Below are 57,671 nucleotides of genomic sequence, written 5' to 3'. Positions count from 1 at the left end.
GCCGCCCGGCGAGGACGAGCCCGTCGCCGTCCGGAAAGGCGGCGATGCCGTAGTTGGTGACGGCGTTGAGGCCGGGGTCGAACCAGGCGCGTCCGCCGACGCCCCAGGTCGTATCCCTGTGATCGGGGTATTCGCCGAAGCAGGTGTGCGGATTGGCTTGCCCACCGCATGCGCAGAGCATGAGCACGACGAGGGTGAGCGCGGTCTTGCTGAGCATGGCGACGATGGCTTGCATCGTGAGGCTCCCGAAGGTGGCGGCCGGTGCTCGGCCATGACGCGCACTGTGTACCCAGCGCGGGCGTCGCGACGGGATCTACAAGCTTGTGACGCGTTGCGAGGGCGGCTGGGCGCTGCGGCGCGCGGGAAGTGGCCGCGGGCGGGCGGCGAGACGTGTGGTTGGCGATTGGGCCGAGTCGGTCGAGTGGGACGAATGGGGGCTCGGGGATGTTTGCCCGCTTTGCACGGGCAGGTGATCGTGCTCCCGGAGGTCGCTGGACGCTGGGTCGATTGCTAAATACTGCGCGCAAGGATGTTCAGACGCGCGTTGGTGTCTGCGCGCGCCACGATGTATTCCTCTAGCCGCGGATTGAGCGCGTCCATTTCGTCCGCGGTGAGTTCCTTGCCGCGCAAGGCGGGCGGAACATCTAGGCTGAGGTGCAGGTAACGGCCGCCTGCTTCGCAGATGCGTGCAGCGAGTTGCACCGGAAGGATGCCCACGACGGTGTCGCCAGCACGCAGTACGGCCGGGTCGACATGAGCCACGAGTCCATCGACGACGATGCCCTTGCGTTGAAGCCATTCGACCGCCCCGGGGTGACGTGTGACGATCCAGATTCGGCCTTCGGTGCTCGACACTTGATTCCTCCTCAAACCGTGAAATGTTGTCGCGTTTCATCCCGATTCCGTTGTGTCGGTAGCGGATGAGGAGAAGCTTAGTCACCAACATGAGCGCGCCTGCCAAGTGACAAGCTTGTGGCGGACGCCGTGGTCAGCGCCAGACCCTAGACTTGGTGGAATAGAGCCCACACTTAAGCCGGCCTTTGTCGACCAACCGCATTGATCTGGATCGGATCCTTTTGCGCCACGCCGTCGCTATGCTGTCGGCGGGGCAATAACAAACAAGAATCTCAGGAGCAACCCGATGAAAACATGGTTTGTGTCTCGGCATCCCGGCGCGGTGTTTTGGGCGCGCGATGCGGGGGTCAAGGTGAATGACAGCGGTATTGTTGGCGACCTGGACGTCCAGAACGTTTCGCCCGGAGACGTTGTAGTCGGAACGTTGCCAATGAACCTTGCGGCAGACGTGCTCGCAAAGGGGGCGAAATATCTTCACCTGGCGCTTAACCTCCCGGCCGACGCGCGCGGTCGCGACCTCACGGCTGACGAGATGCGGACATTCGGCGCCCGCCTGGAGGAATACGAGATTCGGCGGATCTCCTCGCCGCACCTCGCGGAGCCATCGCCAGGTGAGACGACAAACGTCATGGTGTGCATCGCCTCGGGTCAGACCTTGCAGAACGTCCTGCCTTTCGTTCTGACGTCAGCGACGAAGCTCTACATCGCGGTCAGCGATGCGCCCGAATCGCGTCGATCTGCGGAGAAGCTGCGCATGGTGGTTCCTGATGTGGTGATCGTGGCGGGCGCGCCTGCGGCACCTCTGGCCGCCGTTGAACGCTTTGCCAGTGAACTCTATGCGCGCATCCGCGCCGAGTTGCCGAAATCGCACATCATTTTGAACGCCACTGGGGGTACGAAGTTGATGTCCGCTGGCTTCGTCAATGTGCTCGGCCCGGTGGGGGAGGTGATCTATTGCGACACCGAAAATGACCGGCTGGAGTACCTGCAGCCGAGCAGCCTCAGGCCGGTGGCACTGCCTGCCGATTTGCTGGAGGTCGAATCCTTGCTTGCTGCGCAGGGGCTGAAGGCCACGACGATTCAGTCCCGCGCGGCGGGTTGGAAAGGCCGCGCGGAAGGCCGACGCCATGTCGCGAAGTCACTTATTGAACTTGCAGTTGCGAATCCCGGCGCGCTGGGTTGGATCAATGGCAACTCGAACCCCGCCTTCAGTGCGCCACGTGGCTACAAAGGGGATCGTGATAGGTTCTTCGAGCCTACCGTGCGTTTCCCGAAAGATTCGAAGCCGTTTGCCGCGGTTAAGCGCGCGCTGAACGAAATGGCAGATGCTGGTTTGCTTAGCTGGACAGACGAAGCGGTGACCTACACAAGCCGTGACGCAGCGGTATTCGTGGGCGGCGGCTGGATTGAGGAGTGGGTTGGGCTTGAGGTTGCCGATCTTTGCAAACGTAAGGGCATCTCCGACGGGCACTGGGCCGTTGGCGTCAAGGTTCTCCCAGTTGATGCAGCGTTTGACGAAAAGAAGTCACTGAACGAGCTTGATCTCGTCGTGGTGTGGCGCAATCGCTTGCTTGTCGTTGAGTGCAAGACCTCTCGCGCCGTGGACAACAACTCCGAGAACCAGACCATGGTTAATAAACTGGAGGCAATCGGCCATTACGTTGGCGGGCCGTTCAGCACCAAATGGCTGGCGACCGCCGTGCCGATCCACGATCAGCTTGCGCTCCAGCGCTGCAATCAGTTCAACGTTCGCATAGTGGATGCGAAGGGCCTGAAGAAATTCGCGTCGTTGGTGGCTGAGTGGATGCAACTTGTCGATGACAAGCCCGCTAAGCGTGAGGGGGCAGCTGGTTCACTGGCAGACGCGTTTGCGGCGGCAAAGCCCAAGACCAAAGCCGGTAAGAAGCACTGAGGAGCGGGAGCATGACAGTTCATAGTCTGCAGATCCTGCCGGGCTCGCCGTCATCCTACCCGACGCGAAAACTGCTGGCGGTGACTGGCATGACCCCGCAGGTCCTGACCGAGACGCTGTTTGCGCTGGTCCGGCCTGAAAGCGGCGAGCCGTTTGTGCCGACGGAGATCCATGTACTCACCACCGCCGAGGGGATGCGCCAGATCGAACTGCGTTTGCTGGATCTGGCCTCAGGGCATTTTCACGCCCTATGCCGTGACTACGGTTTGCCGCCAATCGCGTTCGATCGCAGCCATATCCAGACGCTCACCGATGCTCAGGGCGATGAGCTTGAAGACATCCGATCGCCGGAGGAAAGCCAGCGTGCCGCTGACGCGATCATGGACTGGGTCCGCAGCCATACTCAGGACGCAGACTGTGCGGTGCATGTTTCCCTTGCTGGCGGGCGCAAGACCATGGGCTTCTATGCGGGCTACGCGCTGTCGCTGTTCGGTCGCGAGCAGGACCGCCTCTCGCATGTACTGGTGTCCGCTCCGTTTGAGCAGATCCCGGACTTCTTCTATCCGCCGCCCCAACCTCGTGTGCTTCAGACCGCAGACAAGTTGCGCACGGCGCGCAGCAGCGACGCCAGGATCTTCCTTGCAGACATCCCGTTCGTCAGACTCCGCTATGGATTGCCGGAGCCGGTCAAGACCGGCACAACCGGTTTTTCCGCAACCGTCGTTGCGGCGCAGTCTGGACTAGGCCCAATCGGGATCGAACTCGATGTGCCGAGGCAAGTACTGCGTTGCGGGGGACGCGACGTCGCCCTGGCTCCACAGCTATTTGCCTTCTACCTTTGGCACGCCCGCCGAGCCAAGGCGCTGGGAGCGGCTGCATTCATTTCCCAGCGCGACGCCGATGACGTAATCGGGGACTTTCTAGCTTGTTACCTTGAGGTCCTCGAATGGGACGATGCACATCCGGACTTTATCAAGCTCCGTAAGGCGCTTGAGCACGGTTTCGACAAGGACACCTGGGCTGAACGGGTGTCGCGTATCGAGAAGGCTGTCCGGCTAGCCTTGTCGGGCGCTAACGCCGAACCTTACCGGTTCTCCCGCAAGCGGTGCGGGCGTGGTAAGGCGTTGGCCATCGCGCTTGCCGGTGTGCCGCAAGAGCGCATCAGCATCATCGATATGCCGCTGAAATCGGTCTGACTTCGGCACGGTTGGGCACCTTCCCGGTCGTCCTTTGTCTGCCTGCCGAACAGAAGACTCGCGGGACTGCCTCATCGCGGGCAACCGAGCCCCGAGCGTCGCGACTGTTTTGTTGCGGTGACGACAAGCTTGTTGCGCGCGTCTCCGGCGTTCGAGCAGCGGCACACTGCACCTCATCGACACTTGAGGAGCAGCGGAGATGGAAGTGCGTGGTGAGCGGATCATTCTTGATGCGAGCGAATGGGCTCTGTTGGAGTTGGCGTGTCGCGGCGATTCACGCCCGCAACTCACCCGTGGCGACTTCGCTCGCTGGCTGCATAAGCCCTGCGGTGACGACATGCTCGCAATGGCCAACGGTGCGCGACTGGCGCTGGGCGCCGCATTCGAGAAAGCGTGCGTGGCCAGGACGAGCGTTTGCCCGGCCGATGCAGGGCCGGAGTGCTGTGCTCGCGGTGGCGGGTACTCCGATGTTGTTGCTCATTTCCAGTGCGGCGCTCTCGCAAGCGTCTGAGTTTCGATCCCTGACAAGCTTGCCGCGCCACCGGCGCGCGGCACTTCAGCGGAATACTTCCAATCCATCACTTCAACCATCGAACAGCGGAGGTCGAAAATCATGAGGTACCTGTTTCGCGGCATCTTCCTGTCGTTGGTTCTGTTTGTCGGCAACATCGGGCTGCTGCAGCATGTTTCATGGATGCCGCAGGCGCTGCGTCTCGTGGCGGCTTACCTGGCCACCGGCTGGATCCTTGCCCCGCTGATGCCGATCTGGCTGCGCGCGAAGCCGACGCCGCCGGCGCTTCGGGACGTGCTGGTGCCTGCGATTCTGAGCCAGGGCGCATTTGCGGCGTTTGAGCGGCAGTTCATCTTTCTGTCCTGCGGCTGGATCGTTGCGATCGTGCTTGCCGAATTTGGTGTCGCGCTACCGCTTCGGCCGATGATGTCCAACACCGTTGTGATGTTGCTGGTGACCAGCTCACTTAACGCGGTGCTCGGGTTCTTGGTCGCGCGTCGCATCGTTGCCAGAAAGGCCGGCCAGGAGGCTGTGCTGCGCCAGGCCTGGTCAAACTGGAGCGAACAAGGCGGTTCGAGCGAGGAGTGCGCGCGCCGACAGGCCTGGATCGCGTCCGGTGATTGGTCGCCGTGGGTTGGCGTGGCCGGTGCAGCAGCCGCCGGCTTCGCAGTCGCCGAGCTGGCAAGTTGGGAGGATTCCGTCTCAAGCGCGCTGGACGATATGGGGTTTGATGCCGCTGACACCCGCGCCGACTGGCTGACCAGCACGGACTGGTCTACGGGAACGGATTGGTTGGATAGCTCCGCGGTGTCGAGCGGCATATCCAGTGACGATTTCGCGATCAACCCCGCGACCGGGCTGCCGATGATCGGCGGCATCGGTGGCCTCGATGTCGCCGGCAATACCTACGGCACGGACCACACATCCTTCTCGTCGTCCCACGACTTTGGCTCGTCGAGCTGGGATTCGGGTAGCAGTTTCTCGTCCACTGACGATGCCTGGTCTTCAAGCAGCGATTCAATCAGCAGCTTTTCGGATTCGTCTTCATGGAGCGACAGCGGCTCGATGTTCGACTGAATCAAGCCATTCGCTGACCGTCACCACTGCCCCGAACACCCACTGTCCAGCCTGTCGAAAGCGATCCGTTCATGAACCTGAATCAACAGCCTTCTGAGCCGAGCACCGCAGAACACGAACTCGACGTGCGCAGCGAGGTCATCGCTTGCATCCTAATGGTGCCTCTCAGCGCGGCGCTGTTCTTCAACGTGCCGCGTCCATCCCTGCTTGCCGGCCTTGCACCCGACGCCGTGGCGTTTCTGGGGCGGGCGTTCTGCACTGCATGGGCACTGGTCGCGAGCGCGCAGGTGCTCGACAGGCTCCCCGCCCGTATCTACCGACGTCCTGCCTTCTGCATGCTGCAGTTCATGTCCGTATGGGTCGCTGCAGAGTTGCTGGTCGCCGGCGGGCTGGTCGCGAGTCTCGGGCGAGATCGTAGCGGTCTGATGATCGCGCTGGGGGCAACCGTTCTGCCCACCATCGCACTGGTCGAGTTCTCGGTGCGCTGGTCGCTTCGGAGGGATGAAGAAAACCCCTTCCAGATGTTTCGTCTGAATCAGCCGGTCGGTTTCACAAGGGCCGTACTTTGCCTCTCGCCGTTCGTGGCATTTTGCTCAATTGGGGGGTGACTAGGTGCGCATCCCGGATAGCATAAGGAAACAACGGATACATCGAAGTCATGAACCGCACCAATCAAATCGCACTGGGCGTCTGCCTTGCAGGTCTTCTGGCCAGCCTGATCGGCCTCTATCGTTGGGCTGTGCCCGCTATCGCCGCCAACGGCTTGTTCGCAACCGAGGCGAAGGCTCAGTGCGCCGCTGCGCCGGGGTGCTCGAAGGTGCTCACCTATACCGTCATGCGGGCAGATGGTCAGCTGGCGGCAACGGCTCGCTTCACCCTAGCTCAAGGGAAAGACAAAGGTGCCCAGCGTGTGGAGCTTGGTTCGAGCGTCAAGGAGGGGCTGATGCGCACGGCCGATGGTGGTTCGGCGTGGCTCGCTCAGTACCGTCGTGCTGCAGAAGTTGAGGTGCGCTATGAGCGCTAACGTAATTCGCCACAATTTGGCTCGACTGCTTGGCTTTGTGCAGATGGCAGCGGTGGTTCTCGCATTCCTTATGGTTCTCACGACTCACAGCTTCGATCCGTACAGGGAGGCTGCTGCCGTTGGGGACGTTGGCGGGTTGATGCTGTTCTTTGCGATCTACTTCGTGGCTGCAGCGCTGGTGGTTTGGTTGGGCGGAGTTGAGCGCTGGTGGTGGCCGTCGGCCATGTTGACGCCCGTTGTGATCTTCATGTTCCGCGCCTGGGAGTGGATGAATATCTACATTGAGGTGTTCGTCGTAGGCGCAAGCCTTGCGGGCATAATCCTCCTGCGTGAGTTAATCAAGCGTCCTGGCTTTGATCGGACGAGGGGGCACGCAGGCTGGGGAGAGGGCGCAGCCGACGGGCCTGGCGAGGAATCTCTGCAATTCCCGGCAGTGAAGGCGAAGGCCAGTTTTGCAAACGTTGTTGGCATGGAGGATGTGAAGTCGCGGCTCGCAGATGCAGGTAACGCGATCGTCGCCGCGGGCCGCAAGGGCGCTACCGCACGCAACGGCATCCTGCTGACCGGTGATCCTGGCAACGGAAAGAGTTTCTTTGCGGAGGCGCTCGCTGGAGAACTCAAACTTCCGTTTATCGCAGTGTCCTTTGCGCACCTTAGTAGCCAGTGGCTCAACAAAACGACGGTGAACGCGAAGCGCCTTTTTGACGAGGCGCGAGCGCAGGCTCCGTGCGTGCTCTTTCTGGATGAGATCGATGCCGTGATCCGCGATCGTTCGTCAATGAGCACTTCGAGCGAAGAGGCCCCGAAGACCACGGCGGCGATGCTGACCATGCTTGTGGACATCCGCGATGCTGGCGTGGTGGTGGTTGCGGCAACGAACCATCTGGACAGGCTGGACCCAGCCGCCGTTCGCGAGGGTCGCTTCGACTTCAAGATTGAAGTGGCCCCGCCTGACCTTCCAGCACGACGTGCCATCATTGCTGATGCTGTGCGCAAGTGTTCTGGCGTCCGTTTTGAGCAATCAGCGCTTGATCAGGCGGCCAAGCGCTGGCAGGGATACTCGGTGGCGCGCCTGAAGGCCGTCATTGAACAAGCGGGGCTCGATGCCAGGAAGCGCAGCGTGCGGAGTGTCAGCTACGAGCACCTTCAGGCCGCGATGCGTACTGTTCAAGGTCGTCGTGGGCATATTCCCGAAGACACCCCCAACGTCGAACAGGTTGCGATGGCGCCAGCTGACCATGCCGCGCTGCTTTCGGTTGCCGACCGAATGAAGAGCATCGAAGACTACGAGGAGTTTGGTGCCACAGTGCCGACCGGCATGCTGTTCTCAGGCCCTCCTGGGACGGGAAAGACCCTCACAGCGCGCGCCTTAGCGAAGTCGACCGGCTGGGCCTTCCTGGAAATCAGCGGAAATACGTTGATCAGCGACCCGTCCAAGATCGATGACTTGGTGAAGACGGCCCGTGATATTCGTCCGGTCATCGTTTTTCTTGACGAAGCCGATGACGTGCTGGGCGACCGTGCCTATGCGCCGAGTCACGTAGTTTCGGCTACCAACAAGCTACTTCAGGCTATCGATGGTTCCGGCGGCAAGGTGCATGACGTGGTTTGGATCGCTGCCACGAATCACCCGGAAAAGCTTGACAGTGCTGCGCTGCGCGGTGGTCGTTTCAGCGAGAAGTTCGAGTTCGCAACGCCGACCGCGGACGTCATCGCAGGCTACGTCGGCAACTGGAAAAGCGTCTCCAAGGCTTCCATCGGAAACGACGTGACTGACGGGTTTTGTGCCGAGGTGTTCGCTGGTGAGTCGATTGCCAACATTAAGGAAGCGCTGCAGCAGGCGACCAATCATGCTGTCAGTCGCGCAATGCGAGAAGGCATTAAACAGCCTACGATTACCGCTGATGACATTAAGGCCGGTCTACGCCGAGTCTCTGGCTGAGCGCCACAAGACCTAACGTCCACCGCCGGCGACGCGGCGTTATCTCTCCCAGGTGCCGCGTCGCAGCGGATCTATCGCGATCGCGTCGAGAACCAGTACGTCAGCAAAGCCACGACCTACTGGCTACGAGTTCCCGTTGTGCTTGACCCCACCGCTCGTGAAACCTTGGGTGCGCTTCAGCTATGTGGGCCCGTCGCTCCAATCGGTTGAACTTCGCAACTCGGGTGGCGCCTTCTTGATCCGCTTAGCTGGCGGATTGGAAGTCTCCACGCGCAACGGGACTGGCAATAGCCCTACGACGGAGCCGCTACCACGCGCGTAGTGCGATGGACTGGCGGCGGATCGTTGCCCAAACGCTGCGGGCACAAGCTCCCAGCCGCGACCTTCTATTTGTTTGAATTGGCTGAACATTAGGTGGCGCAATGAGTATGGGGTGACCCGATTCACTTTCCGCTCGGGCCATAATCGGTCTGACCACCTGCCAACCGTCGTAGAGAAGTACTTGGCCTGCTGCTGGCGATCAAACGTCACTTGGTTAACTCCGGAGCGCGCGAGCTCAGTGAGATGAGTAAGCCAGGGCGTCTCGTCGCCATGGTATCCAAGTCGGCGCATGCGGGCCCCTGTTCGGTCAGTCAGCTTTGCTCCAAGAATCTGAATCATCAATCGTGCGCCGCCTCCACCGTTGACGCCAACACCGAGGGCTATCTCACGAGGGCGGCACCCAGTCGCAAGGCTGACCGCCAAAGCGTCTCTATATAGACTGCCGGAAGATAGTTCCCATAGGCGCAGCAGATCGTCATAAGTCAGGCCCACGATGCTCTTCCTCTTGCTTCTACCGGGCGATGGCGAAGTCTTGTTCTTCGCTACATGGCGTTTCCACAGGCTGCCAGTCTTGTGTTTGTAACGTGTCCTCAAATAATCCGGTTCCAGCGCTTTCAGTACATCAACTTCTGCGAGCAGCTCACTTGCTATGCGTTCAACCGTTTCAGCCGGCATACCGAAATTAACACCCATGAGTCTGGTGAGTAGCTCCAACATGCGATTTACACAAACGTAAATCGCCGCGGCGCGGAGCTGATAAAAGTAGCGCTTCGACCGAACGGTGCTTAGCTTTTGTGGAAGGCCTCCGGCTTTGCATATTCGCGTCCACAGTTTCAAATAGAGCTCGGTGGTGCGCTGGCCGGGAAACTTCCATCCCACAAACACTGCCTCAAACGCACGGATCGCCTCCGCGGCAATCTGTTTGTGTTTGGGGATAACGTTAAATTCTCCGTATTCCATATAGTGGATCCCGCAACAAATCGATTCATCAATCAAGCGAGGGGGATGGCGGGTGGATGGCGCGCCCCGCTGATGCACCCGTCAATCGACCCGAAGACAAGGTAGCTCGGCCGCTAATGCACATAGATGCTTGGCTCTCAACCACTACGCTCACCGCTGGACCCGAACTGATTTGTAGGGTCGCCCGCGGCGAGGTGCCGCTGGGGCATGACTAGCAGTGCGCTCGGTTAATCCGCAGTCGATCATTGCGGCGATTTCACGCGCGTCAAAATAGACGCGCCGGCCTTCTATATACCGGTGCAGCGGCCAAGTACCTTGCACTAGCCGGTTCCTTATGGTCTGCACTTGCAATCCCAAGATTCGCGCCGCGCACCGTATCGGTACACGTAATGCTCCGCCACTTTGGAGCAGCACCAAGGCAAGTGTTGAATCCGAATCCATTTGCAGCCTTCCAATCCATGAGTTTTTAGGATTGGGAGAACTATGAGTCCTGCACTCAAAACGACCTAATAGCTATTTGAATCCAAATTCTCTTTGAGTCGGGTAAAGAACCTGCATTCCAGATGCAGTTTGGAGTGGTTTTGTGAAAAGTCCTTCGAAATGCACCGTTTTTCACATATTCGTTGTGGACCATTGGTGACTGTGGGCGAGTTGCAGGAGTTCAATAAAAAACTATATGAATCAATCGCGTATGCCGCCGAGGAGGGAGGTCGGCGGCTGTTCTTGTTAAATTATGTAAATAGCGCTGTGTTGCAATCAGGAAGGCCTTTGCCGAGGCGTCATGAGAGGTTTGGCGGATGCTGTCTGTGCTTTGCTGTACCCATTTCAGGACTGCTTGCAGTGCACTTGTGAAACAGCCGGCATGCGCCCTCTTGAATGCGGCCGTTGCAGATTTTCCCGATCGTGGGCGGGTGTAAGTACGGGTGCGTAGTCGGTGCAGTCTGGACGACCTATCCGCGCATTGGCTCAGCACGGTGCTGCAGAAGGAGCGCACATTACGGGCAACCGGATGTTCGACCACCAGTGTTGCCTCAGCTCTGTTCTGGCATATAGACGCGCGACCGACGACGAGGATGACCGTTGAGGTGCGTCGCGGTCTTGCGCCTAGGGTGTGGTGGTGCGGCGTTTAACGCTCGCCGCGATGGCTTGTGCCAATTCAATAAATGCGTCTCTCCTAAGAGGCTCAATGCCCATGTCTCGAGCCGTTTTCGTGTTCTGAATCACATATAGCATCGAGTCAGAAGCGTCGGGTTTGGCCTTCGAGTCGCCCCGTCCAACAACGAGGTATCCAAAGTCGACCGAACTGTCCTTGCGCACGATCTGTACGAATGATTCAACCGCCTTCGTTTCGGCAAAGCTAAGGTTTCGGTAGGGGGGCGACCATTCGCTGCGAAGTGATTGCCGGCTGGACGAGTCATAGTTCGACCAAAAGAAATCAGACTTTGCTCTAGGTTCCAGCTTTGCTTCGATCTGCTCGCTACTTCGCTCTAGTGCGCTTGCGTCTTCCAGCCACACGGTGATGTCCGGGTGGTTAGTCAGTCTGTATGTTGTGCCGATTGAGCGAGCAGGGCGCCCGTCATCACCGACGAAGAAGTATGGCAGGCAGATGCCGGGCCTATTTGGGATGTCACCATAGGGACGCGCAACGGCCCCTGTGGCGAAGCTGTGGAATTGCGTCATTTGGTCGGGCCCGCCCATGCCTTGGCCTGACGAAGATTGCCGAATAATGCGGTCGTCAATAAGAAGCGAAACGTCGTAGGCTGCATTCACACGGGTCGCAATTCCCCGCTTTGGTGCAACACTCAGAGCTTCAAATACGAGTCTTTCTCCGGTGCCACTAGCCTTGTTCTTGGCCCAACGCTTTGATTGCTCGGCATCGTCAATCCAGGCGCGTTCTAGTGTGCGCACGTCCCTTGGTCCCAGCCTATGGCTAACCAGTACTCTTCCTGAGTAGTGAATCGAAGACCATCCCGCGACTTCGCCATCAGCGAACTCGAATGGAGGTTGTTGTCCAACGACCTTGTACTGAGCCTCCATCGTCCTTGCTGAGTTCGTTGCGATTTCGGCGTCCCCGGGAAGGCTTAATTGCATCCGTCCGACGCATTCGGTTCGCCAGCCTGTCGCAGGTTCGTGCGCGATCGATGTTCCCGTCACCGCTATCAGAAGCAACGGCAGAAGGCGTCGCAACACGTCAGTAAAGGTCGTCTGACTCATGCTTCCGTCTCGGCAATAGGGCGGCTGAATTCGGGGGACAGCTTGGTCAGTCTGGTCTCGCGCGCGTCGCGCTCGTCGGTCGGTCTGTCATTTTCCGCAACCAACGATGTTGGGTAGGCGAAGCGCGCTGAGCTGGCTGACCCGATGCAACAATCGCATTCGGGTATGCGGCTAGCTCTGGTCGAACAAAACACGCTCGCGCACGTGCCCCTCGCTTTCGCGTCGTGTGGCAGTCATACCGGCCCACTTGATTGTCGCTTCGTTCTTCCACCCGTCCATTTCGAGCAAGTCGTTGTAGTCGGCATCGGTCATGATGGGGTATGCGCCAGGATTGGTCTTTTGCAGAGCAGCAACGCGCCGCTCGAAACCGTTGAGCGGCTTTCCTGCTTTCTGCTTTGCTTCGACGGCCTTGATCATCTGCGCGCGGTCGTAGGCCGAGGTCGGGCCGACGAGGTAGAAGGAGGCATGCGAGTCATGCACGTGGTGATCGAAGAATTCGGCAACCAACGGCGGTACCGCCGCCTTCGCACGAAGCTCGGCTAATGCAATTTCCTCGGCCTTGCTGAGAACCGCAATGTCCTTGGGGTGGCTATTTGCCAGCACGAACCCCGCCTGCACCGGATGCGCTTCACGCCACTTTACGGCTTGCTCGTCGCGTGTGGCCTGGGCTAGGTCGCGCCGGAAGTCCATCTCGCTGGCGGCGAGGTCGACGCGATCCTGAGTGTTTGCAGCCCGATAGCTCGCGAGCGATTCGAACTTCACGCCCGACGCGATCCGCCAGCGCCAATACAGGCGCATATGTTCCAGATGGACTATCCCTATATCGCCGCTACCGGGGCCGACACGGCGATATTCGTTGAAACGCGCAGCCAAAGTCTCGTCGATTCTCAGATCCAACATGGTTTCTTCGCGACCGTTTCGTTCCAATTCGGCGTCTTCCATCAACGGAACGCCAGCCTTACGGGCAGCCTGATACATGTGAATAAGCGGAACCTGTGATAGCAGTTCGTCCCGCGACTTTGCCTTGCCGTGTTCGCCTGGCGCGTAGCCGCCGCCGACGTCAGAGTGCGCGCCGGGGTAGATGCGCTCTTCGGTCGGGCACTTGCTCTTTCTTACCGTCGAGAGCGGAAACGATTTACGGATTTCGTGCGCAGCCACGTAGTGCACGCATTGTTCGATGGCGTCGGGCAGTTCCATGGTGCCGTCGGCCCAGCCCATGAAGCCGCCATCATTCGGAACAGGCGCCGAGTTCGCCAAGCCCACTGATGCGACAGTGTCAAACAGTCCCAGAAACTGAAAGCGCAGCGGGACACCAAAGAATGCCTGGCGGCCCGAGGCGGGCTCGCACAGATCAACCATCCATTTACAGAACGCGCGCGCTTCTGCCGCGCCACGAGAAAAACCGAAAACTGAAAGGTTGACCAGGCACACGGCGGGTTTCTTGTCCTTTAGGCCCGCGCGCAGGCGACGGCCCAATTCATGAAAGACGCCACGGCGACGGCTTTCCGCCGTCAGTAAAAATCCTTGTGCTGCGAGAAAGCTCGGGCCGTTGATGAGTTGTTTGGCTTCGCTGTCCGGAATCATTGGCCGGTCTTCGTTTGCTGCGCGGTGTATTGCGTTGATCACCTGGATCATTGCCCAATACAGGCGTGCCTCGCCGCCCTTCGCCATCGATTTGCCATCACTGCTTTCCGTGAGTTCGCCTATTTTCGGAAAAGGGGTGCCGACGCCAGGGACATAGATCCGGTAATGACGCGGCCTGACGTCAGCGTAGGCATCATGCAGTACGACGATATTTGAGTGGCTGCGGGCGTTGGGATCCTTGACGTCTTCCTGGTCGCGCTTCTTGTTGTTGTTGGTGCCGTCGAAAAATACGCCGATCGAGACGGTCTGCATACAGCCCGGTGCACTCGTTGCGTCCTGACTGACGGAACGGGCCCGCTGGAACATCTCTTTCGTGGAAAACGGCGTGGTGGCGGGTTGAGCAGGCGTTGGGGGAATAAAGGCACTCATGGCGCGGGCTTCCATTCCGGGTGATCAAGTGGGCGCGGCTGGCCAAGTTTCGATGGGTGCTCCGGATGAATCGGTCCTGCGTCGAAGACGTAGATCTTGACCTCGTCGTTGGGCAGGAACATGACCTGGACGGTGTTGGGGCGGTCGTAAGGTTCAATCGCAACCGTCGCTTCAAGCGCTTTACGCGGCCAAGGGTGCTTTCCAAAGGGACAGCGTTCATTGCCGGGACCGCTACCGCCACAGTCGCTGCGCTCCCATGTCACCTTTGCACTAAGCCCCTGCGACCACTTTTCCGGCAACTCGACACAGCAGACATTGCCGCCGCCGCCGCCAATGCTGATCCCGCCGCCCCACGCGCCGTTGACGCTGAACTCCTGAATGCCCTCAATGGTGTAGTTGTAGCCCGAGATGGAACTCACGCTGCCTTCAGGTTTGGCTGCATCGTTGGCGGCCTTGTTGCCACATCCATTCAGGAAAGCGGCAAGCCAAGCTGCTGCCAGAAAAGGTGCCAGCGTTCGAATCATTGCGCGGGTTTCCATTCCGGGTGATCAAGGGGGCGCGGCTGGCCAAGTTTCGACTGATGTTCCGGATGAATCGGTCCTGCATCGAAGACGTAGATCTTGACCTCGTCGTTGGGCAAGAACATGACCTGGACGGTGTTGGGGCGGTCGTAGGGCTCGATGGCGATAACCTTGGTGGTTGTTACCTCTGGCCATTTCTCCAGGTCTTCGATTCGCTCAGGGCAACCGATCTTCTTGTCGCCTCGGCAGTCTGTGCGCCGCCAACTCACCTTTGCACTCAGGCCCGGCGTCCACTTTTCAGGCAACTCGACACAGCAGACATTGCCGCCGCCGCCGCCAATGCTGATCCCGCCGCCCCAAGCGCCATTAACGCTGAACTCCTGAATGCCCTCAATGGTGTAGTTGTAGCCCGAGATGGAACTCACGCTGCCTTCAGGCTTGGCATCATTGTCCGTGCCCTTGTTTCCGCATGAGGCAAGCGTCATGGCGCACATTGCGAAGAACAGCGCGCGACGGATATTCAATAGGGTTGATGTCATCAGAGGTGGCTCATGGGTTTGCTTGCCTATCGCATGGCTGCGCAAGCGCTAGCACGCCGGCAGGGTTTGTCAGCAATTGCCAAAGCTCGTCCGGCCATTGTTCAGCCAAGTCACCAAAGCGCGCATTGCCCTGCTTGAGTTGCTGCCATGTTGGCGCCAGCGCAGGGTGCTGGTCGAAATGGACTTGCGTTGTAAGCCCTACAACGACGTACTGGAAAAGATCGGGGAGATCTTCAATGCCGTAGCCGTGCGCCGCGCTGATCATTTGCGCGAGCCTGCCATAGAACACATGTGGCGCGCTGTCCGGCACGAGTTCTGGCAGGCGTTCAACCAACATCTGAAAAACCATATCGGGTTCGGCGCTGCTCAGCATGAAAGCGAACTGGGCCGCATCCAATGTAAAGGGTGCGGCATCCTGTCTCTCTTGCGCACCTTCCGGTGCGGGCAGCGTGGATGTTTGAAGTGAGCCGTCGCGATCGATCCAAGCCCAAGTTGCAATCGAGCCTGCGAGTGCCACCTGCTGCGTTAGCATCAGGCTGCGCAGCAAGCCGGGCAGCATTCGGGTATCCGCGAAACGACAATGCAAGGGTGGCGCACCCTCGGTGTGGGCCTCCGCAAGCCAGATCAGCGTCTTGCGAAGAGTTGTGGCTGACTGCGTGCTTCCAATCAAGGACAGGCAGGGAAGCCCATTTGTCACACGGAGCAGCGTTAGAGTAGCGTGGGCGTTTGAGAAATCGACCGCGCAGATCAAGGGCCCCTGATTGCCATAGGCTTCGAATCGGGAGCCGGCCAACGCGGGGTCAAAGCGCATGCCGGTTCGAGCCAGGGAGGCGAGTTCTACCGGTGCAAGCATGCTGCCGTCGAGCACGGCGTAGGGGGTTTGACCTGCCTCGTGCCATCGCTTTGCCAAAGCGAGTAATTCAGATGGGAGCGTTTCGCTGTGACGTGAGACTGCAAATCGCATGACCATTGCTGTGTTCACTGCAACGTGGCAAACGGCGAGGCGCTGTTCATGGCAGCGAGCAGACAAGCGACACACACAGTTTGGGGAAAGAGCGGCAGGTGTGGGCTGATGTTCCCCGGCCCAGAAAAACTCTTCTGACTCGCATGCACCGTGAGCGTGCCCGGACATTGCACCGTGATGTTGCCGCCTTCGATGGTGATCGCTGCGCCACCGGCGGTGGCGAGGTGGATTTTCTTGGCGGCGGCGAAGTCGGCTGAGGCGTTGGCGGAGAGGATCTTCAGATCCTCTTTTGCGGCGATCTGCAGGATGTCGCTGTGGGCTTCGAGGCGCAGGGGGCCGGCGCCTGCGATCATCGACAGTCCCATGCCGCCTTCGCCGGCCTTCTCCGCGCCGGCAAGGATGCCGAGCGTTTGGCGGGTGTGTAGCCGCGTGTTGCCTTGCGTCACCCATTCCTGATTCGCACCGGTGGCGAAGAGCGCCGTTTCGTTGGCGGCGAGGGTGATGCTGTCGGCGGCGGTGAGGGCGATACCGGCTTTGGCGGAGACCGCGAGCAGTGCTGCCGCGCTGTGCGGCACGCCTTGCTTCTTGATCGGCAGCGCGGCATCCGCATACGCGGCGCCAAGGTCTTCCGGCGCGACGCAACCGGAGAGTGCTTCGGTGAGTGCGGCCGCGAGGGGTTTTTGCGGTGTCAGCGCGCAGGCGTTGGCTTTGCTGCCGCCGACATGGCTCGCGTAGGGCACCGTCTGATGCGTCTTCGCAGCGCCGTTCATCGCTTCGGCGAGTTTCTGTGCCTGGCGCGCGAGCGCGACGCCGGCCGCGTTATCGCCCGCGACATCCCCGCTGCGCTGCGCGTAGGTGGAGAGCAGGACGCCGCGTCCGCCGTTGATTGCGCCGAACGCGTCGGTGCGCAGCTCGAAGCCCTTGCCGCGGAAGCTGCCGCGGTAGTTGTCGCTGGTGTGGATCAGGTGACCCAGCGCGAGGCTGGTGGCCTGCTGCGTGGTGCTGACTTGGGCGCGCAGCTGGTTGTCGGAGTCGTCGAACACCAGCTCGTTCCAGCCGCCACCGCCCCAGGCACGACTGCGGATGCCGGAAAGCGCACCCGCGTTGCGGTGGTTCGCTTCCCCCGCCCCGGCGGCATGCCACAGCGGCGCATGCCCCCCGGTGAGGTTGCCTTGCGCGCTCGCGGCGCGATCGTTGGCCAAGGTGAAGACATTGGGATCGGGCGCACTGGCACGGCCGCCGGGGGAGGGTGCGACCCCATTCTCGCCGCGGCCGTTGAAGGCTGCACCGACGCACACCGGCCGGTCGATATCGCCGTTCATGAAACTGATCAGCACTTCCTGGCCGATGCGTGGGATAAAGCGGGTGCCGGCATTCGATCCGGCATGGCGGGTCACCACACGCACCCAGCAGGATGCGGGGTCATCCGCTTGCTGCCACAGAAAGCGCACACGGATGCGGCCCAGCGAATCGGTATGCACCTCCTGTGTGCCGGAGGCGACCTCTTCGCCATTGGCCCCCACCACCACCGCGTGCTGCAGGCCGGATGCGGTGGGGCGCGGGTTCAGGCGGGCGCCGGTGTCGTCCGTGAGTTGCGGGCGCCACGGGATCTCCGCACGCTGTGCGGCGAAATGACATGCGAAGCCGTGATGAGCGGCCGCGTCGATCAACTTCGGATCGAGCGCGATCGACGCGACGCGCGGTTCGTTGAAGCGACGACTGGGATCGTTACCCGCAGAGCATCCCGGCGCATCACCGAGCAGCGCTGCAACCGATTCGGCGAGTCCTACGGGCAGGTTGTTCTTGCCAGCACTCTCCACTGCAGTCAGCACAAATCGGCGCTCATGGCTGCCGGATTGTGTGGCGGGCAGCAGCGTGGCGAGTTGATCCGACAGCCCTGCCTTCAGATCGAACCAGGTGCCCGGTCGCAGGCTACGCACCGAGGCGTGTCCAAGCCAGGTCTCGACGCGAGCTTCTACCGCTTCACGACTGAGCCGCACATAGCGTTCGGCAAGAGCGCTGTTGGCGAACGCGTAGGTTCCTACGAAATCGTAGTCCTCCAATGCCGGGGCATTGGGGCCACCCATCGGTCGGGCGCTGGGCAAGGATGCGCTGATCGCGCTGTCGGCCTTGTAGTCGGTCGAGAGGAGCGTGGTGCTCGACGCGGCAAAGCGGCGCTGGCAACCGAAGGCGAGAATGCTGTCCTGTTCCTCGGGTGCGGCGGCACGGTGATAGCGCAGGCCCGCGCCGCCGATGGCGGACGCTGAGCAGCGATCCTGCGGCAAGGCCGCGCTGTCGGCGAAGATCAGCATCTCGTGCAGCGCTTGCTGCGAGACGGTGGATTCACCGCTCACGACCTCACGACCGCCCGCGTCTTCGTTCAATTCGCGAAAGCAGTAGCCCAGTCCCTCTTCGCAGAGCAGTCGGCTGATGAAGTCGAAGTCAGTTTCCCGGTATTGCACGCACAGCGAACGCGGCGGCAGCTCTGCGATAAAGCCCGAGACTTCATCGGCAAACCGCCACTGCGCAACGCTGGCGTAGGGCGCGAAAACCGCTTCGATGATCTCCAGCAGAGACTGCTCGAGGAAGACCCGACTGTTTGCGCTGCGGGTGGCAAACCACAACCACGGCGCCAGCGTCAGTCGATAGCGGGCGAGGCCGCCATTGGCGTGCAGTAGCGCCGCATCTTGCACGTAGCCAGAACGCTGAACACGGCTACCGTCAGCGAGGGTGATGCGCAGCGCGCCTTGTTTGTTGATCAGCTCCTGGAGATCGAGTCCGGCATCAGTGCATAGCAAATCCACCTGCCATGTCGAGAGCTCCGACAACGCCTCCCGTGCGCGAAACGTCTCCACGAGCCACGGCGTCGCATCCCCTTGGAGCGCAAACCCATACAGCCGCGATTCGGACGTGAAGAGGGAAGGGGAGAGCACTGCGGACAGCAAGGATGCGACCGACATGGCGGGAAAACAGAGAATCGGGATGCCGGATGATGACATCGGGCAATCCCAATGTCATGGGTGCTTGCAAGGGGATGTGATCTGGTTGGCATTGAAGCCCGCGTCTTCGACGTCGTAGGCTGGATCGGCAGGCTCGCTGGCACAGACTGTGCCAAGGGGCCGCGCGACGCGGCTCAAGGTTGGTCGTTGGTGCGCACGGCTTGTGGCGTCAAGCGCCGACCGTGCGATCGTCAGTCGGTCTCGTGTCGCTGCATGCGAACTAGTCGGGTGCCGGTCCTCGTGGCACCTAGGGAGCACCAGATACTGCGTGGGCGACAGATGCTAGGTGGCTTTGCGGTGCACACGTCGACGCTGCATGGTGCACCGATAGGACACCTACGGTGCACCGATAGGACACCTACGGTGCACCCACGGTACACACAACGTGCACCATCGTAACGGCTGCAATTTTGGGCAACCATCGGTGCCCCAGGTAGGCCTCGCGGAACGGGCACACCACCCGACCGATGTTTGTCGGAACAATACGGAAAACCGGGGGCGCGATCGTCGGATGCTGAACCTGAATCGCCATTGCACATGGGGTCAGCACATTGTCGGAACAATACGAACTTCGGCCGTACGACGACCATTTTCGTGCGTGCCGCAACAGGCACGTCGTGAGCATCGGAAGGTCGTTCTTCTTACGGCGGTTCTGCTCCGTGGAGTTCGATCCACGATAGGTAGGTGCAAGTCGCGCCGTAACCAATGGCGTTGGTTGGGGGCGTTGGTGCGAAGTGAAACGGTACCAAGTGTAGGAACAATACGGATTTGTGGCGGATACGGCGCCTTGGCGCCCACATCGGTACATCCGAGCGGGCGGCGCGTTTGAGCACGTGGATCGAGGTCAGGATGGGGGGCTTGTCGATCGGTCTGAAGACGTCACGCCAGAAACCCGAGACGCTTTCTTGTTGGACCGGCTCTAGCGAATGGAGTCAGCTCTAAATCGTGGTGCTACTCACCTGAGGGGGGCGGTCCGCGAGGTTGATGCTTTAGGTGGGGGGAAGCGACCTCCTGCTCGTCCGTCGTGTCAGTCCGTCACTTGATCGAGGCAGGCGCGCATCTCGAGTATCGCCTCGGCCGCACCCAGCGGGATCTCGATGTCCTGTGCGCGGGCGACCTCGCTCTCTCTCTTGTTAATGCGGATCAGTGGGCCGAGCATTCGTTCGCCGATACGGCGGATCGAAGGAATCGCAGTGCCGGCCCCAAGCTCGATGGTGACCAGTCGTTCACTCTGTGTGAGCCACTGCTTGAAGCGCGCTTCCTGCATACGGCTTCGGTGGTCGAGCCAAGCCCAGTCAGAGAACATCAAGATGTTTGGGCGTGCGATTTCACCGCATTCGGGGCAGCGCGGTGGCGCATTGCGCAACGCGCACTCCGCCATATCTACCTGCGGCGGGAAATCATCGGCAGGCCATACCCGACTCGCACAGCCATTCACGCACTGCAGGTGATGGATCGAACCGTGGATTTCCCAGATCTGGTTGGCGGAAAAACCCGCTTTCTGGAACTGGCCATCGACGTTGCTGGTGACGACAAAGGTGGGCAGAGGGCGCGCTGCGCCAATCTCGCGCAAGACAGCAAAGCCTTCGTGCGGCACGGTGTCACGGTAGAGCGCAAGCCGGTGCCCATAAAAACCCCAGGCGAGCGTCGGGTCCGAGCGGAAATGGGACGGATTGGCGATATCGGAGAAGTGCAGTTTCCGACGCCCGAGCGCAGGATAGGCGTTCCAGAACCCTTCTGGACCACGAAAGTCGGGCAGTCCGGAATCCACGCCCATGCCAGCACCCGCCGTGATCAACAGGGTATCGGCGTTTTGGATCGCTTGCGCTGCGCGCACTAAGTTTTGCAGAAGATCGGTGGTCATAAGTTGGCTCGCAAAGCCGTTTAGTGAAGGGGCGGGCGCACCGCGTACGTCGTACCCACACCGTACACACGTGGTGCACCTACCGTACACACATGGTGCACCTACCGTGCACCACGATAACTGCTGCAATTTTGTGCAGATCTGACTGACGTTTCGTAGCAGCGTGGATAATCCATGAGAGGAGCTCCCGATCCGCTTATTGTAGGAACAATACGGAAAAACTCGCGCCGAGAGGCGTTCTTTGCCGATCTCTCGGCACGGCTGCGGTAGCCTCAGCGGCCTTCCCGGCAGCGTCTTGAGCGGCTCGACCAGCCCCTGAGTGAGATCCCACACCCCGGGTTCGGGTGAGCGGTGTGCGCCGCCACTACCGGTGACCCCAAAGCGCAGCGCATCGGCCGAGGCGCCTGTGATCCAGCAGGCCGGATCGGAGGTGTGTGCCGGGTTGAGCGGGTCAAACCCCGGCTGCAGATTCGCGTACGGCACCAACCCCAAATATGTCGCTCACGGGGTAGCCAGCGTATAGCTTGGCGGCTGCAGCGATGTGATTGGGCGCATGCAGTAGAAATGCACGCAGCAGTTCGTTGACTTGCTCCGCGGTGTGCGACTCGGGCGCCTCGCAAAATGCGACGAAAGCCGATAGATCGCTCAGCCAATCCGTCATGTGGAACGCAACATCGCGCGCGGCATCAACCGTTAGCTCGGCTTCAGACTCTGCCACTGCGGCAATCCGCTCGCGAATGAATGCTGCGTTGAACATAGGCATGACCTTTCCCAGCTACGCCTAACCAATTCATAATGGATCCCGAAATAGGCTCGCCGGTTACTTCGAAAGAGACAAGCAGAAGTTTTCACCGGGAGTCGCCGGGAATCCACAGACTTCATATCGAAAGATATTTGGGTTCGCTCTGTGTTCGTGCAACGTGACTCCGTGAGGGCTCGATGGGCCATGTGTCGCGCCAAGGTGCCCGGCAGGGCAGTGTCAAGACACTTTGACGCAAAGGTCATCGGTGTTGATGGGGCTCATGGGGTGAGCCAGATAGCGGGCTGGCGGGATGTTCGGCAAACAGAAGTGCGAAGGCATGAAACTGGTCGCAGGCGAATATCGGCGCTGCGTAGCTGAACCAACCGTCTTCTCCTAGCTGCTGGCGCTGCTCAGTCACAAGCGCGCGTAATTGCACCATGCGAAGCGATCCGTTGTGAATGAACGTTGTATGGGCCTGCGGACGGCTTCCGCCCACCTCGGCCTGCCGTCCCGTACCAAGAGGCGCCGCGGCGAATGCTCTGCTGAAGTCATCGGAGTTTTTGCCAGCGCAATGCACTATCTGAAGCCTCTGGCCGGGAGCGTCCAGCAGCATGAGCAAGTCCTGCCAGTCAACACAGATCGGTCCTTTGGGCAGGATTGCCCCAAACACGCCCAATGCAAATGCGGCTGCGTGTTCCTTGGCTAAGCCTGGTGCGATGGGCCATGAGAGTACTGGGCGTGAACTTGGTGCTGTGGTGCTTGCTGGATCGGACACGAGGATCGGCGTATGCCGTGCGTTGATCGCAGCCGTCAGCAACTCCGCAACGTCGTCGGGGGATGCAGGGTCATCGAACACGAACAGCAGGTCGCACGCTGTTTCTGAGAGCACTCCGTGGCGGCCGGCAGCCGATTCGTCGGTCGCGGTGAAGCGAACGATCGAGAGAAGTTCATCTCGGCCGGGCCAGGCGCTACGGAAGCCCGTCGCGAATTCCTCAGCAACGGCGTGCTGAGCAGGGCGGGCATGGATCCCGATGGTCCATCGGTAGGTCTCGTCCTGAAGTGCAACCGGCTTGAGCTGGAGCCAGTCCTCGTTCGGAGGAGCCGCCGAATCGGGGCGTGAGGTGGTCGCCAAATCCGTAGGTGAGGCGAGATTCATGGTTTCCTTCCCGCTCCGGTCAAGTGCAGTGCTTGCGCCAGGCTCTGCAACGCAGCGGTGAGCGTTCCTGCCCGGCGCACTTCGAGCGGTGAGTGACGGCAGTCAGGGCAGCTGCTGAAGTGGTTGTACCCCAGGATGAGAACGTCACTTTGCGGTACGACAACGCGTGACCATCCGCAGCATGGGCAGCGATAGTGGCTTGAAGGCGGGGCGACAGGCATTGCCGCTCAAGCCTGCGTGTTCAGGGCCTGTTGCTTAGCCGTTTTGCGGACCCATCCGGCGTAGGCCGACAAGGCTGCTGTGGCCAGCATGCCGGCGGCGAACGAAAGGGCGAACGCGGCCAACGTTTCGAGAGGGCGGCTGTCTTGGTACATATGCGCTCCATGGTCACGAGGCCTCCGATATTGGATGAGCCTTCATTGCGTGACATGATGGCTGTACCGTGCGACAGCTTGTGTCGCATCGAAACCGCTATCGTCCTGGCGATTTTAGGTGCCCAAGGTCTCTATTCGGCTCGGGTGATCAAGCCATCTACTCCCTGAATTCGCTCAGCGATTCGTCTTGCGGCGCGATGCGAGGTGACCAGTTCCAGATGTGACCGGGCTCTTGTCAGCCCCACGTACAGGCGTCTGGATGTTTCCGCATCAAGCCCGTCGAAGTCGATCTCGGTGAACACGACAGCCTCCATCGAGCGGCCCTTGAAACGGAACACAGTCTCAAGTTCCAGCTGACCGTCTGTGTAAAGGGCGTTTCCCGCGGCGTCGTATTTGCCGGTGAAAGTCTTGATCTGGAGTCCGGCCAGTTCGCGTGTGTCGTGCAGGGCAGAACTGCGGAGCCCTTGCCAGCTCACGACAGCAATCTGATCCGGCCGGTAGCCCGCTGCGATGCAACGCCGGATTGCCGTCTCGGTCGCCTTCACAAGCGCGCGATCGTTGCCTTCGGGGTAGGGTTCGACGTTGGGCGCTTCTCCTGCCAATGGACTGCGGGCCTCAATGGGCAAGGGGGTCAGTTCGAGAAGGTTGATCATCTCGACGACAACCCGCGGACTGCGGAAATTCTCGCGAGTACGGACTGTTGTCGCCCCCTCAAGCCCGAAGGGCTCGCGGCGGTAGACTCGCTGATCGTCGTCTTGCAGCAGGTAGAGGCGATGTTCTCCGTGGCCCATCGCATCGACCGTGCTCACCCAGTCGGGTGCGAAGTCCTGGCCTTCATCGAGGATCACCAGATCGTAGGGCCCGCGCTCGGATTCATAGTGTGCGGCGAGTTGCGCGATCATCCAGTCGAACACGTCAGGGCTGGAGAAGTCGATCTGGTCGCCACGGCGTTCGATGAATTCGCGGGCGATACCGTGCAGGGTGTCCACGCGGGCCTGACTCGGTGCCATTTGTGCGAGGTGATCCGCAAGCGCTCGATTGAAGCAGACGTAGAGCACCCTCTCGCCGCGACCACACGCCTCGCGCAGCAGCGCGAGCGCCAATTGCGTCTTGCCGCAGCCTGCGGCCCCCTCAACGACGTAGGTCTTTGAAGCGCTTTCGATGCGTGGCACCCAGGTTGCCAGGCCGCTGGCGAGCCGGCGTCGCAGCTCGCCATGGACACTCGCGATGCGATCCACGTCGGGCGCCAGATGGAAGTAGCCGGCCAAGTGCTGTTCGATCCGGGCCAGTGCCTCCGGCATCAAGCGCGGGTGGCCCATGTCGTCGCGCAGAATTCTGCGAGCCAGATCAGGATAAGCGTCGGTATCGATGACACGCTCGCGCGGAATGCTCAGCGAGTCGCCCGCTTTCCACCGGTGATGCGGCAGGACTAGAAAGTGGTTAACCGTTGCGTGGATCTGGGCTTTGCGCAGCGACGTAAGCAGGCTTGCATGCTGGCGTGCCAGCTGTTTGCCGACGTCCTTTTCGGTATCGCCATAGTGTTTGACTGCCCCGGTTCCGGTCTGCACAAGCTCGCCGGCCTTGAGCTCGAGGGATACCACCCGTCCGCTGGGCGCAAGTACGACGATGTCGTACTCACCGAAGTAGTCCCGGCCTTCGTGTACCGCATGCAGTGGAAGGTGATGAAAGACAATGAAGCCGCTCGGTAGTCCGTCGGCGAGTTGGCGGATGCAATCCAACTCGGCATATTCACCGGCACTGACAGGCTGAAAGGCGTCGAGGGGAGGGCAAACGCGGGCCATGGCGCGAGTTCCGATCAGGGGTACGGGCAGGGTAATGCGACCTGCCGTGAAAATTCAGATTTAGCTCAAGGCAACGCATTTTGAGACGTGCCAGCCAAACAGCTCAACCCCGCGGAGGCGGGTCTCAAGGATTGCGCCCCATCGCCTCTGACTCGTTCCCGAGTGCGACACATGCACCACAGGTAGTTCGAAGCGGCTCTTGTCCGATGCTTCAGACGTCAGACCGCCGCTCCCGCCATCGGGGCGTGGCAAACAGTCTAAAGCAGTGATTTGAAATGACCTCCGTTCTTGTTGAGTAGATCATTTGCAAACGCACGCAGCATGAATGACTCAATGTTCTTGATAGCAGCCGGAATGGTCACTTCATAAGCAGACAGGAATCGGGCCAGTTGCCCCATCTGCGACGCTTGTGCTTTGGTCGGGACGAAGATGGCACGGTTGGGTACTGCTTTTAACCGCTGCTTGGCTTCAGTGTACAAAGAAGATTCAGTCTTTCCTAAATAAATGGCATGACCGGCGCTGTCGTAGTAAAGATATAGTCCGGGTCGATTTTCGAGTTTCGCCTTTAGTTCGGCGACGAGCTTCGCATCGGCACTAAACCTCCATGAGTCGCCAGAAGGGGTTGGGTCGATGGCCTGGAATTCAAAGATCGGCTTAACCAAAGTGGCCGCATGGTGTTCGCGGAATAGGTCGATGAGCTTCTTGAGGTTTGTCTTGCTCGGCTGGCCACCTGATGACCAGTTGCTGATCGTGGCTTGAGTGACCCCCAGCGCTTTTGCAATTTGCTGCTGAGTCACAGTCCCGTATTCATCTTGCAGGGCTTCGAGTAGAGCGCTGAATATGTGATTGGTCATGATGGTTAATCCTTGGCCGCGGGCGGGCCGGAAAGTCGCAGTAATACTTGATCGAGCGACGCGGGGGTGTCGCAGCTTGAGCGTTCCACCCAGAGCGTCGCGAGTACGCTGCGAACCGTTCTGAGATCGTGGCCCACAGCGTCAAGGATTGCGTGCCACTCCTCCGCCGGCAGCACCTTTGCCTTAGAGCCTTCGCCCCAGTTTTCGTCGAGATCTGAAGGCTTCTTGGGCGTTGGCGCGTGAATCTGCGAAACGGGGCCAGAGAGCATCTTGGAAAGCAGGCTCTCATCAATGCCGACGAGCTCACCGGGAGGCACGTTGGCGGTGAAGATAGTGACCTTTCCGGCTCGCTCCCTGTGGTCAAGCAGGTGTAGCAACTCTTCCTGGGTGCGCTGCTTATTCTTCAGGTGATGGATGCCGTCGAGCATCAGCCAGTCAGGCTTGCGATAAGCCCGCTTGAACTTGTCGAAAGACTTAATCTGGTAGGCGGTGACGACGTCCTGATAGAAGTCTTCACTGCTGAGAATCGGGGCCTGGAAATCCGGATCGACGTCACACAGCAGTTGCGCGGTAGCCTGCAGTATTGTGGTTTTGCCTGTACCCGCGGCGCCGTAGATGTAGGCAACGTTGACGTGGTCGTAATGGTCTGCGCGCAGGCAGACGCCAAAAACCGCCATTACGCCGGCTTCGTTGGCCTCGTCACGCAGAAATGTGTGCTGTATCCACGGCTTGCGATCCATCGCCCTGTGCAGTTCGAGCCTCAGCTTCTTGCGTCCGTTTTTCTTGACCGCCGTACCGGCTCCAGCGTCCTGGTGTAACGCGCCAGCGATCCGCGCGGATGCCATATAGGCAGGCAGCCTCAATTGCTTGGCCACGGTGTAGCTCCTCGATCTCTTCGGACAATCGGTGAGCGTAGAAGGAGGTTGCGACGGACTGTGACGCAGCGTTAGGTAGGCGGTGGGGGCAGGTTTGTTGCGCAGCCGGTGTACCCCGCGCAGCGCGCAATCTCGAGCACCGCCGTCGTCACTGCGGCGCGATCTTCGGGTTTGCACACGATGATCAGGTCATCGTTAACCAAATGCTCGACAGCATCAGCAGCGTCGAATCGTTCGGCCTGCTCAGGTTCGAGGATCAGCGTCTGCCCTTCGAAAACGGCCTCGCGCGCCAGGGTCACCATGAGCAGTGCAAGTACACCTATCGGCTCGCCCGTGCTTGCCAGTTCAATGAGACGGTCGATTTGGCACTGCCAAGCGGACTGTGTCCACATGGCGAGCGATTGTCTGGGGCCGACAGTCGCAATTCGGGGTGACAGGTGATCGGAGCAAAACAAACACCGGTAGCGGCCTGGATGGGTCATGGGACTTCTCTATTGGACGGCCAAATGAGATGGGAGATGGTTGCCTAAAGTTTGCCGACGCGGCGCCGATGTCCACTACGTCTAGACGTTTTGGAAGAATTATGATGGTTCGCAGATTGGCATTTGCAACCAAGGGCAACCCCCTTGATCTCGACGAACTGGAAGGCGATCACCCTCTCATTCAAACTCAGGTCCTTATTGCTTGTATTGAGGAGGGACTATGTTGGGTCTCCGTCGCCAAGAAGGCGCATGGCAGTATGGTTCCGACACTTGTCGCGCCGATCGTCTCCTGGTTTGACGAAGTGGAAGGTGGGCTACGTGAGCTCATTGCTGCAATGGAGGTGGACAGGGATCTTCAGACTTGCAACTGTAGGGCAGATGATGTGCTGTATGACATGGTTGACTCCTTGATTGGCGACACCCCCGATGTTTCAACACTGCTTCTCGATGAGACAACGCCGGTTTGTGTGCTTCAGATCGTCGCGAACCTTTCTTCATTTTGGATCGAAGCGATTCGCGGAGTGCTTTCGGAAATACTTGCTGTGATGGCAGGCGATGGAGAAGTTCTTAGTGCTCATAAACGAATCAAGGCAGGCTGGTGCGCTGTTGCTCGTGAGATTGAGTGTAAAGACTACGAGTTTGGGCCATGGAAAGAGGATTCTCCAGACCAAGACTTACCTCGGAAACGTGCCCGCTACAATCGTGCAAGGGCCGATGCCAAAGTCAGCACCATCAGGGAAACGATTGAGGAAGTCTTTGGACTTCCTCCGGGTTCCGTTCGACTGTTGAAGAAAGACAAGTCTCCTATAAGCGGGGCGGCATTTATTGGGACGCTCCGCGACGACTGGGATTACCGGTGAAGGCTGCTATTGCGATCTCAGGCAGACGGTATCGACGACTATGCTGCTCCACTCCGCAAGACTCGCTGCAATCAGAAGCTGGCATTGCATGAATGACCAACTTACCGGTTCGTCTGCGCTCAAGAGGGGCGCCGAAACCGGCTGGACGGATGTGCTGCGGCGCAGCGTTTCAAGTCGCTCAGCGGCTTCGCGAGCTACTGCCTCAAACGTACATGGCATCACCGCGATTACTTCGCAGGGGAGTCTTCGCCGCGATAGCTGTCTGGCGAGTTCAAGTGTCGCCCCGTAACCGGACCCGCCACCTATGCCGGCGAGGATCAACAAAGCTTCCACTTCGCCGAGGTTGCTGAAAACGAGGTCGTAATGCATGGATAGGTCGAGCGCGGCCAGTGCCGGATCTCGTCCGGAGCTCCCATAGTATTCGTGCAGGCGGACGTGCACGTCCGCAGGTCGGGCGAGAAATGTTGCCTCATCGCTCGCATAGTCGATGCGCATGGAGATGACGTGGCCCGACGACGCAAACAGCGGGGATGATTGGGCGTACAGCGCGTCCAGGACGTTGCCACCGCAGCCGCCGACAGCCACGATGCAACGACGGCGACTGTTGGCTGAGGCAGCCAGTGTCTTCGTGCAGAACAAGCTCCCACCAGCTGCGAGCAAGAACCGGCGACGATTGCGTTGGGGCAGCATGACGCTCTAGCCGATAAATCCGATTTGCTGCCCCGCGCCGGGTCGCAGGCGCAGTTCATCCCGCAGGATGCGGATCATTTCCGCTGGGTCGATCGGATCCTCGCGCAGATGCGCTTGGCGGACGACGACGGCGAAGTCGCCCGGGGTAAGCCCACGAAGGCTGCGCACTTCGGGGAGGTGGGCAGTTAGCTCTGCGCCATCCATCACCAGACGAGTTCCAGTGATTCGGAAAAGCTGCGCAGCTTGGTTAGGCGTGAGCGGATCGAAGCGAATCTTGTGCGAGAAGCGCCGCAGCGAAGCAGGGTCCATCTGATCGATGCGGTTCGTGGTGCAGACGAAGATGCCCTCGAAGCGTTCCATCTGAGTCAGGAGCTCATTTACCTGGGTCACTTCCCAGTTCCGATGCGCGCCGGCGCGATTGGCCAGAAAGCTGTCAGCCTCATCCAGCAGCAACACGGCGTTCTCCCGCAGTGCCTCCTCAAACATCGCGGCGAGGTTGCGTTCCGCCTCACCCACCCATTTGCTCAGGATGTCGGATGCGCGCTTGACGATCAGCGGGCGCCCGGTACGTTCAGCGAGTTGCCTGCCGAGTTCCGTTTTGCCGGTTCCAGGCGGTCCGTAAAGGCACAGGCTTGCGGCGCGGTGGCGCGTGAGCGCGGTGAGTAACGGTTCAATCGGGACGCTGGTGTTCAGATACTGCAAGTCGTAAGGCAGCACCTGTTGCGGGGATGTCGCCGGGCGTGCCTGGCCGAGCAACGCTGCGCTGCGCACCAGACTGTCCAGAGCGGCTTCGCGTTGGCGATCGACGGGGCCTCCAACCATTTCTGCAAGGCGCGCAGCGCGCTGAAACTGCTCTCGCGTGAGGCCGGGGTGCTCGGCCAGCGCGCCGAGCCATGCGTCATCGTCACCCAGGTGGCCAAGGTGTTGCTGAGCGATCTGCTTGCGGACCAGGCGCGGCGGGTTGGGCACGCTGACCGCAAGATCGAAGCTTCGCAGCAGACCGGCGCCGAAGCCGGACGTGCAATTAGCGACCCAGATCGCGGGCACCGTGTTGTTGCCTAGGATGTGCTTCCATGGCTGCGTCTCAGTCTGAACAGGGCTATCGTCGTCGGCTTCCAGGAAGTCCAGAAATGCCGAGGCGCGCGCTGAGAAAACGCTTTCGACCTCATCGAACAACAGTATGGCGCGCTTAGCCTTGGTCAGCAGACGCTGGCTTAGCAGATAGGCGCGTAGGCGTTCCGCGCCCTGAAGCGCACCCCCGCTCGGTTTGGTGAGGGCGATCTCATAGAGCTCCGCATTGCAGGCTTGTGCGAGCACCTTTGCCAGTTCGGACTTGTCCGTGCTGGATTCTCCGTGGAGCAGAAGGTTCACGCCGAGATGTTGGCCCTCGACGCCTGCAGCGAGCGCGGCCGTACCCAACTCGAGGTCGCGCGCGAGATGCCGGTAGTCCGCCGCGTCGAGTTTGCTGCAGTTTGCGGGTCGAACAATTCGAGACCTCATGGCACGGGCGCTTGTGTGCTCGTCCAGGAGCAGCGCACCAAATTCTTCGAGCAGGCTGAGTCTGTCTTCGAGTGGCGCACGTGCAGAGGGATTCACCTCGAGCAGGCCGCAAGCGATAAGCGCCGCGTCCGGTTGCAGGGCGGCCTTGAACGAGCGCGACGTCATCCCGCTCAGGTGCCGCATCAGGTGGGCGAACCCGTCGACTCCTTCTTGCTGCTCGAACTGTGCAAGCAATTCCCTGAACGTGGGAATCTGCGAGATGGCGCCGGCAAACGTCAGCAGGAATTGTTCGGCCGCATTCAGCCCAAGAAGCTTGGTCAACATGGACACGTTGCGCAGCAGCGGGAGGCCATCATCAAGCGGCGCGGACATGAGCTGTTTGCGCGCGTTCGACAATGCCTTGGTGCGTTGACGAACGTGCCGTTGGCGCCAGCGCCGGCTCCCATAGTCGTCATCCTCAAAGCCGGGAGCCTCAAGTGTCAGGCCAGTGATCTGCGCGAACTCGGCGCTCGTGACGACCTCCGAGTCGAGGTTCTCATGGACGCGATACGCCAAGCACAGGTCGAGCGCCCACACGCCCAACAGCGGCCGATACTGCTCGACCAGGGAACTACAGGCGTTTCGCTTCGCGTTGCGCGGGGCGTGACTGTTTCTGAAGCTGAGGGCGGGTGCGTGCATAGGTGAATTGGGATCGCGTGTGATCCAGCCATCGTGCGCTCAAGGTCCGACAATTCATGTCGCAGTGCGATGTGAATGAGCTTGAATTCTCTACGACGTGTTTCGTCGCATGGGTGCGGAGAATGGGTTGCTTGGGCGCAGCCGCGTAGGTCGTCCTTGCCGCCGCAGGCGCTCTTGGGCGGCTTCGGGCTGCTCCCATTCCGGCGGTCACCGTCGTTCAAGCTAAAACGGTATCGGAGGAGTTGCCGCAAGTATCAGCTGGATGAACTGCCTTTGTTCGCGCTACCCGCCGACTAGCTGCATCGTCGCCCAGGCGCACTGCTGTACCGATGTTCAACGCGATTTCAACTGCCCACGGATTCGTTTGCGCGGTTAGACGCGCTATCTACCCATGCTCCGCCAGCTTCTCTGTTTCCCTGCTGAACTGCCGCAAACCGGCGCGCCGTCGACGCGACTCACGAGGTTTCGTGTGCTCGTTGAGACGTCGGCGGGGCATGTGCTGTTCATGGAAATCCCGCACAAGCAGGTCCCCGCGCGAGGGTTCATCGAAAGGATTGCCGAACTGCTGGCACGCTATGTTTCAGACTGCGAGGCGTGGCCGCTAGGAGAGGGTCAGGTCGAAGATCAGTTGCATGTAACGGCAAAACTGCTGGACGAACCGTTTCTCGAAATGGCGAGTTGGAACATCGATAGAGCGGTTGGGCAGTTGCTGCCCACGCTTGCCACCGCTCATGCGGGGCAGTCGCTGGGGGCGTTGCGCGAACGTGTGTTTGACGAAGCACGGGGCAAGATGTCGCAAGCGCTGGAGCTATTTGGATCGCAGCTCGACGACGAAGCTCTTCGCTTGTTGTCGTGGGGCGAGACCCGAATGTCGCGCTACAACTATCTGGTACACAGCGATCCGCTACTGAAACGGAACCGGCGGCAAGCGGTCCAGGCGCTTCCCTTTCTAGCCTGCCGCGACTTGTGGGAGGACGAGATTGTCGGCGTTCTTGCAAGGGCACGTGACGCGATCGACGCGGGTAGATCGTATTGGGATGTGCTGCTGGCGGGGCTTCGTGTAACGCGTTCGAGCATCCGCTTCTTGGCGCAGTGCCCTCTGCCGCTTCTGGCTACCCAGTGGAAGAGGAGGCTGGGTCGGCTCGCGCGAGTCCTGGAGGGCATTGCTCCTGAGTTCAGACCCCACGGCATAGCTCAATGGAAGGCGATGCACGACGCGGTGAATGTCATCGAGGCCTCTACGCGCTATTCGGTCGGCGCCCCATTCAATCGGCTGTGGCTTGCCCAAACCGCACGCCGTGGATTCATTGTCACCATTCCGTCGGGGCAGCATACGGCAGCGTTATGCAACGGGATGAATGAGATGCGAGATGCGATTAGGGACGTTGTCATGTGTCGTGTGATTGATGCGCACGACGCCCTCTTGAGCAATCAGGCAATGGCGATTCGCATTCACGCAGTGACACAGCGGTTTCTCACGCAAATGTCTTTCGGCAGCGCACTCGACCTGGTTAGACGATGGCAGGACGCCACGCGACGACATCAAGACATGATTTGGGCCGGGCACAACAGCCCGGGCAATTCAGCATGGCTGGCACCGATCGCGGAATTCGCAACTGAAGATCGCTTGGTCTTGCCAATACTCACACAGCAAGAACTTAAGGACGAAGGGCTGTGGATGAGGAATTGCGTAGCGTCGTACGTTGCCAGTTGCAGCGTTGGTAACACCCAGATCTGGTCGATCCGCGACCCTTCCCGGCAACGTCTGACGACGTTGGAGACAAGGTTTGAACGTGGTACGTCCGGGCGTATGGAAGCCTACATGGTTCAACATCAAGGCCTTGCGAACCGAAAACCGGACACAGCGTCAGATCTGGCTGCGCGAGTATTGGTGGCCGAGATGACTCGCCGGTCAGAAGAGTTCGTTGGCTTCTGGCGATGGCGCAGCGCGATGCACGCGTTGAAGGCGGGCAAACGCAGTCGCGAGTATGTCAACCAGTGGCTCGCGCCACCGTTTGAAGCGACGCTGCCGACGTTCATGTCGCTGGACGCCATCGCATCTGCGGTCAGGCGAAAGGTAGCTAGCGAGGCATAACGACTTCAGGACCCGCGCCTTATGTTCGATACCCCGCCGACAGGTGAATCAGATCTGGCGCGTAGTGTCCGGCCTGGCCGTACTTTTGCTCGGACAAGCGACTCGGCCGCACAGTGCTGTTCTAGCCATTGCGATTCAGACCGAGTTGCCTTCTGCGCTCAGGTGGAGATCCCGGAAAGCATGCACACATACCCGACGCGCCCAGCCACTCGCCTCATCAGCGGCGCCGGTTCGCACCACAGCGCGGTGCTCAGCGGTCCGAATCCCCAATAGGCGCATCGACAGCCCTCCATGATTTCCGGTGTTGCCCTGATGAGGCGTGATAGCAGCGAAGCTGTCTGTTCAACCTTTCGGAGCAGGTGATTCTGCTCGCCATTGAAACCCGGGATAAGGGCAATTTGCATGATGGGCGCCTTGGGGCCGATGATGAGTTCTTGGGCCGGTGGCGCAACTGCATATTCGGTGCCATCCACGCGGACCTTAGTCCCCCGGACTCGTAGCCGTTGGTCTGCCAATTGCTGTAACGCTTCCGCAAACAGATATTCCGGTGATTCACCTGATGAGTCTGGCCAAAATACCCGCGGCTCGAGAATGAACGCTCTGATCCATTCCGAGTCTCGGTTTCGAAGCGGCAGAAAGGGGCGGCCATCTATAGCGCCAAACTCTTCTTTGCCCTCAGCAGGGGTATCAAGGGCATAGCCGAACTGTTCGATATGCGTTCCGATAAATGCCGACGCGTTCTCGCGCATGGGGCCTTTGCACAACAGCGCAAGCAGGTTGAGCTCGCTTTGTGTTGGCAAGGGCGTGTTGTGGATTCTACGGAATGGGCGTTCTGAGACCTCTTGCTCAACCCACGGGTCAAAGAACTCATAGGGCCCCTCGACGTGGTTTCTCAGTTCGTCGCCGGCAAGCACGGCGGTCACGGCATCAGTGGCGGCGCGATAGGGATCTGGGTGAGGTTTTCGCATATCGGAGCAATCCATCTAGCAGACCGTGCAGCACGTACTCTACTGAAGTTCGGCAACCCGTCGCATGACGGCAAACCGCCTCGTCGGTCGCAAACCTAACAAGCCGCTTCGACCGACCCGGGAAGATTAGCGCGATGGTGCGACGGACAACGTCGCATGATTTCACGTCGCTTCTGTTCTGGGGCTTGAAGAACGACCTCGCACGAAACGATGAATCTGTGGGCCGCAATCGTTTGTGACCATTGAAATCAATCTAGATGAATCGGGGGTGAGCTAGTCCATGGGGAGTGAAGCGCCGTATTCGGTATCCCCTCAAGCACCTGTGCGGTGTCGCATCCTTGAGATGTGCAAAAGTAGTCCTGAATGGCCGTGATGAGCTCTCTGTCGCAATTGAGCCAATTGACGGCGCGAGCGTTGCTTTCTAACTTGAACCCAAGCCCGTAGATCCCGACTAGCAGCCTCTGGAGTTCACGCAGAAAATCCTCACTACGGCTTGGGGTAGTTGGGATTTCAATAAAATCCCTGTAGCCGCGAGGTTGGCCCTTCATCCACTGCTTGATGCCATTCAGTATGGCGTTGGAATCGTACGGCCTATCCTTATTTTTGGGCTTTTCTTCATTTAGGGTAAGGTGGTCTTCCAGAAACTTCTTCGTCAAGGAAAGCGCGGCAGTGTTGCACAGCGCTTCCTCGACGAAGAGGTATGAATTGTATCTTCGTTGTGTCTTATAGTAGGGCCTGTCATCAAGCTTGGCTGTGGAGTTTCCGCTGAGCAGGTCATTGATGGTGCAGATATCCTCAATCCATGCGTGACACATTTCGTGTGCGAAGATGGTATAGGCGGCGGCTAACCGAACGATCCGTTCTGGCTGGCCTGCGCAGTGTTTGAGAATGCTCTGTGCTGCGCTGGCGATGCCGCCTGGGGTAAAGTGGATTCCATAGAGATGTGGAGTCTCGGTGTTGAAGTGCGCAGGAGAGTAGTAGGCAAGCAACTCCAGTCGCCAGCTTGAGCATCTTTCGTCCGCGCCGTTGCACTTCTTCACTGGCGCTGACGGCAACTCAATCGTTTCCCTCTCCCTCCATTCGCCTAGCTTCCAATCTGGCTGATCTTCAACAATGCAAACAGATCCATCCGTTGAGAACTCGGCGTATTCGTTGGAGGCGAGTCGGTCGCAAAGGTCAAACAGTTCCTTCCATGCCGCGTCGTTTTGATGCAGACCATGCCAGATGATGTCTTTGTCTATGTCGAGCATCAGAGGCGATGCCGTCTTGTCTGGCAGATGGTTCTCGCCTAGAAGCAGTTTCTGTGCAAAGAGGGACAGAACGGAATCGAGTTTCATGCTTTTCCTCACGAGGATGCTTGTGTCCTATTTTCGTCAGTTCAATGCTTATAACTCGGCGAAGTCTGCAAAGTGTTTTTCTATAAGTTCATTTTGGCAACCATAGATGTCGTCCTTGCCTAGATACTCCGCGATGATTGCGAGGGCCGGGGCTTGTTTGTCGGTGGTGTTACTCAAGCGCAGTGATTTGAGCCCTTTGATTAGCAACAGCCCTAATCCGCCTTTTCTTATTTCGCAGTCTCGCAGATCAAGATAGCCTCGTATCTCGTCTGCAATGTCCTCAATGCCTATCAACGAGCTTAGGGGATTGCCGCGAAGAGATAGGTTGCCGTCAAATTGCGTTGAGGTGACGCCAAAAACTTCTTTTAACTGCTTCAAATCCGTGATGCCGAGATATGAAGCGTCCAACGTCTCAATGCCATTGACGAAATAGCGGCGCGGTTCTCTGTCCATAGCGGGCTCCTTCTTCTGCAGTTAGGGATGCGGCCTGCCTTTGTGTGCATTGGAGTCATTGTGTAGTTATGGATGGAATCAGCAACATGATGCATGTCTACACAATCGAAAATAGAAGCAACACGGCGGCCGCCGATAGAATCCATACGATCATGAGACGGAAGAGTGCGATGAAAGCTGCAACGCCGATTGGCCGGAACGGCTTGCAGTAGATCGTCAGCACGATCAGCCCGATGACCAGCAGGTGCATGGTGCCGTGCCTATCGAGCCGCTCGCGCGTTGGGCGTTTGTCATGTCGCCCCGTAGCGAGAGGATGCTCGCCTTACTTCCGCAGCCATTTCTTCGCGGAGCGTTTCGGGGGCGACCACCTCGACACGGGCCCCAAAGCCAAGCAACCACCATCTCAACTCGTTGGTCAGTGGCACCGGCGCCGTGAGGCGGACGATGTTGTTGTCAAGTCGTTCGAGCTGCTGTTGAGGGCTGATCGGGGTTTCGAAGAGGTGTTCGCCGGCACCGTCGTAGAACTCGGCCACTAATTGAATCGGCTCCGACTCGCCGAAGCCGAGCAGGCCGTCGTTGATGAGCTGGTCGACCGAGAAGTTGGCGGGTCGTTTGGCTGGCTCATCCAGAACCGTGGCTTGTTGGATCCGGTGAAGGGTCAGCAGGCGGTAGTCGGTGTAGGTGTAGAAGGTGCAGATCAGGTAAGTCACCGCGCCGCGCTGCACGATGGCGAGCGGGTGGACGACGCCACCAGAATCGCGCTCGGCGTTGCGCTGCCTGAATTTCACTTCGAGCTGTCGTTCGGCGAGGAGGGCGTTGAAAACGGCTTCCTGCACATCCGGTTTGATCGCCGGCGCCTCAAGTCGTTGCATCGGGGCAATCACCCGCACTTTCTTGAGCCAAGCCCGGTTTGAGCGTTGGTCGGGCAGTTTTGCGAGGGTGTCGCGTGCCAAGTCGAAATGGGGCTTTAGCCGTTTCACCGTCGCAGGTGGGAGCACATGTTTGAGGTGTTGCTCCACCATCACCATCATCAGCGCCTCGGCGGCATCTAGACCCGGCAGGTCGAGTCGCGGGGCGTCCGCCTTCCAGCTCCAGCCAAAGGGCTTTTCGCGCTCATCCGATATCAGAGGGAACATGGCGGACAGCTCAACGAGGTCGCGCTGAATGGTGCGCTCGGTCACGATGAAGCTATCGCTGGCGAGGCGCCGGCACAGTTCGCCCGCCGTGATCTTTTGCGGTGCCCTGGGAACCAATCGAAGCATGCACCAGTGGCGCTGCATGGTCTGGCGCATCTTGCCGCCCTGGTCAGGCTTGGAGGTGGTCGATTCCGGCATGGTGGTGGTCGAGTCGTGTCCTTAGTGAGAGGTGTCGTCGATGACGAGCACCTGCGCCGTGAAGAAGTTGATGACCCGGGCAACGACCGGGACGCCTGTGGCACGTTGGATGGCCTCGGCGTAGGCGGATAGCTGCCCTGCGTACGCAGCGGCTTCTTCCGCCCAGTTTCCGCTGCGCACCCGGTTGCTCTTGTGGTCAATCAGGATCCAGCCGGCGCTGGTGCGCAACAGCATGTCGATGCGACCCCGCATGACCTGGCCGTTGGGCAGGATCGATTCGACGGGTACTTCGACCATCAAGGCACTCGGCGCCCATCGATCGACGATTGCGCGCTGCAGGCTTGCGACGCCAGCGACGACCGAATTGGCCTCAAGTGCATGCGCGATGTTCCAGCGATCGAGAATGGCCTGCACTGCGCCGGTGTCCGGCCATGCAGCCTTGCTGACGCACAGATGGGCGATTACAGCGTGCAGTGCCTCGCCAACGGTGGCCATGTCCGGCGTGCCGTGGATTGGCATTGCGGTGCCATAGGCCAGCACTTGCGCGTTCGGCGAGGTCCGATCCTGATCGCTTGTCTGGGACGAGGGGCTGACGAACGCGTTGAGCGGTTCGCTGGTGGGCTGGTGTTCTGCGAACCAAACGGGAGGCGTGGGCGCGGGCCGTGAGAATGGCTTTGTAGCGGTTTCGCTGTCGAATGCACGCACCTCACTCTTGATTGCCGATCCGTCGGGGCATTTCGGCAGGCTGAGGGTGCCGTCCTGTTGCGGCGCGAGCCATTCCGCCTGCAGGGTGTCGAGCCACGGACGGGTCTTGTGCTTTGTGGGTACTGCAAAGATCAGCAGATCACGCGCACGGGTCATCGACACATAGAGCAGGCGCTTGGCCTCTTCGGCGGCCGCTTGTGCAAAGGGCGCACCGCATTTCGTCTCGATCGCGTCCGCCACTGGAATCCCGGAACTCTGATCGCCGAATGGCCAGATCCAGTACCGCAGAGAGCGATCGGCGAGCGGAGCCTCGAAGCGAGTCGGACTCTCGTTTTGGACTGATAGGCCCCATGGTGATGAACGCACTTCGTGGTGCAGATCGGTGCAGATCACGACCGGCCATTCGAGGCCCTTCGCAGCGTGGTGGGTCAGCACGCGCACGGCTTTACCGCCTTGCTCGGACTGTGTGTCTTCTCCGGATGCGGCGAGGGCGTCCAGATGCAGCAGCAGACCTGTCAGTGTGGGCGCGATGCGGCGGCTGTGACAGCTGGTCTCGTAGTCGTCGGCGATGGTTTGCAGCGCGGCGAGGTTGGCCAGGCGCCGCTCGCCACGCTCCGCGTCCAGGGACCACTGCTGCGCATAGCGCGGCAGATCGCAGGTGGTGATGATCTGACCAAGTACTTCGGCCGGTGAGCGTTCAAAGCGGGCTTGCCGCCGCATCGCAGCAAGGGCGACAAGCACCGGGTGCGCGTCGTCACCCGCTTCGCGCCAGCGGTTGGCATTGTCCGGATCCGCCTTCAGCGCCGTCAGGCGCCGCGCGAGCAGATCTTCGCCGGACGGGCATTCTGTCAACGAGATGATTTCTGCACTCGCCAGTGTGTCGGCGGGGTCATTGAGCCGGCGCAGGCAGGCCCAGGCGAGCGAGGCCTCAGGCGTAGCGAGCAGCCCGCTCTGGGCGACGGCAACGGGAATGCCTAGAGCGGAGATAGCGCCGGCGATCTTGCTCACGCTGACATTGGTGCGTGCCAGGATGGCAACGTCGCCGCAGTGCAAGGGGCGTGGCGTGTCGGTGGCCTTGTCCATCACATCGGGTGCGCGCGTCAGCAGGTCTGCGACACCTTGGGCGAGCGCCTCGATGTAGAGGTCCACGTTTGATCCTTCGAGTTGCCACCACTCGAAGGCCTCGTTGCTGAGCTGCGCTGTGCGGGCCGGTTCAAGTTTGACCTGCTCTTGAGTCAGCACTGATGAGAACGCCGGGACAAAAATCTCATTGACCAAGGCAACGAGCTCGGGCCGCGAGCGATAGGACTTGGGCAGAACAGATAGCTTGGCGCCCAGGCCCGGAAGTGCTTCGAGTACGGATTGCATCAGGGCGACGTCGCTGCCGCGGAAGCCGTAGATGGCCTGCTTGAGATCGCCGACCCAAACGGTGCGTTTTGCTAGCTGCGCCAAGCGTGCAAATAGAGCGAGCTGCAGTGGGCTGGTGTCCTGGAACTCATCGACCATCAACAGATCGATCTCCTGGCCCAGCGCCTCAGCGACTTCAGGGCGCTCCAGCGCCTCGAGAAGCAGCCTCTCCTGGTCGACGAAGTCGATCACCCGTCTTGCGCGTTTGCTCTCTGCGTAACTCGTCAGGATGTGCCCGGCAAGACTGAAGATCTGCTCAGTCCAACGCCTGATGTCTGCATGGAGGTCTGGGTGGGAGTCGTATTGCGCGGCCACTCCTTGCACAGCTTCGAACTCGCCCCTCAGCGCGACGGCAGCTTTCGCCTTGCTGAGCTTGACCCAATCGCTCCACGTCAGGCGGCCGGCTTTGAGATCCCTGCTGGCGCCTCGAAGCAGCTTTTCGTAGGTGGCTGTGGAGGCCGTGTGCTTCTGTGCCTGCGCCCCAGGAATTGCCTGCAACGCTTGGTCGATCTGGTCGCCAAGGTAGGCGTCCAGGTCTTTATCGATTGGGCGTGGGAAGTGGGCTAACAGTGTGTTGACGCTCGCACTCGCCATCGCAGGGAGATCTGTCGGCGCGATGTTGTTGCTGCGAACCTTATCGAGCAGACCACGCAGTTGGCCGTGCCAGTCCTCCACGCCGAGGCGGCTGCCGAGCGACGCCATCTCGTTCGCGATGTCCGCATCGAGCGTGGCGTCGATGGTTTCCCGAAGCAGGGTCTGGGCCTCGGACTCTTCGATCACCTCAAGGTTGGGAGGTAGGCCGAGCTCGAAAGCGAAGCGTTGCACGAGCTGACCGCAGACACTGTTCACGGTGCCAATGCGCGCAAGGCTCATCTGGTTGGCCAAAGCAAACCGCCCCTTGTCGATCAGGCTGGCCCGAACCCGCTCCCTCAGTTCTGCGGCGGCCTTGCGAGTGAAGGTCGTGGCGATCACGGCCTGCGGCCGCACTGCATCTTCGGTTAGGCGCCTGAAGAGCATCTCGGTCAGCGTGTAGGTCTTGCCGCTGCCTGCTCCGGCGCTGATGAATTCGATCTGTCCGCTCATGCGTTCTCTCCCCAGCCGGCCAAGCGCAGATAGCGGTTGTATTTGTCGTCAGGCGCCTTGGGTGACAGTCCGTCTTCTGGCGGCGGGGCCGTGTCGTCGTCATCGTCGCAGGTGGCAACGGTGACCACTTCAATGAGGCCCGTGTCGAGTTGGGCGCGCCGGTGTTTCCAGCTCACTTCGAAGCGATTCCAGAGCTGCGCGGCGTTTTCGTCCGTCTTGTTCTGGACGACCCGTGCGCCGGGGAAGTAGTGGTTGTTCTGGCTGATCAGGTCTGCACGCGAGAGGATGTAGTAAGCCGTCGGCAGGTAGCCGCCCTTGCCGAGGAGCTTTGCGTAAATCGTCAGTTGAAGATGTGCGTTCTTGGCGAGCGCGTCTTCGTGGCGTGTGCCACCGAACTTGAGATCCACGATCGCTTGATCGCCGCGCACGTTTTTGACTAGCAGATCGACGTAGCCCATCAGCTCGCCTCCGCAGAAACGGCCGGTCACTTTCGCTTCTGTTTCGACGGATTCGATCTTGGCCTTGGCAAATTGGTCCAGTAATTCAGGGATGGCCTTGAGCGCGTATTGCCTTAGTTTGGTCAGTTCAAGGTGCCGGCCCGGCATGCGGAGCACGGCCCCCTCCGCGTCGACCAAGCGGTCGAGAGTGTCCGTGATCCAGCTTGCCAAAGCATCTTTGCTGCGGGCGAGCTGCGCCCATTTCGGCTCAGCGAACAGCGCCTCGGAGATGCGGTGCAGCAAGAGTCCGAACAGGGTGCTGGCGTCGGGGATTGCGCGCAGCGAACCATCCCGGAGTTTCGCCTCGTAGTTCAGAACCCACTGGTAAGGGCTGTCGATCAGGGTCGATACGCTGGAATGAGATTCGGTCTTGCGCTTCGGAATCTTGATGCCGGGGGGGAGTTGCCACCAGCGTGCAAGGGGCGGCAGCGGGCGGTGTGCAACGCGCGTGCGCTGCTCTGGATGCTGTGCAAACAACTCGTCGATGGATGTCTCCCCCAACCCGGGAAGGGCATGCAGCACTATCTGGACTACTGGGTGCAGTTCCTCGCCTTCCTCTGGCAGCACGAGGATCAGGCCTTTGCGCGCAGCCAGCACGGGGCGTATCCAGTCTTCCGCTTGTCGCGCAAGCTGCGCGTCGATGGACGGAAGCACTATGCCGCGATGCGCGAGCGACGCGAGTTCGCTGGGCGTCCAGGGCGGTACCGGCACCGTCGCAGGCGGAGAAGCGGACCACCAGATCACGGTGTCGTGCGGTTCAATGACCGCCGCGGGTTGTGACGCCAAAGGAGTGTGGCCAAGCTGGGCCGATTCGCCACTATCCGGCGCCGCCGCTGAGGCCAAATCCAGCAACTGCTGGATCTGGATCGCGGTCAGATGCTCGGCGCGCGACTCCAGCAGCGAGAGCCCCTGCAGAAAGTCGAGGCACTGCACCACCGCGGCCTGAATTGCCAACTGTTCGGAAGGTTCCTTAGCTGTGAAGGCGCGCTTGCGCAAAATCTCGGCGAGACGCGTTGTTCGCGCCGTCAGCGTCATCAGGGTGATGCCCGGGTTGGCGTGGAAACGTTCGCCGTAGAGCCAGAAGTCGATGTCCTCGCGGATTGCGTCCTGATCGTCGGGTTCGATCTCCTCAAGCGCCTTGTCGATCGCCCGCTGCCAGCCTTCGCCGCCGATGCCGGGCGTTTCGGCCATGCAAGCGGCAAGGCGGGCGGAGACGCGCTTGTCGAGTGGATTCAAGCGGTGGTCGAGGAAACCGAGCAGGGCGGTGACATCGAGCGGCGCCCAGCAGATCTGCAGCGCGAGCGGCAACAACTGGAGCGCAGGCCGGGCAGGGCTACGGGACCGCCAAGCAGGGGCGGGAATTCCCGCAGCGTCACAGGCCTGCGCCAGCGCGGTGCTACCTTGGGGCGCAACAATCAACGCATCGCCGACCGACTGGGCGAAGGTCACGATCGCCCGTGCTTCCCGCGTGGGTGACTTCATGCGGACGAGGCGCACGGTGCCATCTGCGGCGCGCTTTTCCCCTTTGGTCGATCCCGTCGTTTCTGCAGCGACCATCTCGCGCATACTGGCTTGCAGGCGGGATAGATCGCTGTCGCCACCAGCTTCGAAGGCGGGTGAGCGAAACGTTGGAGATAAGCGCCGCAGTACCTGTTGCCAGCGATCCGAGTAAGCGCCGAGCGGCTCCAGCAGCTCAAGCGATTCGATCTGCGTTGGGTGCAGGCAGAGTGCGCGCTCCACTGCTGCCAGGCGCTCCCCGGTTCCGGGCGGCACCATTTCCGCCGCGAGCGCTTCCACCGCACTCAGGTCGGCAAGGCGCTGGCCGCCGCCGGGCGTGGCGTCACCGGTCCAGCCCGCCTCTATGAGCCCGTCGCGCCATTCGAGCAGCGTGCCGGCGACACCCAGCGGATCAACGTTGAAGGACTCGGAATAGAAACGCTCGCCGTCATTCGCTTTCTCAAGCGCGAGCGAATAGTGCATGACCCGCGACGTGTGGCTGACGGGCGGTGCTGCAAGTCCCAGTTCCAGTTCAAGTTGCGTGAGAAGACCCTGAGGGCCAGTGGTCCATTCGCCCAGTCGATTGCCCGGTGCGAGATGGCTGGCGCCATCCAGCGCCAACCCGAGTCGAATCTTCATGTCTTGCCCCTGCAGGTTGTGTTGCCCTGTTTGTCAGCGCGGGAAGGATACGCCGCACGAACTTGTAGCGACCTTGCTGGTGTCACCGATCCACCAGTCGCAATTCCCTTTGACGTGCGTGTCGGTCACGGTGATCCACGGGAACCAGGTGCCTCCATCTGAATAGGGGCCTCGGTGTTCATAAATGAGGGTTTCCTGTAGATCACTCATGCGCACCTTGCGCACGATCACGTCGTTGTAGAACGGGTCTGCGGCGCCCCAGGTGTTGTTGATCTGGTGGAAATAGATCCAGCCGTCGCGCAGTACGAAGTCCAGCGCCAGCCCATAGACAATGCCGGTAGAGCCGGGGCTGTTCGGCAGAGCGATTAATGGGTCGGTGAAGTGGCCGGTACCGTCATTGCGTAGATATCCGTTCGGCAAGGCCCACGCCGCGGCGGGGTTGGCCGGGTCTGAGCCGGGTGGTGTGCCAGAACCGACGAACAGATCCGGCACGCCGTGTCCAGTGTCGATCAACTCGACACTGTAGATGCCGCCCTTGCCTTGCAGCGACGCAGGCACCCGGGTCAGGTCCTGTACGAAGCTGCCGTTGCCTTGGTTCATCAGTGCGTAGGGACGGCCATAGTAGGTGTCGGCGACGATGATGTCGGGCTTGCCGTCGCCATCCAGGTCGGCAGCACTGGCGCCGTGGTAGTAGCCGGAGAAGGGCAGCAAGGTGTTGTCGTAACGCCCGTCGGCGCGGCTGAGCAGGATCCGCGCTTGCTCGCCGGGGTAGGGCGGGGCGTCGTAGCCGTGGCACGCAAGGAAAACGTCGGGGCGACCGTCTCCATTGAAATCGGCGACGATCAGCTTGCGCGGGTGGATGCAGCCGGTGGTGTCATCAAGCAGGTCACTGGTGCGGTCTTGCCAGGTGCCATTTACCTGGCGCCAGAAGCGGATGTGCCCCGGTTTGGCTTCCGAGATTGGCTTCTGGGCGTCGTACTCAAGCGAGGCATTGACGAACGACCAACTGCCTTCCTGGAAGAAGTCCGCAAATGTGCCGGGGAAACTTGCGTTCTGCGCCGGGCGGCTCTGGCCAGCGAAGGGGTCTCCGGCCCGCTGTCGATTGGCGTAGGACGAACCGGTCGCGGGGTGTGGCACGATCAGGTCGGCACTCGCTGATGCGCTGCCGCCCGCGCCGTCGCACCGCAGCACATAGGACTGCACGCCGCCCTCTGCGCCACCAGTCACGCTGATGCTTCCCGAAGTGGCGAGCGCGCCGCTCACCCCAGCCAGCCCGGCGCAGGCTGTCGCGTTGGTGCTGCTCCAGGTCAGTGTCGTTTGCGCACCCGGTGCGATGCGCGCCGCGCTAAGCGAAAGGGTCACCGTTGGGGCAGGTGTGACCGGCGTGGTGCCGCCGCCACCGCCTCCGCAGCCTGCCAGCGCGATGCTGGCTGACAAGATCAACGGGGCCTTCCTCAGCGAGGACGCGTGGTTAGTCTTCTGCACCTTGTGGATGTGGCTTTGCATGATGTGGGCCTTTCAATTCCAGCTGGCTATGGCGTTCCAGGTCGCGGAGTCGCGCTCGCGCAGCGCGATCAAAGATTCGTAGTAGCCGCAGAGCGCGATGAGGGCTGCGCGTAGCCGGACATCCGGGTCCGGATGCGGGTGTTCCGATGCTTTGCGCTCGACGTAACGCTTGTCGCAGAAATTGGGAATCGCGGCGCCGAGTTGGGCCTCAAGCTCAAGTGCGCGTTGGCGCAAGGCGTCGAGACTCGGCTCGTTGGCGGGGTGAGTGGTGTCGCTCATGACAGGCTCCGGAAGGCGGGGTGCCTGCATTCTTACCCTGCAATCCGACAAAGCATGTCGCATGCGCTCACATGCGTACTCGGGTCATCAGGCATATGTACGCAACGCGTGCCGTGACCCTCATGAGTGCGGGGACCGGTTCGCACCAGTGCGCAAGCTCGCGCGGCCCCACCCCCCAAACGGCGGCTTGATAGGGGTCGAGGGCCTCTGACGACGCCCAATGGGCGAGGTGTCGTTCGATCGCCTCGAAGCGAGTACCGTCGAGCGTGTCACCGCCCAACACGGGCAGCAGCGCGGTTTGAATCAGCGCTACCTGCGGCATGAACCGCGGCAGACTCGGCGGCGCGCTGAGGCAGTAGAGATGCTCGCCATGACGGATCTCGACGTGTTCGATCCGCCGTCGTTGTTCGATCAGTTGCTCAATGGCGGCGTCGAGCGCGTACTCCACCGAGTCCAGATTCAGCTCGCGTTCCTTGACTCGTGGCGCCAAGAGACATGCGTGTGCGAATGTATGGGGCGGCCTTGTCAGCAACCAGGCCGGCGCGCCGTCGAGCTCGAGCGGCGTTTCGTCGGGCGTGTTGACCAATTCAATCTGAAAGCCGCTCGTCGCGATTCGCTGGGTAATAAAGGTCGCACCGAGGTCAAGACCGGCTATGTAGCCCTGTCGGTCGGTGATATGGCCCAGCAGGTTCTCGGGTGAATGCAGGCCCCGCGTTTCGACCTGTTCCGGTGAGGCGTCCTTGCTACGCACGGCATTAAGCAGTCGACTTTGGAGGTCGCGCGGCTGCTCGAAACGTGAATGCTCCGTGCCGCGCGCGAGCGCGGCGACGATGGCGTTAAAGGCCTCTAGGTTGGGGTGTTGGCGCATTCGTCATCCTGTACAGGAGGTGTCATGACGAGGACGTAACCAACGCGCCCGGTGACTGTCACGGCTGGAGCTCCCGCTGCAGGTATCGAGAACGCCTCCTCAGGTCCCCAACCCCATTTCGCGTGTTCATGTGAGTAGCGCTTATTCGGAGGCGCCAAATTGACTGCGACTGCTGGGGCCAGATGGGGCGGCGGAGAAGGAAGCCATGTACCGGTGCGATTCCACCAATTGGAGATATCCGTTGCAAACTGAGCCGCTACGCCACTGGGAAGTGCTTGTCCATTCCAGTATGGTCCAGATATGAAGTTCACTGGGTGGTTGGTTCTAGGTATCGTTGGGGTGCAGTTGTGCAACGTTGTAAGTAGTCCGACCTGAATCAGAGGTAGCTCGCGGCCTATTGAAGGGAAGTTGGCGAAACGGATCTGCTGGTCTACGCACTTCACGTAGTCAGAGTCGAGCGATGGCAAAGGAGGGATTCTCCTGTTGTTCTTACCTGTGGTGTAGGCCTTGGCGATATTGGCGGGACTCAACAGGAACTTTGCGCCTTGATGGATTGAGTAGTGTTTCAATTCGATGGCCGCGAGCGGAGCTCCATGGATGTCGACCGCGATGGCGTCCAACGTCTCGCGCGTTCCAAGAAACGGAAACTCCGAAATCAAGCAGTACTTTGGCAGCTTGCCAACTGTCAAACCGGCTAAATGCGCGTGCAATTTTTGGTGTGCTGAGCGTTCGCCTTTACCTAGTGTGCAAGTCGGTAAAAGCCCGCACGCGAGATGAGACAGAGGTGTTGGGCTCCCCCAAGCGGGGACCGCAGGGGTGGGCACGCCAATATTGATGTCATGCGGCCCTTCCGCCGATCTGGCAGACGTCCCCCTTGCGAGGAAGTCAAGGATGTCCCAATACAAGTCACAGGCGGTCGGCATGTGTGCTCCCGGTTGATCTAGCGATGGCGCAAATCCGGTCTATCGACAAAAGACCCTGGTGTCTGAAGGCTACCCTGTAGCCCAAATGACATTGGTCAATTCGGCGGGTCATCTCTTGCCTCGTGGCGAACGGCAAAGGCTGCTCGCGTTTGATCATTTGGAGCCGCTCTGGGATCTCGAATCAGCCCTGCGCCAGAATGCGCGCAGCGCGCGTTTCTCGCTCCGCTTATTCATGAGCGTCCAGTCGGACGCTGCAATCTGCCCGATTCGACGCTGCTGCGAAGCGGTGAACGGGACGCGGCGCGGTACTGGGGGCAAGTTGTGCAGATGTGCTTCGAATTCCTCAATCAAGGCGCTGATGCTTACTTCGTCTTCGATCGCGTTGTCAGATACTGCCAGCGCGGTTGTAGTGCCTGCGTCCTGTGACGTTTCCTGCTTTGTGACGGACGCCTGCCTAAGCGGCGAGGGAGCGGGAGGGATGGGCGCCGGAGTGGTGTCTTCGCAGGGGAGGTCTTCAATGGAAACGCCATCGTTATCCAGTAACGCCGGCGCGACGATCTGCCAGAGGCGGAGATCCGGGCGGCCCGATTCTGGCGCCTCCCGGCCCGCCTGCAGCGCCGGCATTGCTGCAAGCAGTTCTCGCAGGTAGCGGAACTCACCCGCGTACAGCAGTCGTTGGGCCAGTGTGACACTTTGCCGTTGCAAGAGGAGCAGGGCGAGGTCGGAAGCATCGGCACCGGTGACGACTTCGCGCAGGGCATAGTCCGACGCTCCGTGGAGACATTCAGATAGCAGTTCTGCGCAGCCCTCCGGAATTCGAACCTCGGCTGCGACTTCGTCGGGCAGACCTGCCTGGACGGTATCCAGCGCCTGCTTTGCCTCGTTATCCGACAGGAAACTGCAAATAGAACCTGATGCTTGCTTGCGCCCCAGTTCGGCAAGGATCGACTCAATCGCATGTTCGGCCGTTGACTGACGGATCGGCCCTAGCCGCCTCATCTTTGCCGCGATTTTGTGTTTCCGGGTCCAACTGCAGGCGCGCAGCATTGAGTGCCTGAGGTACTCGCTGCCGGCCTTGAGGGCCTCGGCCAAGGTGGTATCGGGGATCTTACGGATTAGAAGATAGCGCTCGTTGTCGGTGAGTTGCGCCAGTCCCTCGAAAGCGGGGTAGTGCACTTCCCCGTGGCGATCAGCCATAAGGCGACTATCGAGCAAGCGGCGGATGGCGTCGATCTGGGGGCCGTCGAGCGAGAGCAGGAGCTGAGTCAGATCGGCGAGTGGCACGGCGAGCCTCATAGGTGGCAGTCGGGTGAAGCGGGGCACGTTTGCCTATCGCGTTTCGTTTCGCGCGCGGACGCTACGCCGCGCGCGGGCCTCGTGGACATCGCGAGGCGAAGCCCCATGAGTTCGGCGAGCCGGCAGTGTTCGCCGACGAGCCAGGCTGCTGCCTCGGCTTCTTCGATATGGTCGCTCCGGGCACCATCGGCGCGTAGCGCGATGCCGGCGAACAGGTACTCCAGAAACAGCAGATCGGTAACGGTGGCGCCAAGCCAGGGGATCGCCTCGGTGTAGCCGGCAGCCCAATCGAACTTCTGCTTCGACGCGGCAAGGAAGGCTTCGAGTTCGCTTCCAAGGTGGCAGGCGCCGAACACGATGCCCTTGCCTGTTCGGCGGTTGCGTCGCCCCTGGCCGAGCGTGTGCGCGAGCTGAGGCAAGGGGATCTCGCTGGTCGGCGTTTGCAGGCTGGCGCGGCCACCGTGCGCAGCAAGGTAGGCCACACAAAGCGACTCGCTCGCAAGAAAGTGCCTGAGCCAGTGCGCTAGCTCGACACATGAGCCAAAGCTTCGGTAGCAGACGGAGAGGCCCCTGTGAGCGGCCCAACCGTCAATGAATGGCCGGACGCTGGGTGCCGGCTCAAGGCCTGGAACCCAGGCGGCCTCCAAAACGAGAACAGACGGTGCGCTCATGCTGCAAACCCCATCCGGACAAGGGTGCCGCGGCGCCCGGCGATTTCGGCTCGCAGCGTGTCACGCAACCACGCGGCGGTTGGCGCTTCAGCGAGCAAGTGGGCCAGCTTGATGACGACTGCGAAATCCCCGGGTGTGACGCCGCGCATGCTGATTACGTCTGCGCGGATCTCGGCCAGCGCGAGCTCATGAATGCCCAACTCCGCGGCCACGTCGCAACAGGCTTGCCACACGGTAGCGGGCGGCATCGTTTCAAAGCGGATCTTGTGACTGAAGCGACGTCGTGAAGCGGGGTCCATCTGGTCAAAGCGGTTGGTCGTGCAAACCAGCAGCCCTTCGAATTCTTCAATCTGCGTCAGCAGTTCATTGACCTGTGTGATTTCCCAGTTCTGATGAGCGTTGCTGCGGTCGCCCAGGAAGGAGTCGGCCTCGTCGATCAGAAGGAGGGCGCCTTCGTCCTGCGCACGTTCGAAAGCGTCCGCCATGTTCTGCTCCGTAAGGCCCACAAACGGGCTGAGCAAATCGGACGCGCGTTTGACCACCAGTGGTCGCTCCAGGGCGTCCGCAAGATGACGGGCGAAAGCGGTCTTGCCGGTGCCGGAAGCGCCGTAGAAGCACATTGTTGCTTGCGGGTGGTGGCGCAGCCCGGCGAGTACGTCTGCAATTGATTGATCGGTGGTGATCCAGTCGACGCGGAAAACGCTCGCGCTTCCGTGCCTAACCTTGAGCGGACGTCCGTGCAGTACGCGATTACTCTGGCGCAGGCTGTTTTCGGCGGCCCCGACGGCGTCATGCGCAGGCACGCTCGCGGCGACACGCGCCGCGCGCTCGAACTGGGAGGGGACGATGTCCGGATTGCTGGCCAAGGCATCAAGCCACGCCTCGGACGGCGCGAGCGCACCAAGGTGGCGAGCCACAATGCGCCGGCGCGCAGACAGTGGGGGATGGCGGAACTCGATGGTGAAGTCAAACCGGCGCAGCACCGCGCGGTCGATTTTGTGCACGCGGTTGGTGATCCAGATGGTTGGGGTGCGCGATTGCTCCAGCGCACGATTGATCCAAGCCTTGAACGTCACGCGCTGTGCTTTGTCGGACTCGCGGCTGGCAGACTCCTCCGTCTGAAAGACGTCCTCGACTTCATCGAACATCAGGATGCTCCGACGGGTCGGGGCGAGGAGTTGCTCGGCGAAGCGATAGGCGCGCAGCCGATCGTTGCCAGCGAGCGGCGCCCCCGAGGTATCGGCGTAGGCGACCTCCAGCAGTTCGCGACCAGTCTGCTGTGCAATGACTTGGCAGAACTCGGTCTTGCCCATACCCGGAGCGCCGTAAAGCAGCACATTCAAGGACCCATTCTCGCGTGACAAGGCACAGGTGATCATCGCGACGAGCGTGCGCATCTCGGTGCCAAGATGATCGAAGTCACTCGCAGTCAACGTCGGCACCGCAGCGGGCGTGACGAAGCGGCGCAAGAGTTGCGAGAGCCGCAGATCCTCTTCAATGAGCGCGACACCGAGCCCCCGCAGCAAGGTGAGTTTCTCCCTGATGGGGCAGCCCCCGGGCTCCACTCCTACGATGCCTGCGGTGACGAGCGTGCTCTCTGATGTCAGGGCACGCTTGAAGCCTTCCGCGTCCAGACGGGACAGCAGGGAGAAGATTGCGCAGATATCAGCGGTCGTGACCTTCTGGTCCGGAATTGCACATTCAAATTCCCAGAGTGCGGCGCGCAGGGCAGTGAAGGTCAGGATGAACTGTTCGTGGAGGCTCAATGCTAGAAGATCTCCCAGCGCGGCAACATTGGTGAATAGCGCCGCGTCGGCCGGAATGGGGCGTCCGAGCATGGCTGCGCGGCGCTCGCTCAGGAGCGCACGAAGTTCAATGGCCCGGGTCGCCGGATCCCCCTCGTACTTGCGTTCAATGGCATTGATGCCCGTCCACGAGATCTCCGTGCATTCGTAGAAGTTGCAATCAATGGCGAGGTTGTCTCGCTCATGCCAGCCGAAGTGCAACATCATGTCGATGAGCCACACGGCAATCAGCGGTTGGTAGGTCGCGCTCGGTCCGACGAGGCGTTTGTCGCCGGGTTCGTGCGGGCTGCGCAAGTGTTCGATGAGTGTGGGCATGGCGACCTCCGAATCAGGTCACCATCATTATTTCTATGTGCGACATCTTGTGTCGCATGGGGCCTGCGTGCTGTGCGACACAAATCGTCGCAGCTAGGCGGATGATCAAGGTTATTGGATAGACCGGAGATCGTCATGAACCAGCGCGTAAAGCAGGGCTCCCCAGCGTTTGTCGTCTGCGGCAGCGAGCCCCCCGTCCAGCTCCCCGACCCCGTCTTGGAGAGCCTTCGCCCGATGCTGTGCGTCTGGCTGGTGGATCTCGCTCTGTTGCACGTTCGTATCGACCGGGTGGTGGACCTCATGGAAGACGGCCGCGCCGACCGCAGGGTGCGCGCCGTTCTCGGAGAAGGGGCGTCGGCGTGCTTTGACGCGCTCGCAGAGCAGTCAGGCGAGGACGAGGATGACGAGCACGGCATTCTCTCCATCACTGATCGCCGCCGGCGCCGCAAGTCCGGCAAGGCTCACGTCCTGCGCTCGCACTTTCGCAAGATGCGTGAGGCGGCTGTGCGGGAGGGGGTCTCGTATGGAGCGCCGATCTGGCACAACCTCGCGACCCTGACGCGCCTGCTCAATCTGACAGCCGCGGAGCGGTTCGTGTTGCTCTTTGCCACCTGTCTGGGAGGGATCGCGCCTTTCAACCGAGTGGTGAGTGCGCTATCGATCGAAATGGATACGACCAATCTCGCGCTGGCGCTTTCAGGCCTTTCTGGCTTGTCGTCGGCGGAGATGGCCGACGCCCTCAGTGCAAAGGGCGCGCTACGCGCGACCGGATTGATCGCGTTGCAGGAACAAACGTGCGACCTCGAGAGCAAGCTCAGTATTCGCGAGGATTTGCCGGATCTGATGCTTGCTCAGACGGTCTGCGAAGAGGATCTGCTGGCGCGATTCGTTGATCGGCGTCCACCGGCTACCCTGCGCATCGACCAGTTTCCGCACCTTGTGCACGACACCGAGATCGTGACTGGTCTCATCAATCAGGCGCGCAACACCGGGCGGCCGGGTACGAACATCCTGCTCTACGGTCCGCCCGGTGTGGGCAAGACTGAATACGCTGTCGCGCTCTCCCAGGCGCTGTCCCTCAATGCATTCGAGGTGAAGTATTCCGATCCGGATGGCGACCCCATTGGCGGTGCCGGCCGATTGCGCGCCTACAACCTTGGGCAACGCCTGCTGAGCCGAAATCGCGATGCGGTCTTGATCTTCGATGAGGTCGAAGACGTATTCGAGAGCAACCCGTTCGCAAGCCTGTTTGGGGGCTCACGCGTGGAATCCCGTGGCAAGGCTTGGATCAACCGTTCGCTCGAAAACAACCCGGTTCCGGCGATCTGGATCACCAACGATCTGGAAGGCATCGACGCCGCCTACCTGCGACGTTTCGACTATACGATCAAGTTTGCGGTACCGCCGTTCTCGGTACGCAAACACATCGTCGATCACCATCTGTCCGCCTGGCTCGACCCCGCAGACGACAGCTTGCTGGCAGCGATAGCTGCGCGGGATCACACCACGCCCGCTCAACTGAAGAACGCTGCACAAGTCGCGGAAAGCCTCGTTGGACTCCCACCTGATCCCGCGAGAGCCGAGTATGGCCGCAGCCTGATTCTGCGCGCGCTCGATCGCTCCGCCGCGCTGCTCGGTCAGCCGAAGCCGTCGTGGGTGTCCGGGCGGACAACCGCCTTTGATCTCGCCTACGTCAATGCTGATGTTGATGTGTCGTGTCTTGTGGCCGCACTGATGCGTCGCCCCGCTGGTCGGTTCTGCTTCTATGGGCTGCCGGGTACGGGCAAGAGCGAGTTTGGGCGCCACATCGCAGAAGCGATCGACCGCCCGGTCATTGTGAAACGCGCGTCCGATCTGCTTTCCAAATGGCTGGGCGATACGGAGAGCCGTATTGCCGGAATGTTCGATCAGGCAAGCCAGCAGGGCGCCGTCCTCATCCTTGACGAGGCGGATTCGTTCCTGCGGTCGCGCGAGCGTGCGGAACACTCATGGGAAGTCAGCCAGGTCAATGAACTGCTGACGCAGATGGAGGCCTTCGACGGCATCTTCATCTGCACCACCAATCTGGTGGAACACCTCGACCCTGCTTCACTGCGACGCTTCGACTGGAAGGTACGTTTCTCGCCGCTGTCCCACCATCAACGCTGGGCGCTCTTTGCTCAGGAGTTCATTCGTCTTGGCGGCACGTTCGAAGCCGCCCAAGCCGCAGAGGCAGCCGTGTCCCGCCTCGAAGGCCTGACCGCAGGCAACATCGCAACCGTGGTCCGCCAATACCGTCTGCTTGATCTCACACCAACGGCAAGCGATCTCGTTGCTCGCCTCGAAAGCGAAATCTCTCTCCGGGACAGCGGACGCGCGGCTCATCCCAGATCCACCGAAAAGCCTCACTCCCTCAACCAAACACGTCAGGAGCAGCGCAATGAATACGCCTAAGAAGCTCGACCCGAAGTTGCGCGAAATGCTGGTCAACATTGCAAAGACCGGCGCGAATCATCTCGACGCCCGCGCCGAAGCGGTGAGTGAGCACAACACCGATCTGCACGAGATGTACGAGCGCCTGATCGAACAACCGGCGGTTCCGTTCAAGCCAGGGATGCTGGTGCGCTGGAAACCGGGTCTGCGCAACAAGCGCTGGCCGCAATACAACGAGGCGGCGATTGTCGTTGCTGTGCTCCCAGAGCCGATTCTGGACGACACCAAAGACGCCGGCTTCACCTACTTCCGCGAACCGCTTGACGTGATCCTTGGCGTGCGCGACCCGGATCACGATCTGCTGCTGTTCCACTTTGATTCGCGCCGCTTTGAGCCGCTACCGTGATCGGGCGAATCACGAGGCGCAGCACTGCGCGACCCGCCTCGCCGCGTGGCTGCTCTTCATGGCATGGGCGCTGCGCGCCATTGGCCAAGGACTGCTGCGCCTTGCGCTCATCTATGCGCTCGTGGCGCTAGCCGCATTGCTTTGGCTTCACTGAACCTGAGTCGAAAGGAGAGCGACAATGAGTCCAGAATTGGAAGAACGCCTGTACGCCACCTACCCGTCACTCTTTCCCCGCGAAACCTGGGTAGAAACGGAGTCTGCGATGCAATGGGGCTGCTGTTGCGGCGACGGGTGGTTCCCGATCCTCGATGCCCTGTGCGAGTGCATCCAGCGGAGTGTCGAACACGACGACATGCCCCCGGTTGTCGTCCGCCAGATCAAGGAAAAGTTCGGAACGTTGCGATTCCGGTTTTCAGGCGGCGATGAACGGACGCATGCGATGGCGGAGTTGGCGCTGGCACTCTCGATGCGCGTGCCGGAGGTGGGTACGACGAGCTAGCTGCATGTTCGTCGCACGCCATCTACGACTCATGCGCGAGGGAGGTATGTGTAGCCTTTTTGTGTTGCGCGAAAGGGTTCGCCATTGTCGTCCACTAGGCGCTTTCCGAACAATGGATGGTCGGTCAGATTCTGACTCACGCTCTGTTGGGTGGGCGAAGATCAATCAAGATGCTCTCTGCTAATGCTTCCAGAGATTCGTCGCTGCACTGGCGCTCCAGGTGTGCCAGCAGATCTTCCTGACGCGGCTGCGCAAATACCATCCTGTAGCGCCCAACTGCCTTCATCATTCTCCCTAGTCCGACTTGGTCTCGGCTGTGTGGGATGACGGGGACCAGACGCTCAATGCGTGCTGGCTGTCCCATGGCCGCTAGCATCCAAGACGGCGTGCCCTTTGGGGCCGAGCTGTCGCCCTCTCGATAGATCCAAGATGGGCGCATTCCACCTGCATCTTCACCTTTCGCTGCAACGAAGGCAGTCGCCTGGTCGAACATCCAGTTCCAAGCTAACCGGCCTGGCGCGTGAACCAAGGCTGCCCCGCCCCAGTCACGCGCGAGGTTTCTTCGAACTGCATGGTTGCGGAACCGGTGGATTCGACCATCGCGTTGTTCAAAGTCGACCGGACTCGATGGAAGGTTCCAGTGAACGATTGCGTGGCTGTACCAGTGGAAGTCGAGACCCTCTTGCCCGATGGAAGTGCTGCTCAGCACGAAGGGCAGAAATGGCGAGTTGAACGCTGCACGCAGCTGCGTCATCGCGGTTGGTCCGTCACCTTCGTCTCCGTCGCTACTGTCCTCCAGCAGCGGTCGTGCAAAGCGTAGGCTGCGGGCTAGGGGTACTAGGCGCCAGGCGCCGTTCTCATCTTGTCGCATCACCTCGGGCCGCAGCACGGCGGGCTTGAGCCGCAGCGCCACCTCCATCTGCGTCAGGCGGGCCGCCAGCGCGGCCAAGCTGCCTGCGGGCATGTCCGGCCCCAAGGGCTGGTCCACATCCAGTACCGCGAGGTATTCGTCGAGCACAGCCTGAAGGCCGCCGTCGGCGGCGTGCCGCAGCAAGCGGGTGGCGAAACTGCGTTCCTCTGGGTACAGGCCCGTCAGCATTTGTACGGTCTGTTCGTGCCCGAGGTAGTGCAGCAAGGCTGCGGCGACGCCGCTGGCGGTCTGGCGGTGCACCTCGTCCCAGTGCTGGCTGGGTTCGTCGGCCAAAGCTCGCAGCGCGCACACGGCCGGGCCGGCGAGCGCGAGATGGCACAGCACCGGTATGAGATCGGCAGGGCGCTTGCCCAGGCGGGCATCGCCTCGGCGCAGGGCGTCCCACAGGGACTGCCGTGCGGCTATGCCATCCCGAGCCCACAGCGGGTCGCCATCGCGCTCGGCCTCAAGCGACTCGAACTCAAATGGACGGAAGGCTTCGCGAGCCTCCCCTCCATACTCGCGCTCCCATGCGAGGCTATCGGCCAACGCAGGCCCCAGCCAGTACCAGTCGTGGTCCTCTGCACCTTGGGCTTCGCTGCCATAATGGGTCTGGACCTCCTCCATCAGCCTGGTGAGCGCTGGCATCAGACGGTCGATGAGCACCGGTACGGTCGGCGTCACGCCGTCGGCTTCGCAGTCGGCGGCCCATCGATCGGGGTGACCCAAGTTCGCTAGCACCGCGGATGGGTAGCCTAGCAAGTAGTCACCATAGGTTTCCTCGTGGCGCCGAGCGGGCGGAGGGCCGAATTCACGCCGCTGCTCGGCGCTCAGCAGCCCGTCCAGGACGGTCGACACGGCCCGCGGCACCATTCGCCAGCTCGAGAACAGCAGCCGTTTGGTGCGCCCACAGTCCCCAAGCGTGGCGAACGGACCGCCCAGCACGTGCCCAGGGAGCGACGGCGGCAACCACGCGACGCGGTGCAGACCCGCTTCGATCAGCGCACGCGCCATCGCGGCCGTGCGAGCATGCCCCGACTCGGCCCCGACCGCACCCTCAGCATCCAGAAACAGACCGGGCGTGGCGAGAGCGGTGCACAGCCCCTCCTTTTGTTCCACGAGCGCCTCGATCAGCTTGTCCCGCAGCTTATAGCCGCTCAGGAAACTGAACGCGGCTGGGGCCGAGCGCCAGTACTCCAGCAGGTCTGGCACCTGCAGCGCGACACCCACGCGCTTCAGGCCCACGTAGGCGTACATCTGCGCCGCGTCGGGGTGCACGGGCGTGGGCGGCGCCAGCACCATGGCGTCCCGTTCCTGGCTCGTAGGCGTACGGTCGGTTCGCGACATGACTCCGCGAAGTAGGGCCTCGATTTGGTCGCGCAGTGCCTCTATCGCTGTGGTGTCAGCCGGGTCCAGCGTACGCAGCCCGTCGTTGAAACGTTCGAGCAGGTCGCGTAGTCGCGCCAGGGCGGTCTCGTCGTCGCGCAGCAGAAAGCGCACCATCGCGAGGAACTCATCGTGATGCGAGTCCTCTTCGGGAGCATCTCCCACTGAACTCATACGGTATGGCGTGGCCGAAAGCATCAGCACGCGCGTGCGCTGGCCGTCAGTCTCGTACTCGTAGAGCTGCCGGGCCAACTCCGCATTGGGGTCGTGGCTGTCGAGCAGCCGCGGGAAGCGCTGGAATTCGTCGAGGATCAGGAGGTCTGGCTCGAGCGCTTGGATGCATACGCCCGCCAGGGTGCGGCGCAGGTTGGCGATTAGCGTCGCGGCCTCGCGCTGGTCCGGGTCGCGGTGGCGGTAGGCGCGTTGCCGGGGGAAGCGGTCCGCGAGCTCGGCCAGCTGGCTCACAAGCGTGCGGCCGTCCTGGTCGCCGCGGCGCAGCTCCTCGGAGAAGAGCTTCTGCAGCTGATCGTCGATGGCGTAGCGCGTGCGCACGCGGTCCATCAGCGTCTCGAACCGCTCGTGCCCCACCTGCTGCGCGAAGAGGTTGCGCCAGCGCGTCATGCTGACCTCGGGCAGCACATCGGTCACCATCTGGGCGAGCAGAGCACGTTCCTGCGCGTGGCCAGGGTCGTTGCGGAAGTCCAGCGAGGTGCCCGGCGTCAGCGCCTGGAAGTTCACGCCGCTGTGGGGCAGAGCCGAGGGGCGCTCGGGCCGGCCGTCCTTGCCCAAGGGAATGAGCGGCATCAGCGTCAGCCGCCCCTGCGAGCGGAAGCCGACCCGCTCCAGCGCCGGGATGCTCAGGCGGCGGATGTTTTGCTGCGCGATGTCAGCGTTCGAGCAGATGTAGACCACGTCCACGCGCCCCACCTTGCCCTGCAGGTGCCGCAGTGTCTTGGCCAGCACGCCGCGCGCTACCAGGGTCTTGCCCAGGCCAACCTCGTCGGCTACGAGGAATCGGCCGCTGCACGGGCGCCCGTCCGCGGGGAACAGGCACTCGAAGGCCCACTCCACCGTGTCGCGTTGGAAGGGCTTCAGGCGCGCCAGCACGTCTTGTTCGACGGCCAGCCAGTCGATTTCGTCTGTCATAGTGGAGTCAGGTCGGAAGGAGGTGTCTCTGCGCCTCGCGGAATGCGGTCCAGAGGCTGAGGAATGCCGAGTCCTGCATCAGCCCGCTGTCGCGGGAAGACTCGACGAGGTCCACCACTTCGCCCAATGTCTCGGGCCGCTCGGCTAGGGCCTGTAGTAGCGTTTCGAACAGTGGACGCAGCGGCGCGGCGGCGCGGCGGGCGTCGCCCTGACGTTGCTGGCGCTGCCGACGCAGGCGCTGGCGCAGGGCTTCGTCATCACCAGCGAGCATGAACTCAAGGTACAGCGCGAGGCTGTCGGCGTCACGCA

The 57,671-nt window shown here is 60.9% G+C and carries 46 protein-coding genes (2 of these 46 only partly in view); 12 read left to right on the top strand and 34 right to left on the bottom strand.

All coding sequences use genetic code 11. From position 1 onward, the window contains the following. Window positions 1-235 carry the 5' portion of a hypothetical protein gene (locus tag HH302_RS13860; RefSeq protein ID WP_172202827.1) on the bottom strand. Its footprint begins 1,121 nt before the window's first position, so only the first 235 of its 1,356 coding nucleotides appear in the window; its start codon is at window positions 233-235; its stop codon lies off the left edge, out of view. 275 nt (window positions 236-510) lie between these two features. Beyond that, a complete protein-coding gene (gene csx16 / locus HH302_RS13855; RefSeq protein WP_172202826.1) occupies window positions 511-855 on the bottom strand; it encodes a CRISPR-associated protein Csx16 in 345 nt (114 codons plus the stop codon). Window positions 856-1,141: 286 nt separating this feature from the next. Here csx16 (HH302_RS13855) and csx16 (HH302_RS13850) point away from each other — a divergent pair, with 286 nt between their 5' ends. From csx16 (HH302_RS13850) to HH302_RS13820, 7 genes are all read left to right on the top strand, one after another. Further along, entirely contained in the window at window positions 1,142-2,767 is a 1,626-nt protein-coding gene (csx16, locus tag HH302_RS13850; RefSeq protein WP_172202825.1) for a CRISPR-associated protein Csx16, read from the top strand. A gap of 11 nt (window positions 2,768-2,778) precedes the next feature. Then, window positions 2,779-3,963, top strand: a complete 1,185-nt coding sequence (gene csm6, locus HH302_RS13845; protein WP_172202824.1) for a CRISPR-associated ring nuclease Csm6 — start codon at window positions 2,779-2,781, stop codon at window positions 3,961-3,963. 199 nt (window positions 3,964-4,162) lie between these two features. Then, complete coding sequence (locus HH302_RS13840) at window positions 4,163-4,474, top strand: hypothetical protein (protein ID WP_172202823.1); 312 nt, start codon at window positions 4,163-4,165, stop codon at window positions 4,472-4,474. 102 nt (window positions 4,475-4,576) lie between these two features. Then, window positions 4,577-5,551, top strand: a complete 975-nt coding sequence (locus tag HH302_RS13835) for a hypothetical protein (protein ID WP_172202684.1) — start codon at window positions 4,577-4,579, stop codon at window positions 5,549-5,551. A 71-nt stretch (window positions 5,552-5,622) separates the two neighbouring features. Next, on the top strand, window positions 5,623-6,159 hold the full coding sequence (locus tag HH302_RS13830; protein ID WP_172202822.1) for a hypothetical protein: 537 nt from the start codon (window positions 5,623-5,625) through the stop codon (window positions 6,157-6,159). Between the two features lie 50 nt (window positions 6,160-6,209). Continuing rightward, window positions 6,210-6,575, top strand: a complete 366-nt coding sequence (locus HH302_RS13825; RefSeq protein WP_172202821.1) for a hypothetical protein — start codon at window positions 6,210-6,212, stop codon at window positions 6,573-6,575. Then, the gene (locus HH302_RS13820) at window positions 6,565-8,517 is read left to right on the top strand and encodes an ATP-binding protein (RefSeq protein WP_172202820.1); all 1,953 of its coding nucleotides are present in this window, start codon (window positions 6,565-6,567) and stop codon (window positions 8,515-8,517) included. Before HH302_RS13825 ends, HH302_RS13820 begins: the two co-directional genes overlap by 11 nt. 180 nt (window positions 8,518-8,697) lie before the next feature. Here the strand turns inward: HH302_RS13820 and HH302_RS13815 are convergent, their stop codons facing one another. The 15 genes from HH302_RS13815 to HH302_RS13745 all read right to left on the bottom strand — a co-directional run bounded on the left by HH302_RS13815 (window position 8,698) and on the right by HH302_RS13745 (window position 27,197). Then, window positions 8,698-9,798, bottom strand: coding sequence for a hypothetical protein (locus HH302_RS13815; RefSeq protein ID WP_172202819.1), 1,101 nt, complete (start codon window positions 9,796-9,798; stop codon window positions 8,698-8,700). 1,104 nt (window positions 9,799-10,902) lie between these two features. Continuing rightward, window positions 10,903-12,012 carry a T6SS immunity protein Tli4 family protein gene (locus HH302_RS13810; RefSeq protein ID WP_172202818.1) on the bottom strand — a complete coding sequence of 370 codons (1,110 nt, stop codon included), beginning with the start codon at window positions 12,010-12,012 and terminating at the stop codon, window positions 10,903-10,905. Between the two features lie 171 nt (window positions 12,013-12,183). Beyond that, window positions 12,184-14,040: a DUF2235 domain-containing protein gene (locus HH302_RS13805; protein ID WP_172202817.1), complete on the bottom strand. Its 1,857-nt coding sequence runs from the start codon at window positions 14,038-14,040 to the stop codon at window positions 12,184-12,186. Beyond that, a complete protein-coding gene (locus HH302_RS13800) occupies window positions 14,022-14,549 on the bottom strand; it encodes a DUF3304 domain-containing protein (RefSeq protein ID WP_172202816.1) in 528 nt (175 codons plus the stop codon). The genes HH302_RS13805 and HH302_RS13800 overlap by 19 nt, the downstream gene beginning before the upstream one ends. Further along, on the bottom strand, window positions 14,546-15,085 hold the full coding sequence (locus HH302_RS13795) for a DUF3304 domain-containing protein (RefSeq protein ID WP_172202815.1): 540 nt from the start codon (window positions 15,083-15,085) through the stop codon (window positions 14,546-14,548). The genes HH302_RS13800 and HH302_RS13795 overlap by 4 nt, the downstream gene beginning before the upstream one ends. 10 nt (window positions 15,086-15,095) lie before the next feature. Beyond that, window positions 15,096-16,049, bottom strand: a complete 954-nt coding sequence (locus HH302_RS13790) for a DUF4123 domain-containing protein (protein ID WP_172202814.1) — start codon at window positions 16,047-16,049, stop codon at window positions 15,096-15,098. Between the two features lie 14 nt (window positions 16,050-16,063). Further along, window positions 16,064-19,048, bottom strand: coding sequence for a type VI secretion system Vgr family protein (locus HH302_RS13785; RefSeq protein ID WP_172202813.1), 2,985 nt, complete (start codon window positions 19,046-19,048; stop codon window positions 16,064-16,066). Window positions 19,049-20,075: 1,027 nt separating this feature from the next. Further along, window positions 20,076-20,912: a Sir2 family NAD-dependent protein deacetylase gene (locus tag HH302_RS13780; protein WP_172202812.1), complete on the bottom strand. Its 837-nt coding sequence runs from the start codon at window positions 20,910-20,912 to the stop codon at window positions 20,076-20,078. 451 nt (window positions 20,913-21,363) lie between these two features. Further along, window positions 21,364-21,675, bottom strand: a complete 312-nt coding sequence (locus HH302_RS13775) for a hypothetical protein (protein WP_172202811.1) — start codon at window positions 21,673-21,675, stop codon at window positions 21,364-21,366. Between the two features lie 238 nt (window positions 21,676-21,913). Next, a complete protein-coding gene (locus tag HH302_RS13770) occupies window positions 21,914-22,810 on the bottom strand; it encodes a hypothetical protein (RefSeq protein ID WP_172202810.1) in 897 nt (298 codons plus the stop codon). A 227-nt stretch (window positions 22,811-23,037) separates the two neighbouring features. Further along, window positions 23,038-23,184: a hypothetical protein gene (locus HH302_RS13765; protein ID WP_172202809.1), complete on the bottom strand. Its 147-nt coding sequence runs from the start codon at window positions 23,182-23,184 to the stop codon at window positions 23,038-23,040. A gap of 131 nt (window positions 23,185-23,315) precedes the next feature. Continuing rightward, on the bottom strand, window positions 23,316-24,986 hold the full coding sequence (locus HH302_RS13760; RefSeq protein ID WP_172202808.1) for an ATP-binding domain-containing protein: 1,671 nt from the start codon (window positions 24,984-24,986) through the stop codon (window positions 23,316-23,318). Between the two features lie 257 nt (window positions 24,987-25,243). Next, window positions 25,244-25,840: a helix-turn-helix domain-containing protein gene (locus HH302_RS13755; protein WP_172202807.1), complete on the bottom strand. Its 597-nt coding sequence runs from the start codon at window positions 25,838-25,840 to the stop codon at window positions 25,244-25,246. Window positions 25,841-25,845: 5 nt separating this feature from the next. Further along, window positions 25,846-26,715, bottom strand: a complete 870-nt coding sequence (locus HH302_RS13750) for a DnaA ATPase domain-containing protein (protein WP_172202806.1) — start codon at window positions 26,713-26,715, stop codon at window positions 25,846-25,848. 71 nt (window positions 26,716-26,786) lie between these two features. Further along, window positions 26,787-27,197: a hypothetical protein gene (locus HH302_RS13745; protein ID WP_172202805.1), complete on the bottom strand. Its 411-nt coding sequence runs from the start codon at window positions 27,195-27,197 to the stop codon at window positions 26,787-26,789. Window positions 27,198-27,298: 101 nt separating this feature from the next. Between HH302_RS13745 and HH302_RS13740 the strand changes: the two genes are divergently transcribed. Further along, window positions 27,299-28,057, top strand: coding sequence for a hypothetical protein (locus HH302_RS13740; RefSeq protein WP_172202804.1), 759 nt, complete (start codon window positions 27,299-27,301; stop codon window positions 28,055-28,057). A gap of 6 nt (window positions 28,058-28,063) precedes the next feature. Here the strand turns inward: HH302_RS13740 and HH302_RS13735 are convergent, their stop codons facing one another. Further along, entirely contained in the window at window positions 28,064-28,696 is a 633-nt protein-coding gene (locus HH302_RS13735; RefSeq protein ID WP_172202803.1) for a hypothetical protein, read from the bottom strand. A gap of 57 nt (window positions 28,697-28,753) precedes the next feature. Next, window positions 28,754-30,925, bottom strand: a complete 2,172-nt coding sequence (locus tag HH302_RS13730) for an AAA family ATPase (protein WP_172202802.1) — start codon at window positions 30,923-30,925, stop codon at window positions 28,754-28,756. Window positions 30,926-31,316: 391 nt separating this feature from the next. On the opposite strand from HH302_RS13730, the gene HH302_RS13725 reads away from it, so the two are divergent. After that, entirely contained in the window at window positions 31,317-33,020 is a 1,704-nt protein-coding gene (locus tag HH302_RS13725) for a PcfJ domain-containing protein (RefSeq protein ID WP_172202801.1), read from the top strand. Between the two features lie 158 nt (window positions 33,021-33,178). Here HH302_RS13725 and HH302_RS13720 read toward each other — a convergent pair whose 3' ends face one another. The 13 genes from HH302_RS13720 to HH302_RS13660 form a co-directional block, all read right to left on the bottom strand. Then, window positions 33,179-33,988, bottom strand: coding sequence for a hypothetical protein (locus HH302_RS13720; protein WP_172202800.1), 810 nt, complete (start codon window positions 33,986-33,988; stop codon window positions 33,179-33,181). Between the two features lie 248 nt (window positions 33,989-34,236). Continuing rightward, on the bottom strand, window positions 34,237-35,325 hold the full coding sequence (locus tag HH302_RS13715; protein ID WP_172202799.1) for a hypothetical protein: 1,089 nt from the start codon (window positions 35,323-35,325) through the stop codon (window positions 34,237-34,239). Between the two features lie 48 nt (window positions 35,326-35,373). After that, window positions 35,374-35,778 carry a hypothetical protein gene (locus HH302_RS13710; RefSeq protein WP_172202798.1) on the bottom strand — a complete coding sequence of 135 codons (405 nt, stop codon included), beginning with the start codon at window positions 35,776-35,778 and terminating at the stop codon, window positions 35,374-35,376. A gap of 97 nt (window positions 35,779-35,875) precedes the next feature. Next, complete coding sequence (locus tag HH302_RS13705; protein ID WP_172202797.1) at window positions 35,876-36,028, bottom strand: hypothetical protein; 153 nt, start codon at window positions 36,026-36,028, stop codon at window positions 35,876-35,878. 40 nt (window positions 36,029-36,068) lie between these two features. After that, complete coding sequence (locus HH302_RS13700) at window positions 36,069-37,112, bottom strand: YafY family protein (RefSeq protein ID WP_216661918.1); 1,044 nt, start codon at window positions 37,110-37,112, stop codon at window positions 36,069-36,071. A gap of 21 nt (window positions 37,113-37,133) precedes the next feature. Then, the gene (locus HH302_RS13695) at window positions 37,134-40,307 is read right to left on the bottom strand and encodes a UvrD-helicase domain-containing protein (RefSeq protein WP_172202796.1); all 3,174 of its coding nucleotides are present in this window, start codon (window positions 40,305-40,307) and stop codon (window positions 37,134-37,136) included. Further along, a complete protein-coding gene (locus HH302_RS13690; protein WP_172202795.1) occupies window positions 40,304-42,940 on the bottom strand; it encodes a PD-(D/E)XK nuclease family protein in 2,637 nt (878 codons plus the stop codon). The genes HH302_RS13695 and HH302_RS13690 overlap by 4 nt, the downstream gene beginning before the upstream one ends. Window positions 42,941-42,973: 33 nt before the next feature. Further along, window positions 42,974-44,446, bottom strand: a complete 1,473-nt coding sequence (locus tag HH302_RS13685; RefSeq protein WP_172202794.1) for a VCBS repeat-containing protein — start codon at window positions 44,444-44,446, stop codon at window positions 42,974-42,976. A gap of 12 nt (window positions 44,447-44,458) precedes the next feature. Next, window positions 44,459-44,725 carry a hypothetical protein gene (locus tag HH302_RS13680; protein WP_172202793.1) on the bottom strand — a complete coding sequence of 89 codons (267 nt, stop codon included), beginning with the start codon at window positions 44,723-44,725 and terminating at the stop codon, window positions 44,459-44,461. A gap of 67 nt (window positions 44,726-44,792) precedes the next feature. Beyond that, a complete protein-coding gene (locus HH302_RS13675; RefSeq protein WP_172202792.1) occupies window positions 44,793-45,593 on the bottom strand; it encodes a hypothetical protein in 801 nt (266 codons plus the stop codon). Between the two features lie 1,076 nt (window positions 45,594-46,669). After that, window positions 46,670-47,800, bottom strand: coding sequence for a FliG C-terminal domain-containing protein (locus HH302_RS13670; RefSeq protein WP_172202791.1), 1,131 nt, complete (start codon window positions 47,798-47,800; stop codon window positions 46,670-46,672). Window positions 47,801-47,808: 8 nt separating this feature from the next. Further along, on the bottom strand, window positions 47,809-48,294 hold the full coding sequence (locus HH302_RS13665; protein WP_172202790.1) for a hypothetical protein: 486 nt from the start codon (window positions 48,292-48,294) through the stop codon (window positions 47,809-47,811). A gap of 185 nt (window positions 48,295-48,479) precedes the next feature. Further along, window positions 48,480-50,510: an ATP-binding protein gene (locus tag HH302_RS13660; protein ID WP_172202789.1), complete on the bottom strand. Its 2,031-nt coding sequence runs from the start codon at window positions 50,508-50,510 to the stop codon at window positions 48,480-48,482. A 228-nt stretch (window positions 50,511-50,738) separates the two neighbouring features. On the opposite strand from HH302_RS13660, the gene HH302_RS13655 reads away from it, so the two are divergent. The 3 genes from HH302_RS13655 (at window position 50,739) to HH302_RS13645 (ending at window position 53,920) form a co-directional block, all read left to right on the top strand. Further along, window positions 50,739-53,036 (top strand): ATP-binding protein, encoded by a 2,298-nt coding sequence (locus tag HH302_RS13655; RefSeq protein ID WP_172202788.1) that lies wholly within the window; start codon window positions 50,739-50,741, stop codon window positions 53,034-53,036. After that, complete coding sequence (locus tag HH302_RS13650; RefSeq protein ID WP_172202787.1) at window positions 53,023-53,421, top strand: hypothetical protein; 399 nt, start codon at window positions 53,023-53,025, stop codon at window positions 53,419-53,421. The genes HH302_RS13655 and HH302_RS13650 overlap by 14 nt, the downstream gene beginning before the upstream one ends. A 178-nt stretch (window positions 53,422-53,599) precedes the next feature. Further along, window positions 53,600-53,920 (top strand): hypothetical protein, encoded by a 321-nt coding sequence (locus tag HH302_RS13645; RefSeq protein WP_172202786.1) that lies wholly within the window; start codon window positions 53,600-53,602, stop codon window positions 53,918-53,920. 136 nt (window positions 53,921-54,056) lie between these two features. Here HH302_RS13645 and HH302_RS13640 read toward each other — a convergent pair whose 3' ends face one another. Together HH302_RS13640 and HH302_RS13635 are read right to left on the bottom strand one after the other, a co-directional pair. Then, window positions 54,057-57,362 carry a hypothetical protein gene (locus tag HH302_RS13640; RefSeq protein ID WP_172202785.1) on the bottom strand — a complete coding sequence of 1,102 codons (3,306 nt, stop codon included), beginning with the start codon at window positions 57,360-57,362 and terminating at the stop codon, window positions 54,057-54,059. Window positions 57,363-57,369: 7 nt separating this feature from the next. Beyond that, on the bottom strand, window positions 57,370-57,671 hold the 3' portion of the coding sequence (locus tag HH302_RS13635) for a phospholipase D family protein (RefSeq protein WP_172202784.1). It continues 1,579 nt past the right edge of the window; only the last 302 of its 1,881 coding nucleotides appear in the window; the start codon falls outside the window, past its right edge; it ends in the stop codon at window positions 57,370-57,372.

This window comes from Niveibacterium sp. COAC-50 (genome assembly GCF_013184235.1).
Taxonomy (GTDB): Bacteria; Pseudomonadota; Gammaproteobacteria; order Burkholderiales; family Rhodocyclaceae; genus Niveibacterium; species Niveibacterium microcysteis.
The sequence above is the reverse complement of the archived record's forward strand: the minus strand, read 5'-3'. Positions and strand labels throughout refer to the sequence as shown.

Coding starts and splice junctions, on each gene's coding strand:
- HH302_RS13655 (WP_172202788.1), top strand. CDS start 50,739: ATGAACCAGCGCGTAAAGCAGGGCTCCCCAGCGTTTGTCGTCTGCGGC.
- HH302_RS13710 (WP_172202798.1), bottom strand. CDS start 35,778: ATGGACAGAGAACCGCGCCGCTATTTCGTCAATGGCATTGAGACGTTG.
- HH302_RS13840 (WP_172202823.1), top strand. CDS start 4,163: ATGGAAGTGCGTGGTGAGCGGATCATTCTTGATGCGAGCGAATGGGCT.
- HH302_RS13645 (WP_172202786.1), top strand. CDS start 53,600: ATGAGTCCAGAATTGGAAGAACGCCTGTACGCCACCTACCCGTCACTC.
- HH302_RS13685 (WP_172202794.1), bottom strand. CDS start 44,446: ATGCAAAGCCACATCCACAAGGTGCAGAAGACTAACCACGCGTCCTCG.
- HH302_RS13785 (WP_172202813.1), bottom strand. CDS start 19,048: ATGTCATCATCCGGCATCCCGATTCTCTGTTTTCCCGCCATGTCGGTC.
- HH302_RS13830 (WP_172202822.1), top strand. CDS start 5,623: ATGAACCTGAATCAACAGCCTTCTGAGCCGAGCACCGCAGAACACGAA.
- HH302_RS13695 (WP_172202796.1), bottom strand. CDS start 40,307: ATGAGCGGACAGATCGAATTCATCAGCGCCGGAGCAGGCAGCGGCAAG.
- csm6 (WP_172202824.1), top strand. CDS start 2,779: ATGACAGTTCATAGTCTGCAGATCCTGCCGGGCTCGCCGTCATCCTAC.
- HH302_RS13770 (WP_172202810.1), bottom strand. CDS start 22,810: ATGAATCTCGCCTCACCTACGGATTTGGCGACCACCTCACGCCCCGAT.
- HH302_RS13725 (WP_172202801.1), top strand. CDS start 31,317: ATGCTCCGCCAGCTTCTCTGTTTCCCTGCTGAACTGCCGCAAACCGGC.
- HH302_RS13700 (WP_216661918.1), bottom strand. CDS start 37,112: ATGCCGGAATCGACCACCTCCAAGCCTGACCAGGGCGGCAAGATGCGC.
- HH302_RS13675 (WP_172202792.1), bottom strand. CDS start 45,593: ATGCGCCAACACCCCAACCTAGAGGCCTTTAACGCCATCGTCGCCGCG.
- HH302_RS13715 (WP_172202799.1), bottom strand. CDS start 35,325: ATGAAACTCGATTCCGTTCTGTCCCTCTTTGCACAGAAACTGCTTCTA.
- HH302_RS13825 (WP_172202821.1), top strand. CDS start 6,210: ATGAACCGCACCAATCAAATCGCACTGGGCGTCTGCCTTGCAGGTCTT.
- HH302_RS13730 (WP_172202802.1), bottom strand. CDS start 30,925: ATGCACGCACCCGCCCTCAGCTTCAGAAACAGTCACGCCCCGCGCAAC.
- HH302_RS13745 (WP_172202805.1), bottom strand. CDS start 27,197: ATGACCCATCCAGGCCGCTACCGGTGTTTGTTTTGCTCCGATCACCTG.
- HH302_RS13835 (WP_172202684.1), top strand. CDS start 4,577: ATGAGGTACCTGTTTCGCGGCATCTTCCTGTCGTTGGTTCTGTTTGTC.
- csx16 (WP_172202825.1), top strand. CDS start 1,142: ATGAAAACATGGTTTGTGTCTCGGCATCCCGGCGCGGTGTTTTGGGCG.
- HH302_RS13720 (WP_172202800.1), bottom strand. CDS start 33,988: ATGCGAAAACCTCACCCAGATCCCTATCGCGCCGCCACTGATGCCGTG.
- HH302_RS13690 (WP_172202795.1), bottom strand. CDS start 42,940: ATGAAGATTCGACTCGGGTTGGCGCTGGATGGCGCCAGCCATCTCGCA.
- HH302_RS13775 (WP_172202811.1), bottom strand. CDS start 21,675: ATGCCTATGTTCAACGCAGCATTCATTCGCGAGCGGATTGCCGCAGTG.
- HH302_RS13765 (WP_172202809.1), bottom strand. CDS start 23,184: ATGTACCAAGACAGCCGCCCTCTCGAAACGTTGGCCGCGTTCGCCCTT.
- HH302_RS13805 (WP_172202817.1), bottom strand. CDS start 14,040: ATGGAAGCCCGCGCCATGAGTGCCTTTATTCCCCCAACGCCTGCTCAA.
- HH302_RS13800 (WP_172202816.1), bottom strand. CDS start 14,549: ATGATTCGAACGCTGGCACCTTTTCTGGCAGCAGCTTGGCTTGCCGCT.
- HH302_RS13640 (WP_172202785.1), bottom strand. CDS start 57,362: ATGACAGACGAAATCGACTGGCTGGCCGTCGAACAAGACGTGCTGGCG.
- HH302_RS13810 (WP_172202818.1), bottom strand. CDS start 12,012: ATGAGTCAGACGACCTTTACTGACGTGTTGCGACGCCTTCTGCCGTTG.
- HH302_RS13740 (WP_172202804.1), top strand. CDS start 27,299: ATGATGGTTCGCAGATTGGCATTTGCAACCAAGGGCAACCCCCTTGAT.
- HH302_RS13680 (WP_172202793.1), bottom strand. CDS start 44,725: ATGAGCGACACCACTCACCCCGCCAACGAGCCGAGTCTCGACGCCTTG.
- HH302_RS13790 (WP_172202814.1), bottom strand. CDS start 16,049: ATGCGATTTGCAGTCTCACGTCACAGCGAAACGCTCCCATCTGAATTA.
- HH302_RS13650 (WP_172202787.1), top strand. CDS start 53,023: ATGAATACGCCTAAGAAGCTCGACCCGAAGTTGCGCGAAATGCTGGTC.
- HH302_RS13705 (WP_172202797.1), bottom strand. CDS start 36,028: ATGCACCTGCTGGTCATCGGGCTGATCGTGCTGACGATCTACTGCAAG.
- HH302_RS13760 (WP_172202808.1), bottom strand. CDS start 24,986: ATGGCCCGCGTTTGCCCTCCCCTCGACGCCTTTCAGCCTGTCAGTGCC.
- HH302_RS13815 (WP_172202819.1), bottom strand. CDS start 9,798: ATGGAATACGGAGAATTTAACGTTATCCCCAAACACAAACAGATTGCC.
- HH302_RS13780 (WP_172202812.1), bottom strand. CDS start 20,912: ATGACCACCGATCTTCTGCAAAACTTAGTGCGCGCAGCGCAAGCGATC.
- HH302_RS13755 (WP_172202807.1), bottom strand. CDS start 25,840: ATGACCAATCACATATTCAGCGCTCTACTCGAAGCCCTGCAAGATGAA.
- HH302_RS13795 (WP_172202815.1), bottom strand. CDS start 15,085: ATGACATCAACCCTATTGAATATCCGTCGCGCGCTGTTCTTCGCAATG.
- HH302_RS13820 (WP_172202820.1), top strand. CDS start 6,565: ATGAGCGCTAACGTAATTCGCCACAATTTGGCTCGACTGCTTGGCTTT.